The organism is Neobacillus sp. KR4-4 (genome assembly GCF_042136325.1).
Lineage (GTDB): Bacteria > Bacillota > Bacilli > Bacillales > Cytobacillaceae > Neobacillus.
On record NZ_JBHHJU010000017.1, the window covers coordinates 1 to 57,671 of the forward strand.

Consider the following 57,671-nt stretch of genomic DNA (forward strand, 5'->3'; position numbering starts at 1 on the left):
GAGTCTCGCTCGACTTGCATGTATTAGGCACGCCGCCAGCGTTCGTCCTGAGCCAGGATCAAACTCTCCAAGAAAGTTGATTAGCTCATTTGTTACGTTGGCTCGTGTTCTTACTATATTAATAGAAGAAACACGATTAATATTGTTTGTTTGCACGATTTTGTTTGTTTAGTTTTCAAAGAACAATATATCACTTAAATTAGCGACAGCGAAGTAAATTTTACAACTTCGACTCGCAGAAGTCAACTTCTTTTTAAAATTGACTTAGCCGCCTCAGCGACGAATAATAATATAACAAATAACTTGCAGGTAAGTCAACTTCTTTTCGCAAAAAAGTTTAAACATAAAAGAAGTTTTTAAAAGTATCATACTCTAATAGCTTTAGTGAAAATTATTTTCCATAGATAGATCCTGTATATACGCCCAACAGAATTGATTTGAAGAGATAAGATAAACACTTTATATTTTAAATTCCATGTTTGTCCATTTCTATAATGCTTTTTTAACATACTTTATATAACACTCTAAACCTACATTTAATTGGAGGCTCTTATGTCTAATCAAATTAATATTTTCAATCTGCACGTAAACGGGATGGCACAAAACGCAAGCATTAATATAGGAAGAACCTTACACAATAGCCATACTGCAAACTTAAAATTATTTGGTGCTAATTTCTCAATGGGCGATTTTTCACCTAGTCATTCTCTGATTATTACGGTGATTCAAGATTCCGATATATGTGATCAAGGTCAAAATGAAAATCCATCTTCATCAAGCAAAAGTCAATGAGGGTTATAGTCCGAGATTTTGTAATAACTCCTTTGCAAATTCCTTTTGCGAACTGGGACTGTTATTGTTCGCCTGGTGGACTTTTTTTAATAGTTTAACAGGAAAGATTGTTAAAGAAGCACAGAGCATAATTGAGCTCTGTGCATTTTTATATCTTTCGCCAGTATTCTATTAATAAGTACTAGCTAAATCTAGGTTATCTCACTATTAAGCGTATGGTGACAGGAAGCCAGAGCCCATTTTCAAACGACAATGTACATTGTTATAGATTCAATAGAACAGATGTGTTATAATATCTATAGAACAGATTGGAGGGAAAGAACATGATTATTCGAATTGAACCTGATTCCGATATTCCCATTTACCAACAACTCACCAATCAAATAATTGAAGGAATCGCTAGAGGATCCATACAGCCAGGTGATTCCCTGCCGTCTGTGAGGGCATTTGCAGCTGACCTTGGCGTTAACATGCATACCGTTAATAAAAGCTATCACCAATTAGAGAAAAAGGGAATTATCCGCATCGCTCCTAAATCTGGAGCGCAGATCTCGTCTCCACAAAATTTCAGCGCATCCTCAAGCGATAAATTGAAAGAGGCATTTAAACCACTTATCGCAGAATCGCTTGTTGTGGGAATGTCCCATGCGCAAATTCAGGAACTTGTCACTTCTATTATTGAAGATTTAAGAAATAGCAATAAAAATCTCATCTAACAAGGAGGAGAAAATCTATGACTTTGGCCATTTTTCTTATCATTGCGATTATTTTAGTAGGTATCCAAACCACCGTTCCGTTTTTAGTCAAACGGACCGTTATATTTGGGGTCACCGTCCCAGAAAAATACCTAAAGAACGAAACGCTAACCTCTTATAAAAAGGGATATGCACTATTGGTTTCCCTTCTTTCATTTGTGGTTTTAGCCGGCTATCTTCTGTGGGCACTATTAAATAACCCTTCTGAAGAACAAACTGTGCTGGTCGGGACGGTCATCCAATTTGGCATCATCCTTTACAGTCTTACCCTCTATTTTTTCTATCATGGAAAAACGCTTCAATTAAAAAGGAACAACAACTGGGGTGAGGGTCTAAAACAAGTAAAAATCACTGATTTATCCGTTCGTTCCCAGGATGAAATGCTTCCATGGTATGTATATTTACTGCCAATCGTAATTACAGTCGGGGTCATTGGATACACTATTCTCCAATACGACTTGCTGCCGATGCAGATTCCAACTCATTGGGGAATAAACGGTGAAGCTGATGACTTTACAGAAAAAACACCTATGTCCGCCATCTTAATGCCGCTAACATTTTTAATTATGCAGTTCATGTTTTTAGGCATTCATATTGGGACGAAGAAATCCGGCATTAAATTAAGCGCCGTTAATACCAGCGCTTCGCGCATGCGTCAGCTCACTTTACGGAAAAATTCAAGCTGGTTTATGTTTATCATTAGTTTCTTGTTGACGGTTATGTTTAGTTTCTTTCAATTAAAAACGATTCATCCTGATTTATTTGCTGGAATTACCATGGTAGCAGCACCCATCCTTTTCCTTGTCATTGCCTTAGCGGGAACCATTGCCTTTGCTGTAAAAGTAGGACGATCAGATAAACTCGGCATGGATGAAGCTGAAGAGGGAATAACCGATTTTGACGAAGATGCCCATTGGAAAGGCGGCCTCCTTTATTTCAACCGAAAAGATCCTTCGATCTTTGTTGAAAAACGATTTGGTGTTGGCTGGACACTCAATTTTGGCAACCCGATTGGTTATCTTATTGTCTTAGTACCGTTGGTGATCATCTTAGTGATCTCTTTTTTGTAGGAACGGTCCATTTAGTGCCTGTCCCCCATTACTTTAGAGCAATAAAGTAGTGGCCGACATGGCACTTTATTTTTTTTCCACATAATTCTTATTTGTTTTGACAAAATAACAAATATACTGTAAATTAACATATGTACGAACAATAGGATTTAATTTTACTAGAATATTCGTGTTTGGGAGTGTAATTTATGGATAATGTATTTGATTATGAAGATATTCAACTGATTCCTGCTAAATCTATCGTTAACAGTCGATCTGAGTGTGATACCAGTGTCACATTTGGTGGACATACATTTAAATTGCCAGTTGTACCTGCAAATATGCAGACGATTATAGATGAAAAGCTTGCAATTTTCTTTGCGGAGAATGGTTATTTCTATATTATGCACCGTTTCCAGCCTGAAAAGCGGATTTCCTTTATTAAGGATATGCAAGGACGTGGACTGATCGCCTCTATTAGTGTCGGTGTAAAAGAGGGAGAATACGATTTCATCAACCAGCTGGCCGATGAAAAGTTAACACCTGAATTTATTACCATTGATATCGCCCATGGCCATTCCAACTCCGTGATTAAAATGATTAAGCATATTAAGAAACACTTACCTACTAGCTTTGTCATTGCCGGAAATGTCGGAACTCCTGAAGCTGTTAGAGAATTAGAGCATGCCGGTGCAGATGCGACGAAAGTTGGAATTGGACCTGGTAAGGTTTGTATCACGAAAATAAAGACTGGATTTGGAACAGGCGGCTGGCAGTTAGCTGCACTAAGATGGTGTGCCAAAGCGGCAAGCAAACCAATTATCGCTGACGGTGGCATTCGTACACATGGTGATATCGCGAAATCTGTTCGATTTGGAGCATCCATGGTCATGATCGGTTCTTTATTTGCAGGTCATGAAGAATCTCCTGGGGAAACGATTGAGAAGGACGGAAAGTGTGTGAAAGAATACTTCGGTTCCGCTTCGGAATTCCAAAAAGGCGAACGTAAAAATGTGGAAGGTAAAAAAATGTACGTCGAACACAAGGGCCGTTTAATCGATACATTGATCGAAATGGAACAGGATCTTCAGTCCGCTATTTCCTATGCCGGAGGCAACAAGTTAAAAGACATCCGGACAGTCGACTATGTTGTGGTTAAGAACTCCATCTTTAACGGTGATAAAGTTTATTAATAAGTAAATGCCAGTTCCCCTAGCTTAGTTACCAATTAGGGGGACTGGCATTTTTGTTATTTTTCATTTTTTAAACCAAAGCTATGAACGGAAAGTACGGCTATACAGGGTGTACTTTTCAATCCTGTCGCGATTTGGTTCATATCCGATACCCGGAAGTTTGGGAATGGTAATCATCCCATCTTCAACGATTACCTCAGGATCGATAATATCTTCCTTCCAGTAATGGGCTGAGGCTGCTGTATCACCTGGAAGTGTAAAATTAGACAAGCTTGTGATCGCAATATTATGCGCCCTGCCGACCCCAGACTCTAGCATTCCTCCACACCAGACGGGAATTCCATTTGCCTCGCATAAATCATGGATCCGTTTGGACTCAGTTAGGCCTCCGACACGGCCGATCTTTATGTTTATTATTTTACAACTTCCCAGTTGAATCGCCTTTCTTACATCTTCGACACTATGGATACTTTCATCCAGACAAATTGGAGTCTCTATTTGCGCTTGCAGCTGCGCGTGGTCGATGATATCATCAAAGCCTAATGGCTGCTCAATCATGGTTAAGTTGAATTGGTCCATTGCCTTAAGAGTATCAAGATCATCTAGTGTATAAGCGGTGTTTGCGTCAGCCATCAATGGAATATCTGGGTACCGTTTACGTATCTCTTTTAAAATATTTACATCCCATCCTGGTTGAATTTTTACCTTGATGCGCTTATATCCCTCTTGCAGACTAGCTTCTATTAAACTCAATAGTTCTTCGACCGAATCCTGAATCCCAATACTAACACCAACTTCAATCTTTTCTAACTTTCCTCCAAGAGCGGAAGCAAGACTTACTCCCTGCTGTTTAGCATAGGCATCCCAGATCGCCCCTTCCAGAGCAGCCTTCGCCATGTAATTTCCTCGAATATGATGGAACCGTTCGGAAACCTCATCCGGATGTGAAATTGGCTCTTTCAGAAGAAGGGGAATCAAAAAATCCTCCATCATATGCCAATTGGTTTTGACTGTCTCTTCCTTATATGTGGCATCTATCGCAGCAACGGATTCCGCCCATCCCGAAATACCATCCTTCGTTAGGACTTCCACTAAAATAAAATCTTTATCATATTCCGTTCCAACCGCTGTTGTAAAAGGGTGTAAAAGATCCATTTTCATATGTCGTAATACGATTCGTTGTATTTCCATTCTATTTATCCCTCACTTCGTTTAGGTACGTTTCTTAGTTAATACATAGTGATGGAGGTAAGGAAGATTACTCTTTCGTAATGCCGTTACCGTCCACCCTTTACTTAAATAATAGGTAAAAACCTCGCGCGTTTTCAGTCGCCAATCCAATCCAGTTTCTAAATCATTCGCTTTAATGGTTTGAAATTGATTCGGAACAGGTACATACAGGACATTCACATTCCATTCGTGATCAAGTAAAACAGCTTTTGGAACCGGGAAGCCCTGAGCATCCACTTCCACTTGAATCAAAAGGGGCACTTCTTCGCCTTTAGCAGAATCTTCCCTTGGCTTCGACGTTTCCCCAGCAATGTCCCATTCCACTAAAAAACGATCAGATGGTAATCCTGCATTCAGAATGTCAGGCATTTCACCGTAGCAATTTTCAATATACTGCGTACAAACTCCACCTAATTTGCTTAAATTAAGATATCCATTAACCGTTTCAAGTGGATCATATGTCCACACGATTAATCGGTAGCCCTTATGAAGAGCTTCTTCTCGCTGCCTTAATTTTAATTTTTCACCGATGCCCATTTTTTGAAAATCTGGGTGAATGCCCATACTGTGTGAGCAAAGATAGATGGTTGTCCCATCAAATCCAGGAAAGCTATATTGAAATCCAATTAATCGTGCGCCAGAAAAAGCGCCAATCACCAGCCCGCCATTTTTTACAACGGCAATGCTATGATTCACTGGGACCGGATCTTCATCCGCCCAAATAAGACTTTCTAAATCTCTCACGGCAGTCAATTCCTCTGCCGAATGTAACATGCGAATCGTAATCGGTTCTAATAAACTCATCTTGAATAACGCACCTCCTGCACTTGATTAGATGACACTTTTAAGAAAACTTTTTAAACGATCACTATTTGGATTGCTGAATAGTTGAAGTGGCGGTCCTTGTTCCTCGATGACACCGTCACACATATAAATCACTCGATCAGCTACCTCTCTAGCAAACTTCATCTCGTGTGTGACGATCAGCATCGTCATACCTTCTTCTGCTAACCCCTTCATAACATTAAGTACCTCACTAACTAGTTCTGGGTCTAATGCAGAAGTCGGTTCATCAAAGAGCATAATTTTCGGATTCATCGCCATCGCCCGTGCAATCGCGACCCGCTGCTGCTGACCTCCGGAAAGCTTCCTTGGGTATACATCCTTTTTATCTTTAAGACCGACTCTTTCGAGGAGGACTAAAGCCTGTTCGACGGCTTCTGCTTTAGACTTCTTTAACGCCTGAATAGGTGCCTCTATAATATTTTGTAAGACGGTAAGGTGCGGGAATAGGTTAAATTGTTGAAATACCATGCCCACTTCTCTTCTAATTTGTTGGATACTTCGCGGCGAATAGTTTAATTCCATTCCATCAATCGTAATTCGACCAGAAGACAGGGTCTCAAGCCCGTTCAGACAGCGGAGGAGCGTACTTTTACCCGAACCGCTTGACCCAATCAGAGCAACAACCTCGCCAGGATACACCTGTAAATTAATCCCTTTTAAAACCTCCAGCTGATGGAAACTTTTATGGACTTTTTCAATTTCAATAATAGGATGAAGATGATCTTTCACATGATTTGACACATTTGGTCCTCCTTTCACTATCGTTCGCTGATTGACAACTTAAATTCTACTTTTCTTAAGAAAAACGAGAATATCGTGGTCATCACTAAGTATAGAACGGCCGCTGTAATATAGAATTCAATAAATGCATAATTCGTTGACGCAAATCTTTGTGAAGTCATCATCAATTCTGATACGGTAACAAGCGACGCAAGCGAAGAATCTTTTAATAGTGTGATAGATTCATTTCCAATCGCAGGGATGCTTACTCTTAGTGCCTGCGGGAGAATAATTCTTCTCATAATGGTGGGATAACCAAGTCCAAGTGACTGAGCTGCTTCCATCTGCCCTTTTGGTATGGACAAGATTCCTCCTCTTAGAATTTCAGCAATATAAGCACCGGCATTTATTCCTAACGCCAGCACTGACGCGGTAAAGGGATCTAGTTCAAGCCCGATTTGCGGAAGGCCGAAGTAAACAAGAAATAATTGCACCAACAGCGGGGTCCCCCTCAGGACCCAAATATAAAAGTCGGCGAACAATGACAAAATCTTAAACTTTGAAATCTTCAGGATTACAATAATAATTCCCATCACTAACCCAAGTAGTAAGGAAAGAATCGAGATTTCAAGGGTCAGGATCGATGCCTTAAGTAAAAATGGAATGTATTCAGTTACAAGAGAAAAATCTAACATATCTTTCGCTCCTTATCGGATGTCTTTTCCAAACCATTTTTTACTAATTTCTTCATATTTACCGTCTTTTTGCATTTCGGCGATCACCTTATTGATTTCTTTACGGAAATCATTATCTTCTTTACGGATCGTCATGCCCGCTAATTCAGTATTTAATAGTCCGTCAATGGCTACTAAACTATAATTTTGATCGAGGATAATTTTGGCACCGACGCCTTGGTCTGTTGAAACACCATCAAGACGGCCATTTACTAAGTCTTCAAAAGCAAGAAAATCATTCTTATACAGTTTCACATCGGCCCCAAGCTTGGTTACCTCTTCTGCTGCTGTAGTTGAGATCGTTACCCCAATCTTTTTCCCTTTCATGCCTTTTGGGTCTTTTATCGAAGAATCTTTTGGAACAAACAACTGATTACCAGTGGTAAAATAAGGGTCGCTAAACGATACTTTCTTCTTTCTTTCCTCGGTGATCGCCATATCTGAAATGATAATATCAAACTTTTTCCCCGTTAATGCAGGGATCATACTATCCCATGGGTTTGATACTAAAACGGCTTTCACACCAAGTCTTCTTGCCACTTCTTGAGCAATATCCACGTCGAATCCTTCTAACTCATTGCTTTTATTAATGTAGTTATATGGAGGGTACGCTCCTTCAAGAGCAATCTTCATTTCTCCCTTATCCTTAATAGACTTAAGTGTATCTCCTTTTACTGAACCGCTAGCATCCTTGCTCCCACCGCACGCAGCCATGATCAGGACTAAACACGCTATACCCAAACCAACCATAAACTTTTTCATCATTATCCCCCATTACTGTTTATTTTTATGATTATTTAAAGCAGCCTTATAAACTAGACTTGATAATATTTTCGTTCCATAGAAGAGCGCATCTTGATTAAACTCCATCTCCGGATGATGAAGACCAGGGCGCAAGTCACAGCCAAGTCCAATCATGGTGGCCTTTATTTCCGGATTTTGAAGGGTATAGAAATGAAAATCTTCACCCCCTTGTGAAATACAATTGTCCACCACATTTTCTTCTCCCATGACAAAGGCCGCAGCTTCCTTTGCCATCTTAATCGCTTCTTTATTTAATCTTGCGGCTGGAACAAATTCCTCCACGGAGGCGCTTATTCTTGTCCCAGTAAGAGCACCTACTTTCTCTAGCAAATCTAAGGCTCTGGACTGCAGCTCTTCCATGGCTTCATTTGTTGCCGCCCGTAAATCTAAGATAAAATTTGCCGTTTCAGGAATGACATTGGAGGAATTTCCTCCAGCGTGTAAGCTCGTCATTTTTATCGAAAAAGAATCAGGGCTTTTTAGTCGAATGTTTTGCAAGGCTTGGATTACGAAAGATGCTGCTTCGATCGAATTGTTACCATCCTGGGGCCGCGATGCATGGGCTTGTTTTCCCTTAATAACACCGTATATGGTGGCACAGGAACTATGAACAATGGCAGGAGCGGCTTTCCCCAACGGAACTTCCATCCAAGGTCGAAGATGTACACCAAATAAGTAATGGACACCTTCCAATGCTCCATCTCGGATCATTTGTAGTGCACCTTCGCCTTTTTCTTCTGCTGGTTGGAAAATGAAACGAACCGGCTTTAATCCAGCTGGTTTACAAGCCGCAAAAGCCAAGGCAGTATGTAGTACCATGGTGCTGTGAGCATCGTGCCCACAGGAATGATTGGGTTGGACCTTTCCTTTCACTTCTTGTAATAAGGCATCCAAATCCGCGCGTAAAGCAACGATTTCGTCCCCTTCACCTGGTATATCTGCAATAATTCCATAATGACCAGGGAAGGTCTTAAAGGATATCCCCGCTTTTGCTAACTCTTCCTGAATATAATGGGACGTCTTTTGTTCCTGCCAGCTGGGTTCAGCCAATTGGTGCAGGTCAGCATAAGTCTTTAAAATGGTTTGCTCCTGCTCATTTATAAAATGAAGAAGCTGGTTCATTGAATTTCTCCTCTCCTCACAAGTGTTCATTCAATAAAAACATGGTAATTCGTGTAAAGCTCTTCTAATTTCTGCTGCCGAGCTTGAATCTGATGAGAATCTTTCACCTTCATCCCGGCAATGATAAAATCTAACAATATGATGGCTGGTGTAATGGAATGGGCGGCCGATTCTGAATCTTCCTCCGTGGTTAATGTAAGGTCAGCGATTCGACCAATGGGAGACAATAAACGATCGGTCACGCAAATTAATGGAATTCCCTGTTTTTTGGCACACTCTGCAATATGCAGGGTCTCCTTCGAATAACGCGGAAACGAGATAATAAATAAAACAGAACGCTCACTTAAATCCCCCAACCGCTCGTAGATTTCTCCAGTTGATGGGCAGAGTGTGACTTGATCCCGAAGAGAATGAAGCTGAAATGAAAACCAGTGTGCCGGTGCATAGGATGCACCCATTCCCAAAATGAAGATTCGATCGGCATTGATTAATTCATTAACAACCTTCCATAATTCTGTTTCATTCAGTTGATGATTGGTTTCCCGCTGGGAAAGAATTTCCTTTTCCAGGATTTCCGTAAAGAGAGACGTGTGCTCTTCCTCTTTCCTTTCCACTTGCGGATCTGAACTAAATGGATGCAAACTTTTGTTTACGATCTGCTGTTGAATGTAATTCTGCATTTCACTGAAACCATTAAATCCCAATGCGTAGGAAAGACGAATGACGGTGGTTTCACTAACTTCTACCTTTCGTCCTATCATCATCGCTGTGCTAAAAGCGGATTCATCCAGTTTCTCTATCAAATATTTGGCAACTTTCTTTTGCCCAGGTGATAAGGCATCATACTTTTCTTTTATAATCGTTTCAAAACTTTTCATAAGCCCTCCATATTGTGCAGTTAATACTTCATTTTTAATAAATGTTGCAGGAACTTCTTTATTGTTTTTTATTATACTTCATTTCTTGAATATTTAGAAAGATTTTTTTATTAAAAACTAGTTTTTTTAGCATGTTCGGAAAAATTGATTAGTATCAATTGTGTTTGAACAACTGTAAACCATGATTTAGTAGAAAGACAGATTAATCTGCTCCATACCAATCACGTTCGCAGTATGATCAAAGTAGTCTGCAATGCAGATGTAGATATTTGTCGATGGGCTTCAAATTGGATTACTACGAAATAGCACACATAATTGTTTTAAAATTTTTTTCTTATAGGCCCTAATACGGTTTGGAAAAAGCGTTGCCTAAAAATGTTTGTAAAATTTCCGGGCTTGTATTAGCAGAACTGTGATAAAAAGGATCCAACCGGAGGAATACCTACCGTGCATTTGGGTGGTCCAGTAAGTACTCTATTAGTAGAAGCAACCCAAGTTCCATACTGACCTGCATGCAAAGAAGGTGTCTTCATAACTAACAGCCCACATAAAAGGAATTGACGAACTCTGAATGTTGCATCATCAAAAATTTCTAATTGACTCGAAAATGATGCAAACCGTGATTCAAACCTTAGCTGTTTGGTATTTTCATCCCAATATCCATTAATAACAATCGGACTAGCTCAAAAATTGGCTGTACTCCTTACTGTGCTGCCAGAGACCGAATCAATGGTAAGTCCCCCCTTACAAGCGGTCTTCCTGCTATATCGGTACTAATCCCCCATCGTGTTGGAAAGGGTAAACTTAGCAAATTGTTTTGAGATGTAAACAAAATGATTTCTCCTCTTTCCTTTACTTTTTTTATGTTCATCACATATATTCCCTAGACAATTGCCTAATAACTTGTACTCTCAAAAATGTGTAATAACCTAAAAAACTATTATTTCTTATCTATTTATCAAAATAAAAAAAGCATCAAACCCTAATAAACAAGTTTGATACTTTTTAGTAATAATATAGTCTATCGGTAAAGCGATTCTTCAAAACCATCTAATTCTCATGATTCTACCATGTTCTTTTATACTGCTTCAATGATGATTGAAACGCCTTGTCCGCCGCCTACACATAAGGATGCTAATCCAATTTGTTTCTTTTGACGTCTTAATTCATGAACTAAGGTAACCACAATCCGTGCACCTGAACATCCGATTGGATGTCCTAATGCTATCGCTCCTCCATTAACATTAATAATCTCCTCTGGCAAACCTAATTCCTTATTTACCGCCAGCACTTGTGCTGCAAATGCTTCATTTAGTTCTGCCAATTCAATATCCTGTATTGTAAGATTTGCTCTCGTTAAGGCTTTTTGTGTTGCCGGGACTGGGCCAATGCCCATGATAGAAGGAGAAACAGCAGCACTAGCAACCGAACGAATTTTGGCAAGTGGTTTTAAGCCAAATTCCCTTACAGCTTGTTCAGAAGCAACAATGACTGCAGCTGCCCCATCATTAAATGACGAAGCATTTCCAGCTGTCACCGTCCCATTTTCTTTAAAAGCTGGTTTCAGAGTTAGTAATTTCTCCAGATTAGTATTTTTTATATTCTCATCTTCTGTAAATAAAGTGGAACCATGCTTACTTTTAATAGAAACAGGAATAATTTCTTTTTCGAATTTACCTTGTTCTTTAGCTTTAATAGCTTTTTGCTGGCTACCTAAGGCAAAAACATCTTGTTCCTCTCGGGAAATTTGATAGCGTTCTACTAAATTTTCAGCTGTAATCCCCATATGGTAACCTTCTATCGCACAGTGAAGTCCATCATGAAAGAGTGCATCCACTGTCCGTAAATCTCCCATTTTCTGTCCCCACCTTGCATTCATCACCAAATGCGGGACATTACTCATACTTTCTGTCCCACCTGCAATCACAACATTTGAATCTCCTGCAAGAATTTGATGATACGCTAATGTAATTGCGCGCAATCCAGATGCACATTGTTTATCAATAGTAATGGCTGGCACAGACACAGGTAACCCAGAATGGATAGCTGCTTGTCTAGCTGGGTTTCCTTTGAGCCCTGATTTTAGTACATTACCTAGTACTACCTCATCAATGTATTCAGCTGAAAGACCAGAGCGCTGCCACACCTCTTTAACAACTTCCGTCGCAAGTGGTACTGCACCAACATCTTTCAATGAACCTCCGAAACACCCTATCGGAGTTCTAAGTGCCTCAACTAAGTATACATTTTGCATACACTATCACCCGTTTCCCATAAAAATAGCGGTTTTGTCCGCGGTTTTACTATGCACTTCACTTTAATCGTTTCGATTTAAACGTCGATTTATTTCTTCTAATACTTTTTGAGCAGCAACAGGTATGACTGTTCCTGGACCAAAAATAGCCGCTACTCCATTTTCTTTTAAAAATTCATAATCCTTGATAGGGATAACACCTCCTGCCACAACAACGATGTCTTCTCGATCGAGCTTCTTCATTTCAGTCATTAGTTTTGGCAATAGCGTCTTATGACCACCAGCTTGAGAGCTTATCCCAATAACATGAACATCATTTTCAACTGCCTGAAGTGCAGCTTCTTCTGGTGTTTGAAAAAGAGGACCAATATCTACATCAAATCCTAAATCTGCAAATGCAGTTGCTATTACCCTAGCCCCGCGATCATGACCATCCTGTCCCAGCTTGGCAACCATGATTCTTGGACGGCGTCCTTCCCTCGCTTCAAATTCCTGAGTATGTTGTCGTACGTTATCAATTTCTTGCTCAATAGCATATTCGGCGCTATACACTCCAGTGACCGAGCGAGAATTTGCTTTGTGACGCCCAACAACTTTTTCATATGCATCGGAAATCTCACCCAGACTTGCTCTGGCCCTTGCTGCTTCAATTGCAAGGGCTAATAAATTACCTTCTCCTGTTTTAGCAGCTTGGGTAATTGCCTTAAGTGCAGCTTGCACCTTTATTTCATCACGACTTGAACGCAGTTCTTGTAAGCGCTTAATTTGAGCTGCTCGTACAACCGCATTATCAACTTCAAGGATGTCTAGTTGATCTTCATTTTCTAACCGATATTTATTAACCCCGATAATGGTTTCAATTTTAGAGTCAATATGGCTTTGCCGACGAGCTGCGGCCTCTTCAATTCTCATCTTCGGCAGTCCCATTTCAATGGCTTTAACCATGCCACCTAGTGCCTCTACTTCTTGAATATGATTCCAAGCTTTATGTGTTAATTCATGTGTTAAAAATTCTACGTAATAAGAGCCGCCCCAAGGATCCACTACATTACAAATACCTGTTTCTTCTTGTAAATAAAGCTGGGTATTCCTGGCAATCCGCGCAGAAAAATCTGTCGGTAATGCAATGGCCTCATCTAGAGCATTTGTATGCAATGACTGTGTATGTCCCATTGTTGCTGCCATTGCTTCAATACAGGTTCGAGTTACGTTATTAAAAGGATCCTGCTCGGTTAAGCTCCAGCCTGATGTTTGGGAGTGAGCACGCAGTGCCATGGATTTTTCATTTTTCGGTTGAAACTGTTTCATCAGTTTCGCCCACAATAGGCGTCCTGCCCGCATCTTCGCTACTTCCATAAAATAATTCATTCCAATCCCCCAAAAAAACGATAACCTTGGGGCAAATGTATCAATATCCAACCCGGCTTTCAGTCCGGTTCGAACATATTCTAATCCGTTGGCTAAAGTGTACCCTAACTCAATATCTGCAGTCGCTCCAGCTTCTTGCATATGATAGCCAGATATACTAATGCTGTTAAATTTCGGCATATGTTGAGAGGTGTAGGAAAAGATGTCTGCTATTATTCTCATTGAGGCTTGAGGTGGGTAAATAAAGGTATTCCGAACCATATATTCTTTTAAAATATCATTTTGGATGGTACCAGATAATTGTGATTGATGAACACCTTGTTCTTCAGCTGCCACGATATAAAAAGCTAAAATCGGAAGTACAGCACCATTCATTGTCATGGATACCGACATTTTATCCAGTGGGATCCCCTCGAACAAAATTTTCATATCCATTATCGAATCCACAGCCACACCTGCTTTTCCCACATCACCCTCGACACGGGGATGATCAGAATCATAGCCACGGTGAGTTGCCAAATCAAATGCGATCGATAGGCCCTTTTGTCCTGCAGCTAAATTACGGCGGTAAAAAGCATTGCTCTCCTCTGCAGTTGAAAAACCAGCATATTGTCTTATTGTCCATGGTTGGTTAATATACATTGTTGGATATGGCCCTCTTAAAAACGGTGCGATTCCAGATACATACTCCAAATGTTCCATATTAGTAAGGTCAGAAGATGTATATAAGGGTTTCACGTCAATGTTCTCTAATGTTTTCCATCTTGCAGCCGTTTCTTTAATTTTTCGAGGAATGTGGGAAGTAAAAGTGTCGCGAAATGACATTTTAGTAAAGTCAACTACTTTGTACATTCTCTAATTCCTCCCTTTATTTGAAGAGTGACCAGTTTTTCATAATAGTTAATATTAGAATGGATAAAGTCACCTACTCCTGCTTTCATATACAGTTCTCTATCATCTGCAGGTGGATAACCAGCCAATAGAATGGTTACGTCGCTATTACATTGTTTCATACGTTTTGCTAGAGAAGGAACCACCTCAGAAAACATCTCATCCTTGCACAAAATGACCACAATATTGGATTTGGAAGATTGGAACGCATGTAATGCCTCGGAAATCAATTGATATTCTGCATGTTGGCTTACATGAAATCCCCCTACTTTTAAAAATTCAGTTACGAAATCTGTATGATGTTTATAGGTAGAAACAGGTCCAAAATTGGCTACAAATATCTCAGGGAGATGACCAATCTTTAACTTGTATTTTTCTGCATGCTCACGAAGTGTCTCAAAAGGTTCTGCTGCTCTGTGTAAACTAAAAGGACGAATAGAGGGGTTCATATTTGTTGTTATACACATAGCTTGTAAGAGTTCATCTATTGTCACACCGGCATTGGCCGCTTTTATAGCATTCTTCATAGAATTATTTTCCGTAAATTTTTTTAATGAATCTTGTAATAGAACGAACTCCACATTAGAATACTGATGGTTAACAGTATTGGGCGCGTCATTTTTGACTGGAGTCTGGACCTGTTCCATGTTTACTTGAGAACTCCACGGATTCTCATCCAAATTTGGATAGATGTTTGTTCCCACGATCTTTTCTTTCCCGCTTTTGATATTATTCATTCTTTCTTCAGCTGTTCTAGCAACTGTTTCTTGTGGAAAACCCTCAAGGAGAGAATGATACATTCCACCTGTTTTTTCTATTTGTTGAAAAAGCTCCCATGCCTTTTCAGCTAGTGTATAGGTGAGTGTTTCGATGTACCATGAACCTCCCGCTGGGTCGGTAACCTTGGACAAATTAGCTTCATTTTCCAGAATCAGATGAGTATTTCTTGCAATTCGACGAGAAAACTCATTAGGCGGACCGATTGCCTCATCAAATGGTGACACATGCAGGCTATTAACACCACCCATGATCCCGCAAAACGCTTCTATTGTTCCACGGAGAATGTTTACATAAGGATCGTGAATCGTCTTTGTCCATGCCGAAGTCCTTGCGTGTATGAACATCTTTTGAGAAGTATCATTACCGCCTATTTCCTTCACAATTCTAGCCCACAACATACGAGCTGCTCTAAATTTTGCAATTTCCATGAAAAAATTTGAACCTATTGAAAAAGAAAAAGATATCCTATTTGCTGCATCATCAATTGAAATGTGGTGATTTTCCATAGTGCGAAGATATTCCAAACCTGTGGCAATTGCAAAAGCCAATTCCTGTACAGCATTTCCCCCTGCATTATGGTATCCATGGGTTTGGACAACAATTGTTTTCAATTCGGGAGAGTGTTTCATCGACCACTTGGTTATCTCTGCCATCATTTTGTAAGCTTGATTAATAGGATATGGAAGATCCCCTTTTTGTACGAGTTGTCCAATTGGATCCATACCAATACAGCCTCTAACTCTATTGGGACGTTGATTTTGTTGAATGATATAAGCCATAAATGAAGCAAAAAAAGGAAATCCGCTTATCCCTGGTTCGACATAGATTGGGACTTCTTCTAAATTTATCTTCTGGAATGCTTTGTGAAAATGCTGGAGAGAGGCTATTGAAACACCTCTCCTATTTACCTTTTCCTGTTCTAAAGGGTCAATCCATCTCATTTCGTCTAATACCAAATGAAGCATCGTTTGCCCTTTTTCTAAATCATTTCGTACAGCTTGATTAAACTCTTCTGGATCCGAGCAGGCTACTTCCTGACACACTTTCCAAGGTTCATGTTGATTGCCTACTACATTTGTTCCACGTAAATATGGGAAATCACCTGGCAATGTAGATAAAAAGGGATATTGCCCCATATCTTCATGACGATACAATGGTTGAAGTCGTATTCCTTCATAAGTATCGGTAACTAGATTTTCTTCAAATTTAGCCCCTTTTAAGTTTTTCTCTGCCACTTCTCTCCACTGTTGAAAAGTTGGGGTAGAAAAATTCTCAAACAATTGTATTTTAGATTCTGGCATTTTACTATTAATGGTCACCGTTGCAAGCCACTCCCCTTCTAGTCTATAATTCTGTAATCTTTTAAATTTGTATTTTTAACCTGATTTTTCCCGGGAAGTTTTTGACAAAGAATATTTGGATTGTTTTGAAAAGTGGTAAGTTGGATAATTATAATAAACTTTTGCAATCGCCAAATTTTCACAAAGGTAGCACTTAATTTGATACGATGCTTTGCTAAGATGGGGAGCATCTAAAAATGGCAGTACTTCTTTTATATGTGTTTTACATACCCACATAATTTCACCCCTTACTCCAATTTTTTTTATTTATTTATCATTGAAGGCACCATATATTTATTAAAGGGAAAGAGTACATTCTCGATTGGATTTGTTAAGAGACTAAGGAATGTTCTTTGATTTTTTAGGATAATAGAAAATGTTTCTTTTATATTTTTCACAAACAAATTTCGATAATTTCGTCTGTATTCAATATACTTTTCTAGTGTGTTTATAATAGTATTGGAATAATTACTTTTTACTAGATTATTTAAAGGACTTGTAAGGAGGTCTGATGAAAGATTTTTAATCTGATTCACTTGAATATTAATTTCCTCAAATGAATTTATTAGGAGTAGATTGTTCAAGACTGTAGTTGATGTCAATAATTGGTCTCGTGACATTTCTTCCCATTCAAAGAGTTCTTTGGTCATTTGGCTTATGAGTTCGTTTACATTTGTTTGATTTTGTTTAAACTTTTCAGCCACTTGTTTTATAGATTGCAGAAGAACTTCCTCTCGATATTCCTCTCCTTCGTCCCAATCATCAATTATTTGAAATGATTGATTCCAAAATTGGTCTATAAAAGAAACATTTTTTTTGATTTCATTAACTAAGCTCATTTCAATTCCTCCTATTAGGACATACTTAACTTGCCAATGGTAATGTAATCTCAATTAAAGTCCCTTCGTTCACTTTACTTAAATAGGAAATACTACCATTATGCTGTTTAATAATCTTATGGCAGATCATTAAACCGAGTCCTGTTCCCTTTTCTTTTAAAGTATAAAATGGCTCACCTAACCGAGGAAGCAGCTCTTCAGGTATGCCGCATCCTTGATCTTGAAATGAAATAATACACGCACCAGCTTGGTCCTTTTTAATATTGATATAAATTCCACCCCCTCCTTTCATTGATTCTATAGCGTTCTTTATTAAATTAATAAATACCTGCTTTAATTGATTCTTGTCACAAGTTATATAAATTGGAGTTTCTTCAACAATCAGATGAAATTGAATATCATTCATAATGAACTGGGGAGAAAGTATATCAAGCGTATGCTCTATTAGTTCTTTCACATTCATCCTGCTTAGTTTGACAGCTTGCGGTTTTCCCAAAGCAAGAAATTCGCTTGTAATCGTTTCAATTCTTTCTAGTTCACTTAGGAGTAATTCAGTATACTCCATAGATTTATTCTCATTCTTATATAGTTGAACAAATCCTTTTATGGTTGTAAGTGGATTTCTTATTTCATGTGCTACTCCGGCTGCTAGTTCACCGACAACGGATAGCTTTTCAGATTGCAAAAGAATTTCTTCTGATTTTTTCCGTTCAGAAATATCTCGACTAATCTTGACGAAATGTTCAATAGAATCGTCTTCACCCTTTACAGGCATTAAACGGGATTCTATTTCAATCCAATCCCCACTTTTGTTTTGTAAACGGTATTCAATCAATTGTGATTGTTTAATTTCAAACATCCCATCCCATCTATTTTTCAACTTATAAACATCATCAGGATGAATTAACTCAGATAATTTGACCCCTGTCAGGTCAGATTCTTCGTATCCTAAAATATATTTATGTGAAGGAGAGATGTAACGAAGAACATAATCTTTATCCATTACCGATATTAGGTCTACCGTATTCTCAGCAATAAGGCGATAGTTTGATTCACTTTCCTCTACTTTCTTATACATATATGATAATTGGTAGTTTAATCGATGCAACTTGACGTATGACTCAATTAGTAAGGCACCAATCACTACTCCTATTACCATAAAAAGTAAATACTCAAAATGGAAGAGTAAATTATCATTAAAAATATGAAAGATGGATACATAAAAAATATACATACACACAAAAGTAACAAATAGAAGGACAACTCTTTTTATTGGTGTAATTCGAGAAAAAGATTTATGTAAAACAGAAAAACTAGCCATAACAATTGAAAAACCAATAATGGCTTGGTACCACTCACCACCAACAAATAGTCTTGCCAGCAGTGCAATTCCCCCAGTAATTATTCCTGCCGCCGGCCCAAGATAGGCAAAAACTAGTATGACAGTTGCATATCGAAGATCATAAGCATACCCTTGTTGCTTTATAGATAACATGACTAGGATGATGGTAAACATTCCGGCATAAACACCGACCCAAAGTCGAACTTGGTTAATTGGCTTATGATTAATAAATGAACGGATAACGAGAGGCATAATTACAAAAAGGCAAAATATTGAAAGATTAACAATGTAGTTAAAAAAATTCAACCTTATTCCCACCTCATCATTTGACAGTATACACGTTTAGTTTGATCTCTCTTCTAACCAATCACCAATCGTTGGATAAGTTATTTTTGAAGCTTTACTTCCAAAAGCAATAGACGTATGTCCAACTGGTAAGTTTATATATTGTTTGTCTTTACTGGATATTCGGTTCATCAATGCTTCTACTTGATGAGGTGGAGCAATAATGTCAATTTCACCCGATAAGTTGAGGACATTAGCCGTGATCTCCTCAAGTTTAACCTGACGGCCACGAATAACAAGTTCCCCTTTAATCAGCTTGTTCTTTTGATAAAATTCGTGAATCCACTGACGATAGGATTCACCCGGAAATGGAATGCCATCGTTTAACCATTTTTGCAGAAGTTTAAAGCTGGTGACAAAACTTTCATTATCAGCACGATCAAAAAGACTAACATAAGGGCCATAAAAGTTTGCCATCGGTTTTAGTAATTTGTTTCCAAAGTCAATCATTTCAGGTGGAATATTACCGTATGTTTGCACTAATTTATCAATATCAAAATGTTGCTCATCCAACATAGCACCATATAGACCTGAATCTTCAAAATCAAACGGAGTTGTCATAAAGACAAGATTACGAATTGGCAATTCAGGGTGTAAAGCAGCAAATATTGAAGTAATTGTACCGCCCATGCAATATCCTAGAATGGACACTGCATCCGCATGCGATGTTCGCAAGACTTTTCGAACCGCTCGTGGGATGTAGTCCATAATATAGTCATCTAATTTCATATTTTTATCTTCGATGCCTGGTGTACCCCATTCTAGGAGATAGACGTCAAAGCCTCGATTTACTAGATATTCAACTAAACTGCCACCCTTTGTTAAATCCATGATATAGGGCTTATTAATCAGTGCATAAATCAAGAGAAGCGGAGTTTTATGTTTTTTTGGTTGTTCTGAAATATATCGATATAGTATCGTTTTATTCCTAGTCCAAATGACTTCTTTCGGGGTTGGGCCGACCTCTGGTTCGGCATCCTTCATTAACACTTGAGTTACGCTTTTTAAACGTCTACACATCTGTTGATACTCCTCAGGTACCATTTCGATAAATTTTTCATATTCTCTTGTCATAAAATTGTTCATAACTCCACCCCTTACTTAATTATTTGATAAAATAAAACAGTTTCAGATCGTTTTATTCCTGCACCAGTTACACAGTTCCTTTTGTATTCGTAACCTTTTGCGAATTTAATAAAGTTACGATTTGATTCAATTTTGTATCAAGACTTTTCATCTCCTTTTTCAAATTTACTATCTCACCTCGCAGTACCACTGTATCTCTTTGATTATCCTTGGTTTCTTCAGTAAATTCTTCTAAATCATCCACTTTCGCATCTATCTTGACAATCTGTGAGGAAATATGCGCAAGATCATTTCTGGAAGGCAGATTAACAAATTCATAATACCGTGCTGTGGTTTCATTCAATATTTTTTTTATTTGAAGATTCATTTCTAACATCTGACCGACCGCTTGTGCAGGAAATTGTTTGGTAACTTGATCATCCAAAAGGTTACTGTACTGGGAATAGTAATCTTTCAAATTTTCATAATAATTAAAGTTTAGTGCCATCTTTTCTCCTCCTATTTACCTGAATAATTAATTTATATATTGATCTTACAACGGAATATTTCCATGCTTTTTTTTCGGTCTTTCTTCTTTTTTTGTTCTAAGCATCTCTAACGACTGTTTCAGAACTTTCCTTGTATCTCTGGGGTCAATCACGTCATCAATCATTCCATGTGAAGCTGCAACATAAGGATTTGCAAACATATTTCGGTATTCCTCAATTTTTTCCGATCGGGTCAATATTGGATTACTGCTTTGGTTAATTTCTTTGGCAAAAATGATATTTGCTGCTCCTTCCGGACCCATTACGGCAATTTCAGCATTTGGCCATGCATACACTATATCTGCACCGATGGCTTTTGAATTCATTGCCACATAGGCTCCGCCAAATGCTTTTCGCAGAATAACCGTTATTTTTGGAACAGTAGCTTCTGAGTATGAATACAGAATTTTTGCTCCGTGTCGAATGATCCCGCCGTGCTCTTGATTGACACCTGGGAAAAAACCAGTTACGTCTTCAAATGTGATAATTGGAATGTTAAATGAATCACAGAATCGAATGAATCTGGCAGTCTTATCTGAAGAGTTAATATCCAATCCTCCAGCCATTACTTTCGGCTGATTGGAAATGACCCCGACACAATTTCCATCAATTCGTCCAAAACCTATAACGATATTTTTTGCGTAATCCTTTTGAACTTCCATGAAATGACCGTGGTCTAATACTTGTTCTAATACCTTTCTTATGTCATATACCTTCGTTCCATTGAGAGGGACGAGGTCAAGCAAATCTTCCCTCCAGTCATCAGTTCCATAAATATCTAAAGACGGAGGATTTTCCATGTTATTTTGAGGCAGAAAGGTAATTAATCTCCGGACCTCTTCTAGGACCTGTTGTTCAGATTCCCCAGTAAAATGAGCACATCCACTTATGGAGGAATGAACCTTTGCCCCTCCTAGGTTCTCTGCAGTAATTTGTTCCCCAGTTACCGTTTCAATAACTTTAGGACCTGTAATAAACATTTGACTGGTTTTTTCTACCATAAACACAAAATCTGTGATAGCTGGGGAATAGACAGCCCCTCCCGCGCAAGGGCCCATAATCACAGATATTTGTGGGATTACTCCTGAGTAGATCGCATTCCGATAAAAAATTTGACCGTAACCATCTAGTGAAACGACACCTTCTTGAATCCTGGCACCGCCAGAATCATTTAATCCAATAATCGGAGCACCATTTTTAGCTGCCAAGTCCATAATTTTGCAAATTTTAGTCGCGTGCATCTCTCCTAATGCTCCGCCAAAAACGGTAAAGTCCTGAGCAAATATGTAGATCAGGCGGCCATGAATTTTTCCATATCCGGTCACTACACCTTCTCCCGGGCTTTCTAATTTTTCCATACCAAAATTGGTTGCACGGTGCTGTATGAATGGGTTTAATTCCACAAAGGAATCTTCATCCAGTAATAAATCAATTCGTTCCCTTGCAGTAAGTTTTCCGCGTTTATGCTGTGTATCAATTCGGTCATTACCACCCCCAAGCTCGATCTTTACTTTCCGATCCCATAAGTCATAAATCTTCTCATAATCTGTGCTCATTGGTTATCTCAACCTCCTCTCTACTAGAAATATTTAGGATGTCTGTTTCACTAAAAAAAGAGGTTGACCGTACTCTACAAGCTTGCCATTCTCGACAAGAACGTCAACAATCTCTCCGTCCATTTCTGCTTCAATTTCATTAAACAATTTCATGGCTTCTAAAATGCAGACCATGGTTGATTTCTCAACTTTATCACCAATTTTAACAAAAGGTTCCGCGTCAACTCCTGGTGCCCTGTAAAACGTTCCTACCATTGGAGAAACAATTTTTGAAAGGTTTTTGATTTCATCATTTTTTTGTGAATTATCCTTCACTAAGTCTGTCGTTGTAGCTACTTGAACAAGTCCTGTTGATATCTCATTATTTGTGTATGATGGTATAACGACTGTAGTCTCAGCATTAACAGGAAGAGCCTGAGTATTAACAGTGTTTATCTCCCTTAGCTGTGCTGTCCCGATGCTTCTCCGTATTAATATTTTAGAATTACTTTCTTCAATTTCTAACACCTCTATTGAAGAATCATCCACTAATTTAATCATTTCTCTTATTTCTTGGATTTTGAACATTTTTTTCTCTCCTTAATAATCGTAAACTATGAATCATACTTCTAACTTTAAGGGATTCATTTCAAGAAATTTTGTATTAAAATGTCCTTTTACAAAGGATTCATGTTCTAGTAATTTTTGATGAAATGGAATAGTAGTTTTGATTCCACTAATAACAAATTCATCAAGTGCCCTCTTCATGCGTGCGATCGCCTCTTCACGATTTTCCCCCCAAACAATCACTTTTGCTGCCATCGAATCGTAATAAGGGGAAATTTCGCATCCAGGATAGAGAGCGCTATCTACTCGTACACCATACCCCCCCGGAGGCAGATACATTTCGACTTTCCCAGGTGAAGGCATAAAATTCTTTGCCGGATTTTCTGCATTAATACGGCATTCGATGGCCCAGCCCTTGATTTTAATATCTTCCTGTCTATAAGTGAGAGGGAAGCCAGCTGCCACCGAAATTTGCTCCTTAATTAAGTCAATGCCTGTAATCATTTCTGTCACAGGATGTTCTACTTGAATTCGGGTATTCATCTCCATGAAATAGAAATCACCGTTTTTATCTAATAAAAACTCCACAGTCCCGGCTCCATGATAGTTAACAGATTTTGCAGCGGCGATTGCTGCTGAACCCATCTGTTTACGAATATCCTCCTCAAGTGCTGGTGACGGTGCTTCTTCTACCAGCTTTTGATGGCGTCTTTGAATAGAACAGTCTCTTTCCCCTAAATAAATGACATTACCGAGCATATCCCCAATAATTTGAATTTCAACATGGCGTGGTTCCTCAATGTATTTCTCCAGATACACACCGGCGTTTCCAAATGCGGTTTCAGCTTCATTCTGTGCTTGACGGATTGCTTTTCGTAATTCCTCTTCATTCCATGCTACTCTCATTCCCTTGCCGCCACCGCCAGCCGTTGCCTTTACAATAACGGGAAAACCAATATCCATAGCTATACTTACGGCTTCTTCAAGGTCTTCTATCAAACCATCAGTTCCTGGTACGGTAGGTACCCCTACTTTCTTCATGGTGTCTCTAGCGACCGCTTTATCCCCCATTTTACTTATAGCTTCTGGTTCAGGACCAATAAATGAAATGTTAAAATCCGAGCAGATTTCAGCAAAATTTGCGTTTTCAGCTAAAAAACCATATCCCGGGTGAATGGCATCCGCATTGGTTGATAGAGCAGCACTAATTATATTCCCAATATTCAAATAACTTTTAGCAGACGGAGTAGGTCCAATACAATATGCTTCGTCTGCCAGCTGCACATGCAGTGCTTCACGGTCTGCTTCAGAATATACAGCAACCGTAAAGATCCCCATTTCTTTGCACGCCCTAATTACACGAACAGCAATTTCACCTCGATTTGCAATAAGAACCTTTTTAAACATGTACAAGTTCCTTTCGATTAGAAATTTTATAGAGTAAAACAAGTTTTAATCACTAGTAGTTTTTAAGAGATTACTAGTGCTTTTTTGAATTCCTCCGCCAGCAATGGTACCACCTCAAACAAATCACCCACTATACCATAGTCCGCTATTTGAAAGATGGGTGCTTCCGGATCTTTGTTAATCGCAACAATTACTTTAGAGTTAGACATTCCTGCTAAATGCTGAATGGCACCAGAAATTCCACAGGCAATGTACAAATCAGGAGTGATGACCTTTCCTGTCTGTCCGATTTGCAGTGAATAATCGCAGTATTCGGCATCGCATGCACCACGAGAGGCACCCACCGCACCCCCTAGGACATCTGCCAGTTTCTGAAGCACCTTAAAACCTTCTAACGTTTTAACCCCTCTACCACCAGAAATGACTATTTTCGCTTCTAATAAATCTACACCGACAGTTGTTTTTTGTATTACTTCTTTTACAACCGTCCGTATGTCTTTGATTTCAGCATAAAAGCGCACAATCTCAATCGTTCCTCCGACTTCTTCCACCGGGATATTATTCGGACGGACAGTTGCAAATGGGATGCCAGATACTACTTTCTTTTTCTCAAAGGCTTTTCCGGAAAAAACAGGACGGGTGAAGATAACATCAAAGTCTTCCACCTGAACATCAATAACGTCAGATATTAGTCCTAGCCCAAACCGCGATGCTATGCGCGGTGCAAGATCTTTTCCGATTCCCGTATGTGGCATTAATATAGCTTCTGGTTCGACTACATCAATTAACTGGCTTAAGCATTGAGAATATGCATCTGTTGTATACACATCAAGTTCATCGTTGCAAATAATGTATACTTTATTTGCTCCATGTCTCTCTAAAACGCTTACATAATGAGTGGCATCGCTGGCGAAAGCCACAGCTATAATTTCTCCACCTTCTGCAATACGCTGCGCTGCTGTCAGCAACTCCAGCGAAACACTTCTTAGGTTCCCAGCTTTAGCTTCAGTCACTACAAGTACTTTTCTCATGGTTGTCCTCCTTGGTGATAATTAGATTATTCTTGCCTCATTGCGAAGCAGCTCAGCCAGTACAGAAACTTGAGCTTTTATTTCTCCGTTCAGGATACGTCCTGCACCTTTTTTCGGTGCAAAAAATGTCTCGGTAGTGATTGTCTTTACTTCCAGAACGTCTTCAATATGTAAATCATCAATCTCAATCCGCGCAATTGGCTTTTTCTTTGCTTTCATAATGCCGGGCAAGGAAGGATAACGAGGCTCATTTAATCCTTGTTGTGCTGTAACCAATACTGGAAGAGATACCATGACAACTTCTTTATCCCCTTCAACGTCACGCTCGATTACCGCCTCGTTTCCATCAATCTCCAGTCTTGTAATCGTCGTTACTTGGGGAATATCAAGTTCCTCTGCAAGGCGCGGACCAATTTGTCCACTGCCATAATCAACTCCCACATTCCCGCCTAATATGATATCAAACTCCCGATTTTTAATAACGGCCTCAAGAATTTTGACTGTACTGTATTCATCAAGATTTAAATCTTCGCTATTAACCATAATCCCTTTATCTGCACCCATCGCAAGCGCCGTTCGGAGCCCATTCTCTGCATGTTCCGGTCCTACCGTGATAGCCGTTACTTCACCGCCATGCACATCCCGCAAATGAAGCGCTTCTTCAATTGCATATTCATCGTAAGGATTGATGATGAAGTTTACGCCTTCTTCTTTAACCGATCCAAATTTTAAAGTAATTTTTTCTTCTGGATCGAATGTTTGTTTCATCAATACCAAAATGTTCATTTTTTCGTATCCCCTTCTGATGTAATATTTTTAGAGCACCCTGGGTTTAACGATTTATACAATTGCTCTATTAATTCCTTGATGGCAGTATCGCTTCAAAAATCCCTGAAACTTTTACATCGCCTTCACTATTTTTCGCCAGGACTTCTCCTACTACTAAGTTGTCACCCTTTTTCTTTTTCACACTGCCAACAATTTCGATAGATTCTCCAGGATACGTCATTTTACTAAAGCGTACTTGTATTCTTTTGATGTTTTTTAGCGATATCCAGGATGTAACTCCTTGAGACAACATCCCCATAACTAACATACCGTGAGCGATAATGCCTGTGCCGGCTTCCTCTCCAACCTCTTCTACGGTATGCAGAGGATTAAAATCTCCAGATGCTCCGGCAAATTTTACGAGCTGGACTCGCGTAATCGGATCTTTTTTCAGAACTGGACATGAATCTCCCTCCTGTAGGTCTTCAAAATACATGATTCGTTTCGCCCCTCTAATCATCTACTTTTTAATGACGGTGAATTAACGTAATTTTAGCAATTGCAACTAATTCGCCCCTTTGATTGGTATATCGTGTTTCTTCTGTAATAAAATCCATTCCGCCAGAGGAACCGATTTTCGTATCAGCCCGAACAATTTTACTCATAACCTGAAGCTCATCCCGGCATAAATATCGCCTAAATATTCATACGCCTGCCCACCGTGCAATATTTTAACTGGGTTTAAATTCAATGCCTCCATTTTTTCTTGGAAGCCATATCCGCCATGGAAATCTATGATCTGTAAAAAGGTTAGTGGAACAGGAATGCCATCATAACCAGCTTCCTTAGCTGCCTCCAAGCTGTAGTAAACGGGGTTATCATCACCAATAGCAATGGCTAGTTCCTTTATTTTTCCTTTTTCAACAGCCATGCAATATGGCTCTAACTCATACCCAAGTAAGTCATTCACATTCGACAAGGTCATTCACCTCTTTTTACTTTTTAATAGATTACGTTCCTATTTTTATTGCATATTCGAATTTAGCTACTCTTTAAGCAGATTCCCAGCAATAACAAGACGCTGAATCTCTTGAGTTCCTTCATATATTTGGGTAATCTTTGCATCTCGCATATAGCGTTCTACCGGATATTCCCTTGTGTAGCCATATCCACCAAATACTTGAACTGCTTCGACAGCTACTTCCATTGCGGTGTCTCCTGCAAACAGTTTGGACATCGCAGATTGAAGTCCATAAGGAATCCCTTGATCCTCACGCCATGCGGCTTGATAGGTCAATAAACGGGCAGCTTCGATCTTTGTAGCCATATCAGCCAGCTTGAATTGAATGGCTTGAAGCGAGATAATCGGTTTGCCAAACTGGACGCGATTCTTCGCATATTCGACCGCTTTATCAAACGCTCCCTGAGCGATTCCCACCGCTTGGGAAGCAACCCCGTTACGGCCTCCGTCGAGGGTCATCATCGCAATTTTGAACCCTTCACCCACTTGTCCCAAGAGATTGTCCTTTGGAATGCGGCAGTCCTCAAAAATTACTTCGGTTGTCGCGGAGGAGCGAATGCCCATCTTTTTCTCCTTTTTACCCACAGAGAAACCCAGGAAGCCCTTTTCTACGATAAATGCTGCAATCCCCTTTTGCTTTAGATCCGGATTGGTCTGAGCGAAGACAATATAGATGTCCGCATAGCCGCCGTTGGTTATAAAAATCTTCGAACCGTTTAAGATCCAGTCATCCCCGTCACGCACGGCGGATGTTTTCATTCCTCCGGAATCGGATCCGGATCCAGGTTCCGTCAAGCAATACGCCCCCATGCTTTTTCCTTCAGCCATAGCACGCAAATATTTTTGCTTTTGTTGCTCTGTTCCAAACTTGTAAACTGGCCATCCTGCTAACGATGTATGAGCAGCAAGAGTGGTACCTATGGAAGCATCCACTCGCGAAAGCTCTTCCAATGCAATCACATAACTTAAATAATCGGCATCTGCCCCACCATACTCTTCCGGCCAAGGGATCCCACATAATCCAAGTTCGGCCATCTTGTGCCAAATCTTACTATCAAAATATTCTTCTTCATCACGCTGTGCAGCAGAAGGCTCAACATCGTTTAAAGCAAACTCTCGCACCATTTTTTGCATCATTTGATGTTCATCGGATAATAAAAAGTTCATTGTTAGTCCCCTCACAAATATATTTTTGTGCATCCAATCTTTTCCCATGAAATAATTGACCGAGCGATTGCTCATTTATTCTTTAAAATCCCCCACCCTATCAAGGATGGGATTCTATTGCTATTTACACTTTTTGTTCAATAAGCTTTCGGGTATAGATGGTTACCCATTTCCTTGGCAGCAGTCCCACTGATTTGGCCATGAGTTTATTTTTAAAGCCAGGGATGATCACCGTTTTATTCTTCATTAACCCTTCAAAGCCGCACTTGGCAACTGTATGCGGGTCCATCAAGTTCTTAATGAAAATTTTTGTTCTTGTTTCGGCCAATCCTTGTGTGAGCGCTGTTTTGGTAGAAGGGGGACATAATACAGAAACTTGAACTCCAGTTCCCTTCAATTCTTCCGCAATTGCTTCTGAAAAGGTTAAGACATACGATTTGCTTGCCCCATACATCGACATCAGTGGAGTCGTCTGAAAGGCTGCTGTTGAAGCAACGTTTAATATTTTACCTTGCTTTCGTTTTACCATTTCATCCGCAATCAGTCTGGTTAAATAAGTGAGTGAAATCATGTTGAGCTGCAGACATTCCAATTCTTTCTTAATATCCAATTCCGTCATTAGCCCTAATCCGCCAGCCCCGGCATTATTAATTAAAATATCAATGGTAATTCCTTCGCTTTTCAAGTATTGATATAAGCTCTCTACAGTTGCATGGCTGCTTAAGTCACCGGCATAAGTATTTACTTGCACTCCATAATCCTTTTTTAAATTCTCCGCTTGATGTTCCAACAAGGTTTCGTCTCTGGCAACTAATATCAAGTTATAGCGATGGCCTGCGAAAACTTTTGCGAATTCCAAACCGATCCCTTTAGTAGCGCCTGTAATTAAAACTGTTTCTGTTGGCATATATTTTTTAGCCCCCCTGTCGTTTGGAATATTCTAAAATTTATAAATATTATTATGTTACTAATTATACTCATAATTAATAATTATATAAAATTAAAATTTTTAATTTATAAATAATTATTACTACTATACAGATAATGAAAACTATCAACTTACTAGTTTTCTGTATATAATAGTCGTTACACATAATAAAAGAGAAGCCTCTCCGTCAATTAGACACCGGCTTCTCTTTTTATTACAGATTTATTTATTAAAATGCTGTCACATCAACAGGTTCAATTCCTTCAGCCTCGCAATAGTCAAGATATCTTTTCAGGAATGATTCCCAATTATCTCGTGCAAGAATTTCTCCATTCTCACCCAAATAATCTAATGTTCCTTCCACAATATTGAAGGTAATAACGTCTTCATCCCCTACAGCTGTAGGTGTATGTGTGGAGCCGGCTGGTTCAAAAACCATGTCGCCAGGTTTGGAGATCCAAGGCTCCTCGAGATATCTCCAAGACCCTTGTACAGTATAAACAATGACTTGTCCAGGATGATAATGGGCCGGAAGCTGCATTTTTGCAGGTACATATAATAAGGTAATATTCTGCCCTGTTACAGGGTTGGCCTTAAGCAATTTAAATTTCGCATCTCCGAAATAAGGAACCCAAGGCAATTCATCCACATTAACATTGCCGGCATGATATGCTACAGCTTGTTGTACATTTTTTACATTACTCACAAAAATCCCCTCTTCCAACGAATGTTTTTTAAACTCGTATACTGTTAACGCTTACATTATTCAGCTAATTAACTTTTCCGAATTTATTAATCTCAATATATTTGTAATTATTTATTAAGTAAAATTGTTATTTCTTATGTGCAATTAAGTATTATTAATTTACACAGCCAAGTTATTTTGTTGAAGTTTACTTAGCCCCAAGTCCACCATCAAGAGTCAAAATTTGTCCTGTACAATAATTAGATGCTGCTGAAGCAAAGTAAAGGAGTGCACCTACCAAATCATTGTCACTGCCTAACCTTCTAACTGGAACTTGTGAAGCAATGAAAGGGCCTGCTTTGTGTACAAGTGTTCCCGGTATTTCTGGGTTATTCATTCCTGTAGTGAAAACTCCAGGAGCAATGGAATTTACATACACTCCATGGCGGCCCCACTTAACTGCCAAATCCTTCGTTAAGGTCATGACTGCACCCTTACTAGTTGTATATCCGACAGAATCTACAGCTTCCGGGTCAACACCCTTAAAGCCAATACTAGAAGAAATGTTAATAATTTTCCCGTATTCGTTATTAATCATATGTTTTCCAACTGCCTGACACATCAAGAATGTTCCTGTCACATTTGTATCTAGCATTGCTTGCCATTGTTCTAAAGGCATATCCGTAGCAGGAGACTCATAAACGGTTCCGCTGCTGTTGACTAAAATTTCGATTCCTCCAAAATGAGAAACCGCTTTCTCCACAGCTTGAACGACAGATTCCCGATTTGTGACATCCAATGAAAGCGCAAGTGCCTGTTTTCCTAACGCCTCGATTTCTTTTACAACTGCTTCGCAAATCTCTAAACGCCGTGAACATACAACAACGTTTGCTCCGGCTTCTGCCAACGCCAGTGCCATTACACGCCCTAACCCGCTGCCGCCTCCGGTAACGATTGCTGTCTTTCCATTTAAATCAAACAATTGGTTCGCTGACATTCTAGTTCTCCTCCTGTATGTAGAAAATTCAAAGATTTTTAAATCTTCTTGATATTGATTATACTAATAAATTATAATTAAATAAAATTAAAGATTTTAATTTGTAAGTAAGTATCACTAATATTAAAAAAGGGGAACAGCATGAATATTGAACAATTACTTTATATCGTAGAAGTCGCAAAATACAATTCTCTGTCAGTCGCTGCACAGAATCTCCATGTGACTCAATCCAACATCAGCCAGTCCATAACCAACTTGGAAAATGAGCTGGGGATGAAAATTCTTAAGCGGTCACGGGGACATGGCGCTGTCCCAACCGATGAAGGAAGAATCATTCTGAAACTTGCCTACGAAGTACAAAAAAAACTTGAGGAAATAAAAGAGACAGCTAATCTATTGAATTCCACGGAAGTGGGGGAACTAAAAATATCGTCATTACCAGGGTTGATGACGTTCCTGGTAAAAGCGATTGCCGCGTTTAGACATGATTATCCGCACGTAAATTTGGAGGTTGCCGATAAAAGTGGATCAGCAGTAATTGGAGATGTCAGGCAGCATAAAACCGACATAGGACTGGTTACGTATTCAAGAGATTTGAACATAAACATGGAAGGAATAGCTTTTGAAGCATTAATTGAAGGAAAGCAGAAAGTATATGTTTCTAAGCATTCTCCCTTAGCCATTCTTGGTACTATCACTCCGCATGATATACTTGATCAAACTCTCGTTACATATCAGGGTGAATTAATGCAGTATTTTGTTCAGGATTTCTTTATCAAATATAAGCCTATGAAAATTCTATTTACTTCAAATAATATGGATGGAGTTCTCCAAGCCATCAATGAAAATTTGGCGATTACATTTGCTCCTGATTTCGTAATGAAAAACTATCCCCCTGTCATCAATGGTGATATCATCCCAATTGATTTGGTGAATCATCCGACTGTAAATATTTCATTAGGATTAGTACGGTCTGAGAATAAACATTTATCCACTTATGCCAACAAATATATTCATTATTTAAAATCAGAAATTAAAAAGAATTAATATGCTAAAAAAGAGAAGGTTCGTCGTCTCATGTGGCGAAAAACCTTCTCTTTTTTTACAAATTTATTTTTACCCTAATAAGAATTAGGAGTGTTATATCTTTTACCTTGTTATAGAGGAGCCTTTTGACGATCCCCTTTACCGCATGTCAAATTGGCGCTGATCGAAAAGGAAGCCTCCGTCTTCTCTATCACTTCATCAAGTGAAACACCTTCTTGAGTTTCCACAAGAATCATGCCCTCAGGTGTAAAATCAAACACTGCCAAATCCGTAATTAATCGGTGTACAACTTTTTGACCCGTTAATGGAAGGGTACAGCTTTTTTTTATCTTTGATTCATTGTACTTATTGATGTGTTCCATTATGACCACAACTCTTTTGGCACCATGGACGAGGTCCATTGCTCCTCCCATACCCTTGATCATTTTTCCCGGGATCATCCAATTTGCCAAGTCCCCTTGTTCAGATACCTCCATACCACCAAGGATGGCCAAATCAATATGTCCTCCTCGAATCATGGCAAAAGACTCTGCACTATCAAAGAACGATCCACCACTAACAACTGTAACCGTTTCCTTCCCTGCGTTAATAAGATCAGGATCCTCCATCCCTTCAAAAGGATACGGTCCGATCCCAAGCAACCCATTTTCTGATTGTAATAATACATGAACATCATTCGGGATTTCATTCGCGAGCAAAGTAGGTATGCCAATCCCTAGATTTACGTTCATACCATTTTGAATCTCTTGAACCGCACGCTTAATGATTTTTGTCCTGGTATCCATCACTATATATTCCCCCTAGAAAAACAGCTTTGTAATTTTTGCGTATTACCCTTCAATGGTGATTTAAATAGATATGACGGTACGACGTTCAATTCTTTTCAGATAATTCTTTCCTTCCAATATCCTTTGGACATAGATCCCAGGTGTATGAATCTCATCCGGATCAAGAGCACCCACTTCAACCATTTGCTCCACCTCTGCAATCGTAACCCTGCCTGCTGTTGCTGCGAGTGGGTTAAAATTGCGAGCTGTCTTCCGGTAAATAAGATTTCCAAGCGAATCGCCTTTCCATGCCTTCACAAAGGCAAAATCACCAACTATTCCTTCTTCAAAAATATGCGGTCTCCCATTAAAAAGTCGGTATTCTTTGCCCTCCGCAATCAGGGTACCAACGCCAGTCGGCGTATAGAATCCAGGGATGCCAGCTCCTCCTGCCCGAATTCTTTCCGCCAGTGTCCCCTGGGGAACAAGCTCTACTTCCAATTCTCCACTTAAAAATTGCTTTTCAAAGATCTTGTTCTCTCCCACATAGCTTGCTACCATTTTCTTAATCTGCTTATTTGCAAGCAGCAGACCCAGTCCCCAATCATCCACCCCACAATTGTTACTTACAATCGTTAAATCTTTTGTTCCCTTGTCCCGTAATGCTAGAATTAGATTCTCGGGAATTCCCGACAGACCAAAACCACCAACAATGATGGTTGCACCATCTTGAATATCTTGAATAGCTTCAGAAAAGGTTGTGTTTAACTTTCCTTGTCCAGCCAATATTTTCACTCCCTGCATTATTAACTTAATTATTAGAGCTTTTCTATGAAACTAACTAATTTACTCCATCCTCCACTTCAAGATGATCATCAGCGTAAGTTTCGGACATCTTATCCAGACAATTCCAGCACTTGCTGCGATTTCTCTCCATAATAGCTAATTCTTCATGACAATCTACACAACAATCCATCTCAGAAACGGCCTTTTCATTTTTACACATAGTTTATTTCCCTCCTTGATTCACCAATTCATAATTTTTATACAATAACTTGTTCCTCAGGTTTTATCGTTGTTTGACTTTGGTTCGCGGGACGAACAATAGCCCAAAACAGTATTCCCATTACGAACATAACCAAAGAAGTTACTTGGAAGCCATACCCATATCCGATTGCCTCAGTTCCTGCATACTGGATTAGATACCCGAATATGAGTGGAGCAATAATGCTTGTTGAACTGGATAGAGCCACATAGGTCCCTTGAGCCTTTCCAATGTTTTTGGGAGAAAAGAATTCCATTAACATGGCGGGTGCGAGTGAAAGAATAACAATCGCAAAACCCGGAGCAAGGATGAAGAATAAGATGGAAAAAGCACTTGAGTTAAAGGCATTGGCAAGAAATAAACAAATAGCCGATAGCACCATGGTAACCCCTGCAACATTAATTCGTGCTTTACGAATATCTCCTGTTTTGCGATAAAGCCGATCCGATAACAAGGCAAATACAATTTGGCAAATGGCAGCGAAAAGAAAAGGTAAAGACACCGCAAGTTTTAACATTTTTCCATCAAAGTGTTGAATTTTGGTAAAATATGCAGGAAACCATACCGCTTGAATGGACAATAACCAATAAGCACAACCTGCACACAAAACAGTAAAAATAAAATTTTTAGAAAAAAGATGTGGAAGAAACTGACGCCAAGTAACTTTAGAAGAAATTGATGAGTGCTTATCTACCTGCTCAAAAGTAGACAACCCGATTTCTTTTGGGCTTTCTTTTCCAAAAATCAACCATAAAACTAGGACCATTAGTCCAACAATCCCCATTGCTATAAAAGCAGCTCTCCATCCATATCGATTGATCAAGGAGAGTAATAATGGAGAAGCAATCGCTGGCCCGATTGTTGCTCCAAAGAGAACAGCGCCAAAGCCTATACCATGTCTATGTTTAGGGAACCACTTTCCTATTAACGAAGTTGATATAGCAACAGCAGGACCTTCTCCTGCTCCCAAGAACATTCTTGTCATGACTAGCAGAGATAGACTGGAAACAAAAGGTGTGGTAAATTGAACAGCCAACCATACAAACGAGATCCAAGTAAACATTTTTTTCGTATTTCTTGAATCAGCCATTCCACCAATAATGAAAGAGGAAAAGGTAAAAAACACAAAGAAAGAACTTCCGACAATTCCCCATTGTGAAGGACTTAAATGTAACTCTTTCATTAGAGGAACAGATACCAAACCAATGATAATTTTATCCACCTGGTTGACCATACCTGAAGCTACAAGAATAAATAATATGATCCAAGAATATTTTGGTGTTTTCAAATTAAAATTCTCCCCTTCTTTTCTACTATTTTCTGAAAATCTTTACATGAAATGATAAAGGCACTCCCGTTCACATGATTCAATTGGTTTCTTAAAAGTTTATAAAGGTAAATCTTTCGTGTTTAAACACTCCTAGATTCTTTATATCTATTAAATTTATTACCTCATTTTTTCTGCAATCCCACCAGTAGTTTTTTCACGTACTGGAATACCGCCGCGACCTGCTTTACCTGTTTTCTCATCAATAAACATCGCGAAGTCGGGCGCAATTTCTCGCCCATTTGACATCGTGAGCCACAATCTTAATAAATGACGTTTCCGTTCAGGTTCTTCATAGTCTTCGTATACAGTTCGTGAATGAAGAACTGTATAATTATTAACAAATTGCATATCCCCCGGTTCCATCATCATATCAAAATGCATGTTTTCATCATGTAGGAGAGAATCCATTAAGTCATAAGCTTCAATTTCCACTTTTGACAAATATCTACCTGTTTTCGCTTGTGCCGATTCAACATATCCCCGGTTATATCTGCAACTCAATTTACCCTCGTAATAACTAAAGAGCGGTGATGAATAAACAGGAGATTCACCAGGTGTTTCCTCACCACGGCGATCCAAGAAATATGGAAGATAGAGAATGCCAAGATACTCTGGGTACCTATCCAGAATTTCATTGTAAACCGCCATGGAACTTACGATACTACTGTAACCCCCAGATTTAGCTTTTCGAAGACATAATAATCCGACTACGTCAGATCCATCTGGGTGAAAGGGAAGATGTGCATTCGTTTGGTAACCTCGTACATTTGAATCATTAATGTCGAGACCTTGGTCAACAACATGCCCTAATAGAGCACCTTTAGCGTTTTGCGTTACTGGGATACCTAGGTGGACTCCGAGACCCCAGTATATGATGCTTGCTTCTTCATCTGTATACTTTTCAATTGGTAAGCCACGAATTAATAGAAAACACTTCCCATTTTCCAACTCGTCAATAAAGTAATCGATTTCGTCAGTGAGATCTGGAATCGGGAAGTCTTCTTTGTTAAAATCCGGTGCTTTTAAACCTTTTTGTTTTACATAGCGTAAAGCGCTTTCAAGAGCTGCAATCGTTTCCTCTGACAAATAATAAATCCATGAAACATCTTTAACTAAATCAATCCCCCTCCAAGCTACTGGTCCTTTAATTTTTTCCTTCAAAATGGATGGCATATATACTCCCCTTCGTTTTTTTATTGAAATTTTCAAAAATAATAGCCTGTGAAATAGAGTGTATAGGAATCCATGTTACCCCCTTCATTTTTTGTAAGCGCTTTAATAAACATTGTGACTGTGTTAATAGTAGATATATTGATTATATTCATAATTTTCAATTAAATAAAATTAGAAATTTTAATTTGCAAGTAAACATTACTAATATATGAAATATATAACACCTTGCACATGGGAAATTTACAATAAATAAAAATATATTAATAATACTTAAGTACAAGTTAATATCTTTAATTTTATATAATTATCATTTATAGGTAGAATCAAAGATAGAAATGATTAAATAATCTAATAAATCACTTTCAAGCTGAGTCTAATACAAGTTAATTCGAAACAGGAGGTTGTACTATGGACTTAAAATTATCTGGAAAAAAAGCACTGATCGTCGGAGGAAGCAGGGGGATTGGCAAAGCTATTGCCCGTCAGTTGGCATTAGAAGGTGTAGATTGTACGATTTGTTCACGAAACGAAGCGTCACTAAAGAATGCTGCAGACGAATTGTCCAAAGAGACCAACAGAAATATTTACCCAATCGTGGCAGATACCAATGATCCTGACTCTATCCTAAATTTAGTCGAAAAATCAGCAGCAGAAATGGGAAGCATTGATATTTTAATTAACAGTGGAGCACGTGTGGGCGGCCATGAGCCAGAGGATTTTAACAGCATTAAAGATGAACTTATTTTGAAAGATTTTGAAGAAAAGTATATGGGCTATTTTCGTTGTATCAGAGCTGCTGCTCCTTATATGATCCAAAATAATTGGGGACGTATTATCAATATAAGTGGTCTGGCAGCCAGAATTGGCGGCAATTATTTTAGTTCCGGTCCTCGTAATGCATCTGTTGTCCATATGACAAAATCCGCATCATTAGAATTAGGAAAGCACGGAATAACTGTCAATGCTGTTTATCCAGGGATTGTCGATACGGAAACGTTTAGAGGTCGGGTCACTAATGAGGAAGCTATACGCCAAGCATCATCAATGAATGCTCTTGGCCGTTTGATTACACCAGAGGAAATTGCTAATGTCGTTACCTTCCTAGCGTCACCTTTGGCGGCATCGATCACTGGCGATGTCATTTCGGTAACCGGTGGAATTGGAAATACTGTTTATTACTAAACCCTAGTCACGGTTTCATAGATTATCAATAATTTTCTTTTATTAAAAAAATTAGATAGTGTATTATAAAGGCGAGCTTCATAAATTTTGAGGCTCGCCTTTATTTAGAACATTTTCTTTCAATCTATCTTTATTTAATATTTTACGGAACTCAAGAACTTGTCGATCGTAGAAACAGTCGATTCTATGTTCTTCGAGAAAATGGCCATGTGGGCAAAAAATCCGTGGACCATACCGGGTTCACATGCATATTCAACGTGAACACCAAATTTTTTCAGACGTTCAACATAGGCCATGCCTTCATCCCGAAGCACATCATTTTCCGCTGTAATCACAATTGCTGGCGGGAGACCACTTAAATCTTGGGAGATCAAGGGGGAAGCAAACTCATTAAACCTATCCTCTTCATTCCCTAAATAATGATCACGGAACCAAAGCAGCTGTTCGCGATCCAGACCAAATCCTTTTGCAAAAGTTTGATGGGATTCCGTATTGAACTCAAGATTTGTCGCAGGATAAAGTAATACCTGTGCAGCGATGCAGGGACCTTTTTTGTCTCTCGCCATCATCGTAACTACGGTTGCTAGATTTCCACCTACGCTATCTCCTCCAACTACCAATCGGGAAACATCTCCGTTAAAAGAAGTCCCTTTTTCATAAACCCATTGCAATGCGGAGTAGGCGTCTTCTACTGGAGTCGGGAACTTATACTCCGGTGCAAGACGATAGTTTACGGATACAACAATACTTTCTGTTCGATTCGCAATCATTCGGCAGCTTGCATCAGTCGATTCAATGTCTCCGAGAACCCATCCTCCACCATGGTAGTATATAAATAGGGGAAAGGGACCTTGCCCTTCTGGAATGTATACACGACATTTTATTTCTTCCTCCTGGCTTACTGGAAGCATCAAATCCTCTACCTTTGAAAGAGGTTCTAACTTTACATCAGGGCGCGGTGCCTTTGACAGCATCTCTCTTACTCTCTTAGGATCCATTTTATGAATAGGTGGCATCTGATTAAAAGCTTGTAAATATTTTTCTGCTTGCGGATCTAAATTTGCCAAGAAGCATCATCCTCTCTTCAATTTATTTCAGTATTAATTCGCCTTTCTCCAACCATTTTTTCCGGCCATAAGACATTTAAAAACATAAAATGGTGATTTTATTCACGTTATTCGATGAATAAAATCACCATATCACTTAAATAAAGAAAAAATGATGAGTTTAATTACCACCAGCTTTTTATCTAGTTACGGGTGCTCCTCCGACATAAAACTCGAAATTCGGGGCAATTTTCCGGCCATTTGGCATCATGAGCCACAATCTTAATAGATGGCGTTTCTTGTCATCTTCTTCGTAATCTTCAAAATGAGTCCGTGAATGCAAAACGGCATAATTATTAACGAATTGCATATCACCCGGTTCCATCATCATATCAATATGGAAGTTTTCATCATGAGTTAGGGAATCGATAAAATCAAATGCTTCAATTTCTTCTTTCGACAAAGAGATACCTGTTTTCGTTTGTGCTGATTCGACATATTGGCGAATATATCTGCAGCTTAATTTATCATCATAATAGCTAAAAATCGGTGTTTGAACTACTTGAGATTGACCTGGTGATTCTTCCCCGCGCAGATCATGAGCAAATGGACGATAAAGAATTTCAAGGTACTCTGGGTGCTTCTCTAGAATTTCATTATAGATAGACATTGCACTTGCGATACTGCTTAAACCGCCAGATTTCGCTTTGCGAAGACATAGTAATCCGACCACATCAGCGAGATCTGTGTGATAATCAAGATGTACATTCGTTTGATAACCACGTACTTTTGTATTATCACTAAAGTCTTTACCTACATTTTTGATATGCCCTAAGAGTTCCCCAGTTTTGCTTTGTATGATCGGCATTCCCAAGTGAAGTCCGAGACCCCAGTAAATAATGCTCGCTTCTTCGTCAGTAAACTGGTCCATTGGCAATCCACGAATCAATAGAAACCCTTTTCCATTCTCCAGTTCGTCAACAAAGTAAGTAATTTCGTCAGCGAGTTCAGGAATCGGGAAATCGTCCTTATTAAAATCAGGTGCTTTTAATCCCTTTTGTTGAACATATAATACAGCCTTTTCAAGAGCAGCAATTGTTTTCTCGGATAAATAATAAATCCATGAATCATCTTTTGCTAGCTCAGTACCTTTCCATGCTGAAAGCCCTTGGATTTTTTCATTTAAAATGATTGACATTAAAACTCCTCCTTCAAAATTGACTTTTGCAAATTTATTATTTTTAGTTCCTTAATAATCTTCAATTATATAAAAATATTATTTTTAACTTATTTGCTCCTCTACTTCAATCACTACGTGACTTTGCTTTGCGGGACGTACACCGATCCAAAACAATAATCCGATAATCAGCATCCCCAAAGAAGAGGCTTGAAACGCATTACCATAGCCAATAGCTTCAGAGGCTGATTTTTGAATTAGATTCCCAAATACGAGTGGAGCAATAATACTTGCAATACTTGCAAGAGCAATGAATGTCCCTTGTGCCTTTCCAATGTTTTGAGCAGAAAAAAACTCCATCAATATGGCAGGGGCGAGTGATAGAATGACATACGCAAAACCGGGTGCAAGGGTAAAGAATATTATGGACAAAGACGTTGAATTTACGGTATTTGCTAGGTATATACATAAAGCGGATAACATCATCATGAAACCAGCAAGATTAATTCGTGCTTTACGAATATCTCCTGTTTTACGATAAAGGCGGTCTGATAGCAAAGCAAATCCAAATTGGCAAAAAGCTGCAAAAAGAAAAGGTAAAGACACGGCTAGTTTTAATGTTTGACCATTAAAATGTTGAACTTTGGTAAAGTAGGCTGGAAACCATACCGCTTGAACGGACAATAACCAATAAGCACACCCACCGCACAAAACGGTCAAAATAAAATTTTTAGATAAAAGATATGGAAGAAACTGACGCCATGAAACCTTAGAAAGACTAGACGACTGTTGATCCTTTTGATGAATGGCAGTCAGCCCGATTTCTTTTGGACTTTCTTTACCGAAAATCATCCATAAAACCAAAACAATCAGTCCCAGTATACCCATGGCAATAAATGCAGATCTCCATCCATAATTATCGATTAAAGAGATTAATAATGGGGAAGCAATCGCCGATCCCCCCGTGGTTCCTAAGAGAACCGCACCAAAGCCTATTCCATGTCTATGTTTCGGAAACCATTTTCCCATGATTGCCGTGGACAGTGCCGGGGCTGGACCTTCACCTGCTCCCAAAATCATTCGTGTTAATACGAGCAGAGACAAACTGGAAACGAAAGGAGTGGCAAATTGAACAATCAACCATACAAGCGATATCCACGTTAACATTTTTTTCGTATTTCTGGAATCAGCCATGCCGCCAAGAACGATAGAGGCGAAGGTAAAAAACCAAAAGAACGAACTTCCTACAACTCCCCATTGCGATGGACTTAAATGTAACTCTTTCATTAAAGGAACGGAAACCAGACCAATGATAATTTTATCTACTTGGTTGATCATCCCGGAAAGAACTAGAAATAATAAAATAATCCAAGAATACTTTGGAGTACTTGACATGTATATCCCCCTACTTTTTACCAGATAAGGTACACCTTTTCCTGAAAATAGAAATGGTGTACCCCCTCTTTCTTACCTAATTATTTAAGCAAAATTTATTTTAATGTTTCTATAAGACCGCCAGATGTTTTACTACGCGAAGGTATACTGCCAACCCCGAAATCTGGGGAAATTCCCCGCCCATTTGGCATCGTAAGCCACAATCTTAACAAATGACGTTTGCGTTCCTGTTCTTCATAGTCTTCGTATTGAGTGCGTGAGTGAAGTATCGTGTAATTATTGACGAATTGCATGTCACCTGGTTCCAACATCATATTGTAATGCATATTTTCATCATGAAGGATAGAATCTAGTACGTCTAATGCTTCAATTTGAACTTTTGACAGCTTGATACCTGTTTTCGCTTGTGCTGATTCGATAAAGAGGCGGACATAAAAACAGCTCAATTTACCATTATAAAAACTGAAGATTGGAGATGAAAATACTGGTGATTCACCTGGTCCTTCCTCACCACGTCGATCAAAGTAGAACGTGTTAGAGAGAATTCCAAGATACTCCGGGTATTTCTCCAAAATTTCATTATACACAGCCATTGAGCTGATGATACTGCTATGACCGCCAGATATTGCTTTCCGAAGACATAATAATCCGACGACATCTGATCCGTCAGCATGAAACGGAAGATGCAATTTCGTTTGGTAACCGCGTACGTTGCCATTTTCTAAGCTAAGACCCTGATCTTTGACGTGTCCTAAGAGGTCACCATTCGCGTTTTGCGATTGCGGAACGCCCATATGAAGTCCAAGACCCCAATAAATAATTTTTACATCTTCGTCTGTATAACGTTCCATTGGTAAACCACGAATTAAGAGGAAGCCCCTTTCGGTCTCTAGCTCTTCAACAAAGTAGGCAATTTCTTCAGTGAGTTCCGGAATCGGGAAGTCCTCTTTGTTAAACTCAGGTGCTTTTAAACCCTTTTGTTTAACTTGAGCTAGAGCGTTCTCAAGTGAAGCAATCGTTTTTTTGGACAAATAATAAACCCATGCTTCATCTTTAGCTAGGTCAGTGCCTTTCCAAGCTACTGGCCCTTTAACTTTTTCCTTTAAAATGATTGACATAAGTAATCCCCCTTTAAAAATTTGATTAGTTTCTCACTTTACTTCAGTTAATTCTCTTAACTCTCTCCGCAAAATCTTCCCTGTTGAGTTCTTTGGCAGCTCATTAAAAAATTCTACTTGTTTAGGAAGCTTGTACTTCACCAGCTTATCCTGACAGAATTGAATAATGTCATTCATGGTGATTTGCTCATCCTTAACTACTACGTATGCTTTTACGCTTTCCCCGTATTCTCCATCAGGCACTCCAATAACGGCTGCCTCTACTACGGCGGGATGTTGATATAGGACTTCTTCCACTTCTCGAGGATATACATTGTAACCGCCCACAATAATCATGTCCTTCTTGCGGTCAACAATGTAGATGTATCCTTCTTCATCCATTGTTGCGAGATCACCAGTGTAAAACCACCCGTCTTTAAAAGCAGCTGAAGAAGCTTCCGGTTTCCCCAAATATCCCTTCATTACATTTGGTCCTTGAACAACTAATTCTCCGACTTCTCTTCTCGGCAATTCCTTTCCGAACTCATCTACAACTTTGCTTTGGACACCTGGAATGTTCAAGCCGATAGAACCTGGCTTGCGAGTTCCTTTTAAAGGATTAACAGCGACGAGAGGAGCAGTCTCCGAAAGACCATATCCTTCCAAGATTGAAACCTTAAACTTGTTTTCAAATTTATGCAGCAGTTCGACCGGAATCGAGGCACCACCAGAGATGCAGATGCGAATAGATTGGCAATCCTCCGCAATCGCTTCAGGCAATTGATAGATAAAACTGTACATAGTAGGTACACCAGCAAACACGGTTGCCTTGTATTCTCGAATGGTGCCAACTACGTCATGAGGGCTGAATTTAGGCTGAATCAGGACTGTCGCCCCACAAGCAATTGGCGCATTCAGACAAACTGTCATACAGAATACATGGAACATCGGTAGAACTGCTACGACACGATCCTTCTCATCGAGTTCTAATAATTTTAAAATGGAGTCCGCATTAGAAGCCATGTTCCGATGCGTTAACATAGCACCCTTTGGTTTACCGGTTGTTCCTGATGTATATAGAATGACTGCAAGATCTTCCTCATCAATGTAAGGGCTTTCACAAACATTAATACTTGAGCTTGTTTCCATGAAATGCTCCCATGTCGTTTCCTGATCCTCGGCTTCGGTATAAATCACAAACTTCAGATTTTCCAGTTGCTTCATTATTTCTGATAACTTTGGTGCTACAGATACATGAGTAATGACCGCTTTGGCTTGACTATTGTCTAATATGTAGTTGATTTCCCCTTGGGTAAACAAAGGATTGATCGGAACAACAAATGCACCAATTCGTAAAATACCGTAGTACGCAATGAGAAATTCAGGGCTATTTCCTAATATAAGAGCCACACCATCTCCCTTCCCGATTCCTTGGGCAGCCAAGCCTGCAGAGAATTGATTTACCTGCTGATTTAATTTCCTGTAAGTAACACTCTTATCTAAATAGATATAAGCAATACTTCCCGGGAAGTTATTTGCACTTCTCTTCAGATTTTCGTTTAAGTTATAACTCATTAATTCAATTCCACCCCTTTTTCCTCACATTAGAGACTTTGAACGCCTACTATTGTGAATATTTAAAATATTACTAAATTTAGTATACTCATAAATAATAATTAAATAAAATTAAATATTTTGATTTGTATGTAAGTATTACTAATAATAAAAAGGAACTTCAGAATAACGGAAGACTACTGGGATGAACCCTTCATCTACTTCTAAATAAAAAGACAAAGCCCCAGTAAAGAGCTTTGTCATCTTGATATGTTTGATTTAATTAGAGCTATTGCAATAATTGATTCTCTAAATATTTTTCTATTAACTCAATAAATAAGGTCATAGATTTCGTATGCAATTCCACAGATTCTGTTATTACTGAAAAATTTCTTTTTATCGGTGTCCCTTTTACATTTAATACTTGAATGGTACCAAGCATTCTTTCTTTTTTTACAGTCAGTTCGGATAAGTAACTAATCCCAAGCCCCGCTTCGACTGCTTCTTTAATTAGTTGTGTGCTGCCGAACTCCATTAAATTAGTAGGGCGTATTTCTAAAACTTCAAATAATTTTTCTGTTGCATCCCTTGTTCCAGAACCTTCCTCACGAACAATCCAATTCTCTTGTTCTACCTGTCTTCGTGTTACCTCCTTATTGAAATAAATTGGATATTTCCCTCCTGCCATGATAAACATTTGATCGGTGGAAACGGATTTTACATATAAATTTTGATGAGGAATTTCCCCCTCTACAATTCCTACATCGATCTCATGACTTGTGATAGCTTTAGCAATATCCCTTGTGTTGCCAATTTGTACCGAAGGGATGATATTAGGAAATAGGTTTTTCATTCTTGCAAGTATATGTGGTAACACATACTCTCCAAAGGTAAAGCTGGCACCAATTTTTAATGGTCCTGTTGGCTCGTTATTTAATTCATTCACTAACATTGACATTCGTTTGAATAAACTTGTTATTTCTTTAGCATGCAAATAGACTATTTCTCCTGCTTTAGTTAGCTGCACATTTTTATTAGTTCGGAGAAGTAGTTTTGCACCAACATATCTCTCCAATTGTTGAATTTGCTGGCTGACTGCAGGCTGAGTCATATGAAGCTCTTCCGCTGCTCTCGAAAAATTTCTTTTATCAGCTACAGATAAAAATACAATTAATAATTGATCCATAGGTTCCCTTTCATACTATCGTATTTACTTATTATAACTATAATAATCATTTATTTTCCTTATTGTAAATCTTTAGTTACGATAAATTATATAGAATCCAAATTAGGGGTTGAAAAACATTGGAACAAAAAGTATTAATAATTCCCAGTCCGAAGCAGCAAAAAAAAGCAGTAAAAAAGCTAGATGCCTCTTTGATTTCTGGAATTGGTTTTACATTGATCATAGCCGTGTTAGGATTTGTTTTAGCAACGCTTCCAGGACTAAATCGTATTGGACCTCTTGCGTGTGCCATTTTACTAGCAGTGGTTTATAGACAGTTTTTTGGATATCCAGAAAAATTACGTACTGGTATTCAATTTTCATCAAAGAAATTATTAAGATTGGCTATCATACTTTATGGATTAAAGCTTAACATGATTGTGATCTTTCATCAGGGGTTCCCACTATTGCTTAGAGGGTCAATCACGATCATTTTTTCCATCGTTATTCTTATGACCCTTGCTAAATGGCTGAAGGCAGATTTTAATCTTTCTTTATTATTAAGTCTCGGCACAGGCATTTGTGGTGCGGCTGCTATCGCGGCCGTATCGCCAATCATAAAAGCAAAAGATGAGGATACGGCTATGGGAGTCGGCATTATCGCATTAGTTGGCACTGTGTTTTCAATAATCTATACGTTAATATATCCTTTTTTATCTATTGGTCCTAAAAGCTACGGCAATTGGGTTGGAATCAGCCTTCACGAGATCGGCCATGTCGCTTTAGCTGCTGCCCCGGCAGGCCAGGATGCTCTTGCTCAAGCATTACTTGCCAAACTTGCACGAGTATTCCTATTAATTCCAGTTTGTTTTATCCTTATGCTATGGATGAAAAAGAAAGGAAAAATAGAGGAGGAGACAAGATTCGAGTTTCCATGGTTTTTAATTGGTTTTATGGTTATGAGTTTTGTGGGAAGCTATATCATTGGTAATAAGGTAGTGGTATCAAAAACAGTGATGTCTGATATTGCATACGGTACCTCATTTATGTTAACCATGTCAATGACCGGATTAGGCTTAAATATTAGCTTGAAAGAATTACGTACAAAAGCAACACGTCCACTTATAGCCATAATAATTACTTCTGTTCTTTTAACTTTACTAACTTTTTATACTTGAATTTATTGCCAGTCGGCTATGAAGATTGGGTGGAGTAAAAGCTCCACCCAATCTATTCTGCAACCGCGTTAAGGATCTGCACGTCGAAATTCGGTTCGATTGACATTTCCGGAAAGTCTTTGCGCCAATTCAATGACTTCCAAATGTTCGGATGGAATGCCTTTAATTCTTTTCCGATGCCGAGAATGTCGCAATTCGCTTTTTGCATAGTCTCGATCGTCGCTGCCGCTTTTTCTTCCAGGTGTTTACTCAGTTCTTTTTCCATTCGATTAACATAATCAGACTTAAGCATATGAACTGACTTGCCAAGGCCGAATGTATTAATTTGCAATCGGACTTCGATAGTGACTTTCGGCAATCCTCTTGATTCAGGATGTACAATGATCTTTGAATTCCCTTTTTTGACGGAAAACCCATATTGGATGTGCCGTCCCTCTCCGTTTTCCGGCATCTGTCCGGTAAATCTTTGCCTCCCTTTATCCATCCCTAATAACAGCATAGACATCTGGACTTGTTCTTTGTTGAGATTCACCCCTGTATTCCTACCTTGACGGAATAATAGAGCGCCGCTTAATTCCATTCCCGCATTGAATTTTTTCAACACAGGCAACGCGATATCCTCCAATGGTTCTTCCTGGGACAGAATAAAACGCATCATGGAAACAGTGGGCATCATTCCGTTCCTATCCAAGGATAAAATAAACTCATTTAGATTTTTCGTAAAATCATTATTTCTTCCCGATTGAGTTTTCAAAAGCTTTGAAACGTTCCCTTCGAATACAATTACGGGGGTGTTGACCGACGAATAGGGGGTGTTAAGTAAAAAAGTAAGTTTTGAAACAGGATCTTTCGAAGCAAACCTCTTGCTTATCATATAGATTCTCGTGTTGATCCCTAAGAAAGGAGATCGATCGGTGTAGTCTCCTTGGCCGACCGCTTCCATTAAACTAGGTTCTCTGATTTCCGTCGTTTCCAGATTCGGCTCCCCTTCTCCTTGGCCCGTACTATTGAGCTTGGTGACAATCATAGAGAGTTCGACGTCCCCATTCTCCTCGTCCAAATCCAACCCGGCTATGTCCACCAATTGAAGATTACGAAGCAGTAATCGATCCCAACAACCGGTCAAGAGCAGTAACGACAAAATTCCAATTGCGGCTTTTTTCATCCTCCCGCCGCCTTTCCCCGTGCCAAAGAAATAAGAAGCAGAATTGTTGGCACAACGGCAATCATAATACCAGTAACAATATTATGATATCCTAATATTTGGGACTGCATTTGCCGATCGGAGCACCATATTCCGGCCCCGAAGCAAACGATTGTAAGAATCCATACCAAAAGAGGATGGTTGCGGATTTCCTTTCCTCTGATGAACGCAAAATGACGGGCGGATATAAACAAATAAACATACTGCGTCACCAATACCACAGATAGCCAAATCGTCATAAATAGAATATCGAGACTTTGAACGATTGGCCAATTGAATACACGGAGAATGAACACCATCGGCTCCGGGATAGACTTCAATTGATTTGCGCTGAAGTTGACCGTAACAATCACTGTTATCACGAGGTAAAAAAAGGTCGTAAATCCATTAGCTGCCGAAATTGCAACTAGGATATCCTTCTTCTTGCGGAATCTTACAAATGGAAAAACGTACAGGAGTTGCTCATATCCCGAGTACAACCAAAACGAAGGGATAGCACCCTTTATAATTGATCCGATCCCGTGAGTGCCTATTGGCAGTATATGACGAAAATCACTTTCTTTTGAAATTCCACTTATAAATACGATCACAAAGCATATTAGAAACATAAGCATAATCGTCTGCGTTATGGTAGCCATTGACCGTAGAGTAGATGAAGCGATATACGCTCCAATTGTGAAAAATACTCCGATTAACACTGACCAGGGCGTCTCAAATAACACCCAGCGGTTGATGACATCAGAATACGTGATAATAACCATAAGGCTATTTTGCGCGAAGTACGCGGCAAACAAGAAGTTTACGACCGATCCTAACGGCTTTCCAACAATAGCAGATATATACTGAGGCAACGGCCGATCCGCATATCTCTTTCCAAGTTGATAGATGATCATGATGATCGCTTGAGCAATCACTCCCCCGAGTAATATAGACATCCACGAATCGTTGCCCGAGTCGCGGATTTGTGCATAAGGAATCGTTAAAACACTAACTCCTACTTGGGTCAGAATAACAAGGCAAATAAGTTGATTGATAGAGATTTTTTCTAAGTGTATCATTCTGTCCCTCCCCTTTGTTCACGAATTCTCATATCGTCTTTTGCCAAGCTTTCCTCCGGGCGTTTTTTCAAACTCCAAATTGGTCCTCTGAACCATGTATCTTTAATGGTATCGCCCGTAATCCCCGAGTAAAAGTACGGAATACCCATCGTGTTTATACGGGACAAATGTGTCAGCACCAAGAGGTATGAAAGCTCCAAGCCGATCAGCCCGAAAATCGAGGCCATGAAAATGAACGGGTACGTCAAATATCGGGCCGCGGTACTCATTTCATAGGAAGGAATAATAAATGAGGCAATTCCCGTAAGCGCCACTACGATGACCATCATGTTGGAAATCAGATTGGACTCAACCACGGTGGTTCCGATAACGATAGCGCCGACCACACCGACTGAATTGGCGATTGAGGTTGGGAGACGAACGGTCGCCTCTCGCAAGATTTCGAGTATGAACAGCATAGTCAACGCTTCCAGTACAGGTGGTAACGCAATGTATTGCATAGAGCTTTGCAGCGTCAGTGCGACTTCGAACGGGATAATACGTGGATCAAAAGTGACAAGGGCCACATAAATGCCAGGCAGACTGATCGCTAAAAGAAAGCTGATAATCCGAAGTAACCGTATAGCGCTGCCGAACAGCCAGCCAATTTGATAATCGTCGGGGATTTGGAAGAACGCCCAGAACGAAACCGGAAGGATCAGGCAATTTGGCGAACCGTCGGTTAAAATCGCGATTTTCCCATCCATAAGGTACGATCTTACCCGGTCCGGTCTCTCGGTAACAAGCATTCTTGGAAAAATCGAGAATTTTTTATCTTCAATCATTTCTTGAATAAACCCGGGTGCTTCGACGTAGTCAATGTCAATGCTATTGATCCTGCGTTCAAACTCCTGTAGAACATTTTCGTTGGCTAACGACTGTAGGTAAAGTACGCCAACTTTTGTATTCGACCTGCGGCCAATCTGATAGGACTTTACGACAAGATCGGGCGACGCGATCTGCTTGCGCATCAAATTGAGATTCGTATCCAGGTTTTCGATTAACGCTTGGTTGGAACCGCGAAGTGTCCGTTCGTTCAACGGAATATTTATCGCGCGTTCTTTATTAAGCTCGGTTCCAAGCAAATAGAACTTGGCTTCTCCTTCAATTTGAACAACCGTCTTCCCCGCGACGAGCGCTTTCGACGCTACAGTGATAAGATCGGTCTCTCCATAATCTAGAATGGACACAGCTTCACGTATGCCAACGTCAGTATTACCAAGCAATGGGCTGATAATGTGTTCCTGTACCACAGAAAGTTCGATCATTGTATCCAAATAAAATAGCCGAAAATGTCGGTCGCCCGCCACGAAATCGCTCGATTTGAAGTCTGAACTAGAGAATAGTATTTCTTGCAGCGACTTCTCGTTTTTGTCTATTGATCGGTCGGCTTTCACTATATGTTCCTCTTTTCTTCAATCGGTAAGTTTATCCTATTTTACCCTCAATTCCTAATCCTATTCCTTTTAAAACCATTAAAAGGAACATCTAACGATTGGAAATAGAGACGTTACATTATATTACTAGTAGTGGTAATTCATCACCCTCCCGATTTAGGTAGGTTTATTAAAAGAAAAAGCTATCACGCTAATTGATAGCAGTGATAGCTTTATACATGAATTCAACGATATCTTCAATTGCTTGAGCCTGAGATGAAGTATTATTCATTTCCGCAAAAGCTGGGTATGAAGTAAGAATTAATGAGTCCACAGCTGCGGTTTTCATGACTTTAAACGCTTCAATTTAGTCTTTTTCATTTACTTGTCTCCTTTTTTTAGTTATTTTTTATATCACTGCAAATATGAGATTAGGAGTTTATTAATCTATAGAATAATAACTATTAAATTTTCTATTTATTTAGAAATTCATCTTCAAGTTTCCATATTCCCTATTAAATCTATAAGATTTAGATTTGCTTGAATAAAAGAAGCTAACCTAATAAGGTCAGCTCCCTTTGTAACTAAATATTTGGTGAAAGGGCACTTAGTAAAAATTGAAATAGAATTAATCCCAAAATAGTACCTATTATACTTGTAAATTTAGACCAGCTTTATAATTGTGTACGCTCATCTGAGTTTGGAGTCATAACACTCGCTAAAGCATTAGCGTCGGCTGCAGTACATCCATCAAATCGGATGGTGTCAGGCACTCTTTTTATTTTACCTATTTCACTTTTTGTTGCTATTTTTTAAAAGCTGCATCAAGGTACTCATTATGGATTTGTTCTTTATAGTTAAATGCTTTCTTGATGTACCCTGCATCGGCTAATGTGTCAATGGAATCTTGCTGGGCATTAATAGACTCCTCTGTAAAAAGGATATTAGGTTTTTCGGCTGTGATGATTTTCTTAATTAGTTCTGCTGGAAGTTTGGTTGCACGTGAGTAGATTTCCGATGCTTCGTCTGGATTTTCAATTTGCCAATCGGCTGCTTTTTTGTACACTCTTAAATAGGCTTGAACAATCTCAGCATGTTCTTTTGCAAAGCCTTGTCTTGCTATAATAGCACCAGGGGCAAATATTTTTTTATTTACATCTAGAGTTACTGCATTCCCTTTTTCAACATTATTTAGGTAATACGGATTCCACGCGGACCATGCGTCTAATTTTTTGGATTCGAAGGCCGCTTGGGCATCATCGGGTTGAAGATTGATGAGTTTCACATCATCCGTCGTTAAACCATTCGCTTTCAATGCTTTAATTAGATACACATGAGCCGTTGTCCCAAGAGGAACACCCACGGTCTTTCCCTTTAATTCCTTAATGTTCTTAATATCTCCATTTTTTTGCACTAAAATCCGAACATTCGATTCTCCTGTACCGGTTTGGGCAATCACTTCAAATGGAAGTTTTTTATCTAAACCTGCGATTAACGCACCATCACCTAAAAACGATAAGTCCACACGATTGGAAGCCAGTGATTCTAACAGCGGGGGTCCGCTTGTGAATTCACTCCATTTAACGTCGGCATTCAGCCCCTTAAACTCTTCTTCGAACCAGCCTTTTTCCCTTGCAATGACTAACGGTCCCATCTTTCCATTTAATGCAATATTCACTTTAACATGAGCATTTTTTGCAGCTGTTTTTTCTGCGGATGAACCACATCCTGCCAATAAAAAGATCATGGAAATGACCAATAATATTCCTAATAAGTGCTTACGATATTTCTCCATCTTTAAATCTCCTCGTATGTATCCTTATTATGAAAAAAAGAGGTTCGTCCATGAGTGTAATCCCCGTATCGGAACCTCTAATTATCAATGGGTTAGATTTTATTTTTTAACTATTAATTGGCTTACCTCGTTTTCTTGATTAACAGGTACGTCTTTTCCGACTGTTACACGCCGTACCACACGATGACGATCTCCGTAGTCTGCAACTGCATAATGTTGCGTGGCCAAATTATCCCAAATGACCACATCCCCTTCCGACCATTTCCAGCGGACGGTATTTTCTAAACGAGTCACATAAGAATCAAAGATACTTAACAATCTTTCAGATTCGCTGGTTGTATAGCCTTCTAACCTTCCCGCAAATCCTCCTAATAACAAATGCTTTTTGCCGGTTTCGGCGTGAACATGTACAACTGGATGTCTTGTTTTAAAAACCGTTGATTCAAAAACATCACGATATTTTTTTGTCACTTCATTAACATCAATATCACTTCGTTTATACTGTGCATAATCAAATTCATTGGAATGAATTCCCCATAACTTATCAGCTAATTTTTTTAAGCCATCCGGAAGGTCTTCATACGCTGCATTCGTATTTGCCCAAACCGTATCACCGCCAACCTCTGGAATGGTTACCCCTCTTAATATGGAGTATTTCGGAACTTCAGGAACAAAGGTAACATCCGTATGCCAATGATTCGCTTTTGCACCTACCGCAGAGTCCAACTCAAAAATATAGTTCGTATTATCTTTTACTGGTACGGTCGGATGTGCATATGGTTCACCTAATAATGTTGCAAACGCTTCTTGGGATGCATCCGTTAAATGATTTTGCTCCTTAAAAAATACGACCTTGTACTCGTTTAGTGCTTGTTTAATTTCATTCAGGATACTTGATTCTAAATTCCCGCTTAATTGAACACCTTGAATTTCTGCACCAATTCTTCCTGCTTGTGGTACCACTTTTAATTGTTTTGTTTGAGAAGCTGTCATTTTTAAATTCCTCCTAGTTATCATGTTTTATATTTTTTTGAAAACCAACGTAAACCTCTTTTCATTCGCCTCCTGACTATTTATTTCCCACTTAACCTAGTGATATAGTCGGGTTAATATCAGAAAAACAAAAAGAGATCCAACAAATTGAGCCTGATGCTCTCTTTGTTAAATCTCTAGTCGACTAGTGGATTTTATCACTATTTATTTAATTGGACTAAATTGGCAAGTGGTTTGTGTATGAATGCATCTTATCAGGGTTCCAAATAGTCTGTCAATTACTTTTTTGATTATTCCTATAAATTTAGTTGGTTTTAATGTCTTGATTATTACTATTAACCATGTTAAATTGTTATAAATTAATTCATTCGAATGAATCGACTAGTCTACTGGAGATTCGGCGAAAAGACACATAGGTCTTTTCGCTGAATCTCTTTTTTTATTTTAAGAAAGGATGATGAACATTATGGTAGCCACAGTAACAATTAATCATGTAAGAAAAACGTTTAACAGTGACAATGAAAGTATTAGAGTTTTAGAGGATTTTAATCTTTCCGTAAAATATGGTGAGTTTCTAACTATTATTGGTCCCAGCGGGTGCGGAAAAAGTACATTATTGAAATTAATTGCTGGACTTGATTTAGATTTTGAAGGCGAGATTAAGATTGCTGAAAGGTCTGTGAATGGTCCCTCTAAGGATCGCGGCTTTATTTTTCAAGAACATCGTTTATTTCCATGGTTAAACGTAGAAAAAAATATTGCAGGTAACTTGTCATTAAAAGATCCAGATATACGTTCAAAAGTGGACCAGTTAATTTCACTTGTAAAACTTAACGGATTTGAAAAAGCCTATCCGCGGCAATTATCCGGGGGAATGTCTCAACGGGTGGCCATCGCCAGGGCCTTGCTGCGGAATCCTGAAGTGTTATTGTTAGACGAACCGTTTGGTGCATTAGATGCCTTCACCCGCAACCATCTCCAAGAAGCGTTACTTGAAATATGGGAGGAAAATCAGACGACAATGATGCTTGTCACCCACGACATTGATGAGGCGATCTTTCTGTCCTCTAAAGTCGTCGTCATGGATGCAAAACCAGGGCGAATCAAAGGGATTGTCCCTATTGATTTACCTTATCCAAGAACAAGGATTAGTAAAGCTTTCCAAGAATACAGAACCGTTATCTTGAAACTACTTGATCACCAAGTTAACGAAATAGAAGATTGGAGCATTTAACTAAAAAAGGAAGGATGATATCAATGTCTACACAAACAATTGCACAGAACAAAGCCATTTCCATTAAGAAAAAGAAAGCAGCAAAAACAAAAAGTTACTCTATTTGGCGAGGATTAACGCTGCCTGTTGTCGTATTGTTTTTATGGCAATTGTTAAGTTCGCTCGGAATCTTGTCCGAACAATTATTTTCATCACCACTGTTAATTGTCAACCGCTTCATAGAACTAATCCAGTCAGGGGAGATGGCTAAACATTTGCAAATTAGTTTATTTCGAGCATTTCTCGGCTTTGCTATTGGCGGTTTTCTTGGATTATTAATAGGTGTCATTGTTGGCATGAACAAAAGGGCGGAGGAATATTTAAACCCAAGTATCCAAATGCTCCGCACTGTCCCACTGCTTGTGATTACACCACTATTTATTATGTGGTTGGGGTTTGGTGAATTATCTAAAATATTACTTATTGCTTTAGGGGCCTTTTTCCCTCTATATTTACAAACCTTTTTAGGCATTCGTAATGTAGATAAAAAACTATACGATGTTGCTCAAATTTTAGAGTACAGCCGAATAGAGCAAATCACTAAGCTCATGATTCCAGCTTCTCTACCGAATATTTTACTTGGTATACGATTAGCCCTAAGCGCTGCCTGGATGTGCTTAGTTGTCGCCGAGTTATTGGGTGCAGATAGAGGTGTGGGCTTCATGATCCAAGATGCCCGTTCATTTATGCAGACAGACACTGTCTTTGTTGGCATTATCATCTTTGCTCTTGCGGGTAAAATATCCGACTCGATTGTCCGCTTTTTAGAACATCGTTTACTTAAATGGCAAGATAGCTTTAAAGCATAACCAAAACCAATCCATTCACATCTATACCACTAACATAGAAAAGACGGCTAAACCTACTACAACATAAAAAGACTACTTCCTATTCATATGGAAGTAGTCTTTTTTGTAGGCAATCTTTGAATTAAAAGTGGAAGTGATCTTCTACTTAAATAAATTAAATGCCATTTTTGTGTTGGATTCAAATAAATCCATAAATCCTTTTTGTGCAATTTTAAATTGATTTAAAGCTTCTTCACTAGTCTTTTTTTGCATTTCGATACTATTTTTAATCGATTGTTGGAACTGCTCTTGTGCCTGATTTAATAAATTTAAACTTTCTTTATATGGAGATGAGGTCAACTGTTGAACACGGTTGTTTAATTCATCCAGTTCATCATTCCACTTTTCGAAAGTTTGGCTTGTTTCTTCACCGTAAACTGTTTCAATATTTTCCTTTATGTAATCGCGAACTTCAGCAATTAGGTTTTTCTGTTGTTCCTGGATTGAATTCATGTCACCAGTAATTTTCTCCAATGATTCTTTTTGTGTTGCGAATGCTTGTAGCAAAAGATTTTCTATTTCTTTTTGAGAATCAGTCACCTTGTCCAAGCTGTTAGTCCAAATGTTGTAAAGAGATTCACCAAAATTTGTTACGAACTCATTGTTAAATTCCATTATATAAAACCTCCAATTAATTTATAACCATATATGTAAATTACACTTATAAGAGGGATTTGTCAAATGAATATTCTTTATATTGTTTAAATTGTTTACTTTTTTCTTCATATATTAAATACAGAAGAAAAATTTACCATTATACCTAAATTGGTATTATAATATAAATGATTAGAACAAAAATATTTTTCATATCAAAGGAGGATTACATATGTCAAAAAATGTTCAACCTGGGGAATTTCATATTGGAACTGTAAGCGAAAACTGGACCGAGGATGCCCTTTTTTACGAGTATAGTACGGCTGCTGATCCAATTGGCAGTGGGATTATTAGTCCGATTCCTCCTAAAGAATTTGCACCTGAACTATATAATTCAGGAGAAACTCGTATTATATCATTGGATTTATCGAACGAGTTGAAAACCAAATATCCTGCAACAAGTCCGTCCCTGCTTGCACATTTTATCCGAATTAATGCAGGAGATTCGATTCAGACGCAGCCAAACGCAACCAGTGAATTATACTATATTATTTCCGGGGCTGGTACAACCGAGGTCAATGGTCAAACCATCAGTTGGAAAAAAGGTGACTTTTTAACACTTCCAGCCGGATCAAGTAGTCGTCATTTTGCGTCTGAGGATTCCACCATTTATTATATTTTGGACACTCCACTCCTTGATTACTTGGGAGCTAAAGCGACGGAAGCGCGTTTTAAGCCGACACTTTATACTGCGGAACAGGCGAAGGCAAAATTAGATGAGGTAGCTAATGCACCCGATGCCCATTTAAAAAATCGTATCTCCATTCTATTAAATAATCAAAATTTCGAACAGACTTTAACCATTACACATGTTTTATGGGCTATGTTCGGTATTGTTCCTGTAGGCTCAAACCAGGCGCCTCACAGTCATAAATCCGTTGCCCTTGACTTTGTTGCTTATGCTGCACCTGGGACCTATACATTAGTGGGGGATAAGGTAGACCCTCTTACAAAACAAATTATTGATCCAATTCGAATTGACTGGGTAACAGGAAAAGCCTTCGTAACCCCGCCAGGGCTGTGGCACTCTCATCATAATGAATCAGGGGAACCAGCATTCATCATCCCCATCCAAGATGCAGGTCTACAAACATACCTTCGTACTTTGGATATCCAATTTACTCATTATGATGAGGAATAGGAGTATTCTAATAAAAGAAGAAAAAGTAGAATGAGAGTGGCTAAGTTTTGTGAGCGTAATATTAAGGTAACTGATGCGGACAAAGTCATTGACCTTCTTCGACTGCATTATCAGAATGATGTAGATGTTAGCATTGTAGACTGTTTTAGAAGGTGTTTAGAATGCAGGGTAAGACCGTTCTGCCGTATTCAATTAACAACCATCGAGGCTGATGATGCTGAAAGCTTGGTAAATAAAATACTGCAAACGGTGAAAACAATTACGTAAGAAGACCATCGCACACCGCGAAAAAAATCAAACCCAAGTGAGGATTAAATCACTTGGGTTATTTCACGTTATTAAAATAGTGTCAGGCACCTTCTAAAATGAAGTGACACCCGTCAAGTAGACAGTGGAAATAAATAAATGACACTAAGCGGCTTGAGCCCTGTATTCTAAGGGGCTTAGGCCGTTTAGTTTTTTTTGTAATCGTTCATAATTATAAAATTTTATGTACTCCTCAATGTCTTTCTTCAGCTCTTCAAAGGTGCTGTACTTGTTCAGATAATACTTTTCACTTTTCAATGTTCCCCAAAAAGCTTCCATTGGTCCATTATCGATACACCTTCCGACCCTCGACATACTCTGAACCAGCTCTGCCTTATCAATTTTCCTTTTAAAAGTAGGGGAAGTGTATTGAAATCCTCGATCACTATGGAGGATAGGTTTTGCTCCTGGGTTAGTTTCCAAAGCTAAATCGAGGGTATTAAATACCAATGGATTATTATTTGAATTGCCTAATACATAACTGACAATGGATCCATCGTACAAATCTAAAATCGCACTTAAATAAGCTTTTTGTGAGACTCCATACTTCAATTCAGTTACATCTGTTAACCATTTTTCATTTTGCTTCTCTGCGTGGAACTCTCTGTTCAAGATGTTCTCAGCTACATGTTGTGGAGTGCTTGGCTTATACTTTTTCCTTTTGCGTCGAATAACGGATTGTATTCCAGCTATTCTCATTAATCGATACACTCGTTTATGATTAATGGACTTTGGTAAGGTACGATTTAGGTTCATCGTAATGCGGCGGTATCCATATATACCGTCCACTTTCTTATATAGACGTTTTATCTCCTCCAGGATTTCCT

General features: G+C 38.9%; 54 protein-coding genes, 1 rRNA gene and 1 pseudogene (1 of these 56 running past the window's edge). 11 read left to right on the forward strand and 45 right to left on the reverse strand.

Annotated features, from left to right (window positions below; translation table 11 throughout):
* Nucleotides 1-74: ribosomal RNA gene (locus ACE198_RS17050) — 16S ribosomal RNA — on the reverse strand; the annotation flags it as partial.
* A gap of 478 nt (nt 75-552) precedes the next feature.
* Between ACE198_RS17050 and ACE198_RS17055 the strand changes: the two genes are divergently transcribed.
* The 4 genes from ACE198_RS17055 (at nt 553) to guaC (ending at nt 3,789) form a co-directional block, all read left to right on the forward strand.
* Nucleotides 553-792 carry a spore germination protein gene (locus ACE198_RS17055; protein WP_375376368.1) on the forward strand — a complete coding sequence of 80 codons (240 nt, stop codon included), beginning with the start codon at nt 553-555 and terminating at the stop codon, nt 790-792.
* A gap of 323 nt (nt 793-1,115) precedes the next feature.
* Nucleotides 1,116-1,508: a GntR family transcriptional regulator gene (locus tag ACE198_RS17060; protein ID WP_375376369.1), complete on the forward strand. Its 393-nt coding sequence runs from the start codon at nt 1,116-1,118 to the stop codon at nt 1,506-1,508.
* Between the two features lie 17 nt (nt 1,509-1,525).
* Nucleotides 1,526-2,617 carry a DUF1648 domain-containing protein gene (locus tag ACE198_RS17065; protein WP_375376370.1) on the forward strand — a complete coding sequence of 364 codons (1,092 nt, stop codon included), beginning with the start codon at nt 1,526-1,528 and terminating at the stop codon, nt 2,615-2,617.
* Between the two features lie 188 nt (nt 2,618-2,805).
* A complete protein-coding gene (gene guaC, locus ACE198_RS17070) occupies nt 2,806-3,789 on the forward strand; it encodes a GMP reductase (protein ID WP_375376371.1) in 984 nt (327 codons plus the stop codon).
* A gap of 81 nt (nt 3,790-3,870) precedes the next feature.
* Here the strand turns inward: guaC and menC are convergent, their stop codons facing one another.
* From menC to ACE198_RS17200, 26 genes and pseudogenes are all read right to left on the reverse strand, one after another.
* Complete coding sequence (gene menC / locus ACE198_RS17075; RefSeq protein ID WP_375376372.1) at nt 3,871-4,980, reverse strand: o-succinylbenzoate synthase; 1,110 nt, start codon at nt 4,978-4,980, stop codon at nt 3,871-3,873.
* Between the two features lie 21 nt (nt 4,981-5,001).
* Entirely contained in the window at nt 5,002-5,823 is an 822-nt protein-coding gene (locus ACE198_RS17080; protein ID WP_375376373.1) for a GNAT family N-acetyltransferase, read from the reverse strand.
* 27 nt (nt 5,824-5,850) lie between these two features.
* Nucleotides 5,851-6,573, reverse strand: coding sequence for an amino acid ABC transporter ATP-binding protein (locus ACE198_RS17085; RefSeq protein ID WP_098573330.1), 723 nt, complete (start codon nt 6,571-6,573; stop codon nt 5,851-5,853).
* 50 nt (nt 6,574-6,623) lie between these two features.
* Nucleotides 6,624-7,280 (reverse strand): amino acid ABC transporter permease, encoded by a 657-nt coding sequence (locus ACE198_RS17090; protein ID WP_375376374.1) that lies wholly within the window; start codon nt 7,278-7,280, stop codon nt 6,624-6,626.
* Nucleotides 7,281-7,292: 12 nt separating this feature from the next.
* Nucleotides 7,293-8,081, reverse strand: a complete 789-nt coding sequence (locus ACE198_RS17095; protein ID WP_375376375.1) for a transporter substrate-binding domain-containing protein — start codon at nt 8,079-8,081, stop codon at nt 7,293-7,295.
* Nucleotides 8,082-8,093: 12 nt separating this feature from the next.
* A complete protein-coding gene (locus ACE198_RS17100; RefSeq protein ID WP_375376376.1) occupies nt 8,094-9,245 on the reverse strand; it encodes an amidohydrolase in 1,152 nt (383 codons plus the stop codon).
* A gap of 26 nt (nt 9,246-9,271) precedes the next feature.
* Nucleotides 9,272-10,123, reverse strand: a complete 852-nt coding sequence (locus tag ACE198_RS17105) for a MurR/RpiR family transcriptional regulator (RefSeq protein WP_375376377.1) — start codon at nt 10,121-10,123, stop codon at nt 9,272-9,274.
* 703 nt (nt 10,124-10,826) lie between these two features.
* On the reverse strand, nt 10,827-10,994 hold the full coding sequence (locus tag ACE198_RS17110; RefSeq protein WP_375376378.1) for a hypothetical protein: 168 nt from the start codon (nt 10,992-10,994) through the stop codon (nt 10,827-10,829).
* A gap of 207 nt (nt 10,995-11,201) precedes the next feature.
* Nucleotides 11,202-12,377 carry a thiolase family protein gene (locus tag ACE198_RS17115; RefSeq protein ID WP_375376379.1) on the reverse strand — a complete coding sequence of 392 codons (1,176 nt, stop codon included), beginning with the start codon at nt 12,375-12,377 and terminating at the stop codon, nt 11,202-11,204.
* A gap of 63 nt (nt 12,378-12,440) precedes the next feature.
* Nucleotides 12,441-14,597, reverse strand: a complete 2,157-nt coding sequence (gene scpA / locus ACE198_RS17120; RefSeq protein ID WP_375376380.1) for a methylmalonyl-CoA mutase — start codon at nt 14,595-14,597, stop codon at nt 12,441-12,443.
* The gene (locus ACE198_RS17125) at nt 14,585-16,735 is read right to left on the reverse strand and encodes a methylmalonyl-CoA mutase family protein (protein WP_375376381.1); all 2,151 of its coding nucleotides are present in this window, start codon (nt 16,733-16,735) and stop codon (nt 14,585-14,587) included. The genes scpA and ACE198_RS17125 overlap by 13 nt, the downstream gene beginning before the upstream one ends.
* Before the next feature lie 284 nt (nt 16,736-17,019).
* Complete coding sequence (locus ACE198_RS17130) at nt 17,020-17,595, reverse strand: hypothetical protein (protein WP_375376382.1); 576 nt, start codon at nt 17,593-17,595, stop codon at nt 17,020-17,022.
* Nucleotides 17,596-17,620: 25 nt separating this feature from the next.
* On the reverse strand, nt 17,621-19,243 hold the full coding sequence (locus ACE198_RS17135) for an ATP-binding protein (RefSeq protein ID WP_375376383.1): 1,623 nt from the start codon (nt 19,241-19,243) through the stop codon (nt 17,621-17,623).
* Nucleotides 19,244-19,279: 36 nt separating this feature from the next.
* Nucleotides 19,280-20,368, reverse strand: coding sequence for a class III poly(R)-hydroxyalkanoic acid synthase subunit PhaC (gene phaC, locus ACE198_RS17140; protein WP_375376384.1), 1,089 nt, complete (start codon nt 20,366-20,368; stop codon nt 19,280-19,282).
* Between the two features lie 67 nt (nt 20,369-20,435).
* Nucleotides 20,436-20,855 (reverse strand): hypothetical protein, encoded by a 420-nt coding sequence (locus ACE198_RS17145; RefSeq protein ID WP_375376385.1) that lies wholly within the window; start codon nt 20,853-20,855, stop codon nt 20,436-20,438.
* 45 nt (nt 20,856-20,900) lie between these two features.
* A complete protein-coding gene (locus tag ACE198_RS17150) occupies nt 20,901-22,451 on the reverse strand; it encodes an acyl-CoA carboxylase subunit beta (RefSeq protein WP_375376386.1) in 1,551 nt (516 codons plus the stop codon).
* Between the two features lie 33 nt (nt 22,452-22,484).
* Nucleotides 22,485-23,018: an acetyl-CoA carboxylase biotin carboxyl carrier protein gene (gene accB, locus ACE198_RS17155; RefSeq protein WP_375376387.1), complete on the reverse strand. Its 534-nt coding sequence runs from the start codon at nt 23,016-23,018 to the stop codon at nt 22,485-22,487.
* 33 nt (nt 23,019-23,051) lie between these two features.
* The gene (accC, locus tag ACE198_RS17160) at nt 23,052-24,404 is read right to left on the reverse strand and encodes an acetyl-CoA carboxylase biotin carboxylase subunit (protein WP_375376388.1); all 1,353 of its coding nucleotides are present in this window, start codon (nt 24,402-24,404) and stop codon (nt 23,052-23,054) included.
* A 62-nt stretch (nt 24,405-24,466) separates the two neighbouring features.
* Entirely contained in the window at nt 24,467-25,435 is a 969-nt protein-coding gene (locus tag ACE198_RS17165) for an electron transfer flavoprotein subunit alpha/FixB family protein (protein ID WP_375376389.1), read from the reverse strand.
* Between the two features lie 21 nt (nt 25,436-25,456).
* The gene (locus ACE198_RS17170; RefSeq protein ID WP_375376390.1) at nt 25,457-26,221 is read right to left on the reverse strand and encodes an electron transfer flavoprotein subunit beta/FixA family protein; all 765 of its coding nucleotides are present in this window, start codon (nt 26,219-26,221) and stop codon (nt 25,457-25,459) included.
* A 70-nt stretch (nt 26,222-26,291) separates the two neighbouring features.
* A complete protein-coding gene (locus ACE198_RS17175) occupies nt 26,292-26,699 on the reverse strand; it encodes a MaoC/PaaZ C-terminal domain-containing protein (RefSeq protein WP_375376391.1) in 408 nt (135 codons plus the stop codon).
* 31 nt (nt 26,700-26,730) lie between these two features.
* Nucleotides 26,731-27,188: pseudogene (locus ACE198_RS17180) on the reverse strand (FAS1-like dehydratase domain-containing protein).
* Nucleotides 27,189-27,248: 60 nt separating this feature from the next.
* The gene (locus ACE198_RS17185; RefSeq protein WP_375376392.1) at nt 27,249-28,391 is read right to left on the reverse strand and encodes an acyl-CoA dehydrogenase; all 1,143 of its coding nucleotides are present in this window, start codon (nt 28,389-28,391) and stop codon (nt 27,249-27,251) included.
* 124 nt (nt 28,392-28,515) lie between these two features.
* Complete coding sequence (locus ACE198_RS17190) at nt 28,516-29,298, reverse strand: SDR family NAD(P)-dependent oxidoreductase (RefSeq protein ID WP_375376393.1); 783 nt, start codon at nt 29,296-29,298, stop codon at nt 28,516-28,518.
* Nucleotides 29,299-29,548: 250 nt separating this feature from the next.
* Nucleotides 29,549-30,025: a 2,4'-dihydroxyacetophenone dioxygenase family protein gene (locus ACE198_RS17195; protein ID WP_375376394.1), complete on the reverse strand. Its 477-nt coding sequence runs from the start codon at nt 30,023-30,025 to the stop codon at nt 29,549-29,551.
* 187 nt (nt 30,026-30,212) lie between these two features.
* Nucleotides 30,213-31,001, reverse strand: a complete 789-nt coding sequence (locus ACE198_RS17200) for an SDR family NAD(P)-dependent oxidoreductase (RefSeq protein ID WP_375376395.1) — start codon at nt 30,999-31,001, stop codon at nt 30,213-30,215.
* Nucleotides 31,002-31,142: 141 nt separating this feature from the next.
* On the opposite strand from ACE198_RS17200, the gene ACE198_RS17205 reads away from it, so the two are divergent.
* A complete protein-coding gene (locus ACE198_RS17205; RefSeq protein ID WP_375376396.1) occupies nt 31,143-32,048 on the forward strand; it encodes a LysR family transcriptional regulator in 906 nt (301 codons plus the stop codon).
* Nucleotides 32,049-32,158: 110 nt separating this feature from the next.
* On the opposite strand, the gene ACE198_RS17210 is transcribed toward ACE198_RS17205, so the two are convergent.
* The 5 genes from ACE198_RS17210 to ACE198_RS17230 all read right to left on the reverse strand — a co-directional run bounded on the left by ACE198_RS17210 (nt 32,159) and on the right by ACE198_RS17230 (nt 36,363).
* On the reverse strand, nt 32,159-32,833 hold the full coding sequence (locus ACE198_RS17210) for a 3-oxoacid CoA-transferase subunit B (RefSeq protein WP_375376452.1): 675 nt from the start codon (nt 32,831-32,833) through the stop codon (nt 32,159-32,161).
* Between the two features lie 63 nt (nt 32,834-32,896).
* On the reverse strand, nt 32,897-33,601 hold the full coding sequence (locus ACE198_RS17215) for a CoA transferase subunit A (protein WP_375376397.1): 705 nt from the start codon (nt 33,599-33,601) through the stop codon (nt 32,897-32,899).
* 55 nt (nt 33,602-33,656) lie between these two features.
* The gene (locus ACE198_RS17220; protein ID WP_375376398.1) at nt 33,657-33,821 is read right to left on the reverse strand and encodes a hypothetical protein; all 165 of its coding nucleotides are present in this window, start codon (nt 33,819-33,821) and stop codon (nt 33,657-33,659) included.
* Nucleotides 33,822-33,858: 37 nt separating this feature from the next.
* Nucleotides 33,859-35,148, reverse strand: coding sequence for an MFS transporter (locus ACE198_RS17225; RefSeq protein WP_375376399.1), 1,290 nt, complete (start codon nt 35,146-35,148; stop codon nt 33,859-33,861).
* 159 nt (nt 35,149-35,307) lie between these two features.
* A complete protein-coding gene (locus tag ACE198_RS17230) occupies nt 35,308-36,363 on the reverse strand; it encodes a TauD/TfdA family dioxygenase (protein ID WP_375376400.1) in 1,056 nt (351 codons plus the stop codon).
* 408 nt (nt 36,364-36,771) lie between these two features.
* On the opposite strand from ACE198_RS17230, the gene ACE198_RS17235 reads away from it, so the two are divergent.
* Nucleotides 36,772-37,545, forward strand: coding sequence for an SDR family NAD(P)-dependent oxidoreductase (locus ACE198_RS17235; protein WP_375376401.1), 774 nt, complete (start codon nt 36,772-36,774; stop codon nt 37,543-37,545).
* Between the two features lie 134 nt (nt 37,546-37,679).
* Here ACE198_RS17235 and ACE198_RS17240 read toward each other — a convergent pair whose 3' ends face one another.
* The 6 genes from ACE198_RS17240 to ACE198_RS17265 all read right to left on the reverse strand — a co-directional run bounded on the left by ACE198_RS17240 (nt 37,680) and on the right by ACE198_RS17265 (nt 45,000).
* Nucleotides 37,680-38,612, reverse strand: a complete 933-nt coding sequence (locus ACE198_RS17240; protein WP_375376402.1) for an alpha/beta hydrolase — start codon at nt 38,610-38,612, stop codon at nt 37,680-37,682.
* Nucleotides 38,613-38,790: 178 nt separating this feature from the next.
* Nucleotides 38,791-39,789, reverse strand: coding sequence for a TauD/TfdA family dioxygenase (locus ACE198_RS17245; RefSeq protein ID WP_375376403.1), 999 nt, complete (start codon nt 39,787-39,789; stop codon nt 38,791-38,793).
* An 84-nt stretch (nt 39,790-39,873) separates the two neighbouring features.
* Complete coding sequence (locus ACE198_RS17250; protein ID WP_375376404.1) at nt 39,874-41,163, reverse strand: MFS transporter; 1,290 nt, start codon at nt 41,161-41,163, stop codon at nt 39,874-39,876.
* Nucleotides 41,164-41,258: 95 nt separating this feature from the next.
* The gene (locus ACE198_RS17255; protein WP_375376405.1) at nt 41,259-42,281 is read right to left on the reverse strand and encodes a TauD/TfdA family dioxygenase; all 1,023 of its coding nucleotides are present in this window, start codon (nt 42,279-42,281) and stop codon (nt 41,259-41,261) included.
* 33 nt (nt 42,282-42,314) lie between these two features.
* Entirely contained in the window at nt 42,315-43,835 is a 1,521-nt protein-coding gene (locus tag ACE198_RS17260; protein WP_375376406.1) for a long-chain-fatty-acid--CoA ligase, read from the reverse strand.
* A gap of 268 nt (nt 43,836-44,103) precedes the next feature.
* On the reverse strand, nt 44,104-45,000 hold the full coding sequence (locus ACE198_RS17265) for a LysR family transcriptional regulator (protein WP_375376407.1): 897 nt from the start codon (nt 44,998-45,000) through the stop codon (nt 44,104-44,106).
* Between the two features lie 140 nt (nt 45,001-45,140).
* Here ACE198_RS17265 and ACE198_RS17270 point away from each other — a divergent pair, with 140 nt between their 5' ends.
* Nucleotides 45,141-46,157 carry a YeiH family protein gene (locus tag ACE198_RS17270; protein ID WP_375376453.1) on the forward strand — a complete coding sequence of 339 codons (1,017 nt, stop codon included), beginning with the start codon at nt 45,141-45,143 and terminating at the stop codon, nt 46,155-46,157.
* A gap of 52 nt (nt 46,158-46,209) precedes the next feature.
* Here ACE198_RS17270 and ACE198_RS17275 read toward each other — a convergent pair whose 3' ends face one another.
* From ACE198_RS17275 to ACE198_RS17295, 5 genes are all read right to left on the reverse strand, one after another.
* Nucleotides 46,210-47,322 carry a Ger(x)C family spore germination protein gene (locus ACE198_RS17275; RefSeq protein WP_375376408.1) on the reverse strand — a complete coding sequence of 371 codons (1,113 nt, stop codon included), beginning with the start codon at nt 47,320-47,322 and terminating at the stop codon, nt 46,210-46,212.
* Nucleotides 47,319-48,419, reverse strand: a complete 1,101-nt coding sequence (locus tag ACE198_RS17280) for a GerAB/ArcD/ProY family transporter (protein WP_375376409.1) — start codon at nt 48,417-48,419, stop codon at nt 47,319-47,321. The genes ACE198_RS17275 and ACE198_RS17280 overlap by 4 nt, the downstream gene beginning before the upstream one ends.
* Nucleotides 48,416-49,855 (reverse strand): spore germination protein, encoded by a 1,440-nt coding sequence (locus ACE198_RS17285; protein ID WP_375376410.1) that lies wholly within the window; start codon nt 49,853-49,855, stop codon nt 48,416-48,418. The genes ACE198_RS17280 and ACE198_RS17285 overlap by 4 nt, the downstream gene beginning before the upstream one ends.
* Before the next feature lie 784 nt (nt 49,856-50,639).
* Nucleotides 50,640-51,629: an ABC transporter substrate-binding protein gene (locus tag ACE198_RS17290; RefSeq protein ID WP_375376411.1), complete on the reverse strand. Its 990-nt coding sequence runs from the start codon at nt 51,627-51,629 to the stop codon at nt 50,640-50,642.
* Nucleotides 51,630-51,728: 99 nt separating this feature from the next.
* Nucleotides 51,729-52,622, reverse strand: a complete 894-nt coding sequence (locus ACE198_RS17295) for a TauD/TfdA dioxygenase family protein (protein WP_375376412.1) — start codon at nt 52,620-52,622, stop codon at nt 51,729-51,731.
* A gap of 466 nt (nt 52,623-53,088) precedes the next feature.
* Here ACE198_RS17295 and ACE198_RS17300 point away from each other — a divergent pair, with 466 nt between their 5' ends.
* Both ACE198_RS17300 and ACE198_RS17305 read left to right on the forward strand, forming a co-directional pair.
* Nucleotides 53,089-53,856, forward strand: coding sequence for an ABC transporter ATP-binding protein (locus ACE198_RS17300; protein WP_375376413.1), 768 nt, complete (start codon nt 53,089-53,091; stop codon nt 53,854-53,856).
* Nucleotides 53,857-53,879: 23 nt separating this feature from the next.
* Entirely contained in the window at nt 53,880-54,704 is an 825-nt protein-coding gene (locus ACE198_RS17305; protein WP_375376414.1) for an ABC transporter permease, read from the forward strand.
* A gap of 141 nt (nt 54,705-54,845) precedes the next feature.
* Here ACE198_RS17305 and ACE198_RS17310 read toward each other — a convergent pair whose 3' ends face one another.
* Nucleotides 54,846-55,358 (reverse strand): hypothetical protein, encoded by a 513-nt coding sequence (locus ACE198_RS17310; protein ID WP_375376415.1) that lies wholly within the window; start codon nt 55,356-55,358, stop codon nt 54,846-54,848.
* A gap of 211 nt (nt 55,359-55,569) precedes the next feature.
* On the opposite strand from ACE198_RS17310, the gene ACE198_RS17315 reads away from it, so the two are divergent.
* A complete protein-coding gene (locus ACE198_RS17315; RefSeq protein WP_375376416.1) occupies nt 55,570-56,538 on the forward strand; it encodes a cupin domain-containing protein in 969 nt (322 codons plus the stop codon).
* 30 nt (nt 56,539-56,568) lie between these two features.
* The gene (locus tag ACE198_RS17320; protein WP_098573239.1) at nt 56,569-56,805 is read left to right on the forward strand and encodes a DUF1450 domain-containing protein; all 237 of its coding nucleotides are present in this window, start codon (nt 56,569-56,571) and stop codon (nt 56,803-56,805) included.
* A gap of 144 nt (nt 56,806-56,949) precedes the next feature.
* Here ACE198_RS17320 and ACE198_RS17325 read toward each other — a convergent pair.
* Nucleotides 56,950-57,671 (reverse strand): IS3 family transposase gene (locus ACE198_RS17325; protein WP_375376417.1) (it continues 834 nt past the right edge of the window). Within the gene, nt 56,950-57,671 belong to an annotated coding region that runs on past the window's edge; the region does not span the whole gene.

Excerpts from the sequence above, each read along its gene's own strand:
- ACE198_RS17055 (WP_375376368.1), top strand. The coding sequence starts at position 553 with ATGTCTAATCAAATTAATATTTTCAATCTGCACGTAAACGGGATGGCA.
- ACE198_RS17060 (WP_375376369.1), top strand. The coding sequence starts at position 1,116 with ATGATTATTCGAATTGAACCTGATTCCGATATTCCCATTTACCAACAA.
- ACE198_RS17065 (WP_375376370.1), top strand. The coding sequence starts at position 1,526 with ATGACTTTGGCCATTTTTCTTATCATTGCGATTATTTTAGTAGGTATC.
- guaC (WP_375376371.1), top strand. The coding sequence starts at position 2,806 with ATGGATAATGTATTTGATTATGAAGATATTCAACTGATTCCTGCTAAA.
- menC (WP_375376372.1), bottom strand. The coding sequence starts at position 4,980 with ATGGAAATACAACGAATCGTATTACGACATATGAAAATGGATCTTTTA.
- ACE198_RS17080 (WP_375376373.1), bottom strand. The coding sequence starts at position 5,823 with ATGAGTTTATTAGAACCGATTACGATTCGCATGTTACATTCGGCAGAG.
- ACE198_RS17090 (WP_375376374.1), bottom strand. The coding sequence starts at position 7,280 with ATGTTAGATTTTTCTCTTGTAACTGAATACATTCCATTTTTACTTAAG.
- ACE198_RS17095 (WP_375376375.1), bottom strand. The coding sequence starts at position 8,081 with ATGAAAAAGTTTATGGTTGGTTTGGGTATAGCGTGTTTAGTCCTGATC.
- ACE198_RS17100 (WP_375376376.1), bottom strand. The coding sequence starts at position 9,245 with ATGAACCAGCTTCTTCATTTTATAAATGAGCAGGAGCAAACCATTTTA.
- ACE198_RS17105 (WP_375376377.1), bottom strand. The coding sequence starts at position 10,123 with ATGAAAAGTTTTGAAACGATTATAAAAGAAAAGTATGATGCCTTATCA.
- ACE198_RS17110 (WP_375376378.1), bottom strand. The coding sequence starts at position 10,994 with ATGAACATAAAAAAAGTAAAGGAAAGAGGAGAAATCATTTTGTTTACA.
- ACE198_RS17115 (WP_375376379.1), bottom strand. The coding sequence starts at position 12,377 with ATGCAAAATGTATACTTAGTTGAGGCACTTAGAACTCCGATAGGGTGT.
- scpA (WP_375376380.1), bottom strand. The coding sequence starts at position 14,597 with ATGTACAAAGTAGTTGACTTTACTAAAATGTCATTTCGCGACACTTTT.
- ACE198_RS17130 (WP_375376382.1), bottom strand. The coding sequence starts at position 17,595 with ATGAGCTTAGTTAATGAAATCAAAAAAAATGTTTCTTTTATAGACCAA.
- phaC (WP_375376384.1), bottom strand. The coding sequence starts at position 20,368 with ATGAACAATTTTATGACAAGAGAATATGAAAAATTTATCGAAATGGTA.
- ACE198_RS17145 (WP_375376385.1), bottom strand. The coding sequence starts at position 20,855 with ATGGCACTAAACTTTAATTATTATGAAAATTTGAAAGATTACTATTCC.
- ACE198_RS17150 (WP_375376386.1), bottom strand. The coding sequence starts at position 22,451 with ATGAGCACAGATTATGAGAAGATTTATGACTTATGGGATCGGAAAGTA.
- accB (WP_375376387.1), bottom strand. The coding sequence starts at position 23,018 with ATGTTCAAAATCCAAGAAATAAGAGAAATGATTAAATTAGTGGATGAT.
- accC (WP_375376388.1), bottom strand. The coding sequence starts at position 24,404 with ATGTTTAAAAAGGTTCTTATTGCAAATCGAGGTGAAATTGCTGTTCGT.
- ACE198_RS17165 (WP_375376389.1), bottom strand. The coding sequence starts at position 25,435 with ATGAGAAAAGTACTTGTAGTGACTGAAGCTAAAGCTGGGAACCTAAGA.
- ACE198_RS17170 (WP_375376390.1), bottom strand. The coding sequence starts at position 26,221 with ATGAACATTTTGGTATTGATGAAACAAACATTCGATCCAGAAGAAAAA.
- ACE198_RS17175 (WP_375376391.1), bottom strand. The coding sequence starts at position 26,699 with ATGTATTTTGAAGACCTACAGGAGGGAGATTCATGTCCAGTTCTGAAA.
- ACE198_RS17185 (WP_375376392.1), bottom strand. The coding sequence starts at position 28,391 with ATGAACTTTTTATTATCCGATGAACATCAAATGATGCAAAAAATGGTG.
- ACE198_RS17190 (WP_375376393.1), bottom strand. The coding sequence starts at position 29,298 with ATGCCAACAGAAACAGTTTTAATTACAGGCGCTACTAAAGGGATCGGT.
- ACE198_RS17200 (WP_375376395.1), bottom strand. The coding sequence starts at position 31,001 with ATGTCAGCGAACCAATTGTTTGATTTAAATGGAAAGACAGCAATCGTT.
- ACE198_RS17205 (WP_375376396.1), top strand. The coding sequence starts at position 31,143 with ATGAATATTGAACAATTACTTTATATCGTAGAAGTCGCAAAATACAAT.
- ACE198_RS17210 (WP_375376452.1), bottom strand. The coding sequence starts at position 32,833 with ATGGATACCAGGACAAAAATCATTAAGCGTGCGGTTCAAGAGATTCAA.
- ACE198_RS17220 (WP_375376398.1), bottom strand. The coding sequence starts at position 33,821 with ATGTGTAAAAATGAAAAGGCCGTTTCTGAGATGGATTGTTGTGTAGAT.
- ACE198_RS17230 (WP_375376400.1), bottom strand. The coding sequence starts at position 36,363 with ATGCCATCCATTTTGAAGGAAAAAATTAAAGGACCAGTAGCTTGGAGG.
- ACE198_RS17235 (WP_375376401.1), top strand. The coding sequence starts at position 36,772 with ATGGACTTAAAATTATCTGGAAAAAAAGCACTGATCGTCGGAGGAAGC.
- ACE198_RS17245 (WP_375376403.1), bottom strand. The coding sequence starts at position 39,789 with ATGTCAATCATTTTAAATGAAAAAATCCAAGGGCTTTCAGCATGGAAA.
- ACE198_RS17250 (WP_375376404.1), bottom strand. The coding sequence starts at position 41,163 with ATGTCAAGTACTCCAAAGTATTCTTGGATTATTTTATTATTTCTAGTT.
- ACE198_RS17255 (WP_375376405.1), bottom strand. The coding sequence starts at position 42,281 with ATGTCAATCATTTTAAAGGAAAAAGTTAAAGGGCCAGTAGCTTGGAAA.
- ACE198_RS17260 (WP_375376406.1), bottom strand. The coding sequence starts at position 43,835 with ATGAGTTATAACTTAAACGAAAATCTGAAGAGAAGTGCAAATAACTTC.
- ACE198_RS17265 (WP_375376407.1), bottom strand. The coding sequence starts at position 45,000 with ATGGATCAATTATTAATTGTATTTTTATCTGTAGCTGATAAAAGAAAT.
- ACE198_RS17275 (WP_375376408.1), bottom strand. The coding sequence starts at position 47,322 with ATGAAAAAAGCCGCAATTGGAATTTTGTCGTTACTGCTCTTGACCGGT.
- ACE198_RS17280 (WP_375376409.1), bottom strand. The coding sequence starts at position 48,419 with ATGATACACTTAGAAAAAATCTCTATCAATCAACTTATTTGCCTTGTT.
- ACE198_RS17290 (WP_375376411.1), bottom strand. The coding sequence starts at position 51,629 with ATGGAGAAATATCGTAAGCACTTATTAGGAATATTATTGGTCATTTCC.
- ACE198_RS17295 (WP_375376412.1), bottom strand. The coding sequence starts at position 52,622 with ATGACAGCTTCTCAAACAAAACAATTAAAAGTGGTACCACAAGCAGGA.
- ACE198_RS17300 (WP_375376413.1), top strand. The coding sequence starts at position 53,089 with ATGGTAGCCACAGTAACAATTAATCATGTAAGAAAAACGTTTAACAGT.
- ACE198_RS17305 (WP_375376414.1), top strand. The coding sequence starts at position 53,880 with ATGTCTACACAAACAATTGCACAGAACAAAGCCATTTCCATTAAGAAA.
- ACE198_RS17310 (WP_375376415.1), bottom strand. The coding sequence starts at position 55,358 with ATGGAATTTAACAATGAGTTCGTAACAAATTTTGGTGAATCTCTTTAC.
- ACE198_RS17315 (WP_375376416.1), top strand. The coding sequence starts at position 55,570 with ATGTCAAAAAATGTTCAACCTGGGGAATTTCATATTGGAACTGTAAGC.
- ACE198_RS17320 (WP_098573239.1), top strand. The coding sequence starts at position 56,569 with ATGAGAGTGGCTAAGTTTTGTGAGCGTAATATTAAGGTAACTGATGCG.